The sequence below is a fragment of the Bradyrhizobium manausense genome, from assembly GCF_018130615.1.
GTDB lineage: Bacteria > Pseudomonadota > Alphaproteobacteria > Rhizobiales > Xanthobacteraceae > Bradyrhizobium > Bradyrhizobium manausense_A.
In genome coordinates, this window is sequence record NZ_JAFCKB010000013.1 from 55,470 (window position 1) to 113,140 (window position 57,671).

Genomic DNA, 57,671 nt, shown 5'->3' on the forward strand with positions numbered 1-57,671 from the left:
AAAACAGGCCCGGTCGTCGCTCGAAGAATCGATGGCGCCGCATGCCGGCGGCGAGGATCAACCATTCGTGTTCTCCGGCACGTTGGTGGTTCGCGGCAGTGGGCTGGCCGAAGTGACCTCGACCGGCGTCTTGAGCGAGATCGGCAAGATCGGACAGTCGCTGCATTCGCTGCCGACGGAGGCGCCCCGCCTGCAGCAGCAGACGACGCGACTGGTGGCCATATTCGCCGTCGTCAGTGCCTTCGTGATCGCGTTGACAGTTCTCCTGTATGGGCTCTATCGCGGCGGCTGGCTGGAGGGCGTGCTCGCCGGCATCGCGCTCGGCATGTCGATGCTTCCGGAGGAAATTCCGGTCGTTCTGACGGTGTTTCTCGCCATGGGCGCCTGGCGCATCTCACAGGCGCGCGTGTTGACGCGGCGCGCTTCGGCGATCGAATCGCTGGGCGCCGCGACCGTGCTATGCACGGACAAGACCGGCACGCTGACGGAAAACCGCATGACGGTTGCGCGCCTGATGCTGCCCGACGGCGCGCAATATACGCCGGCCGCCGCAGGCCGCGCTGAGCCTGCGTTCAACCCGTTGATCGAAACCGGCGTGCTGGCCTGTGCTCGGGAGCCGTTCGATCCCATGGAGAAGGCGCTGCACTCGCTCGCCTCCGACGCCGGCACGGGCCGGCAGCTCGTGCAGAGCTACGGCTTGCGTCCCGACCTCCTTGCCATGTCGAACGTGTGGCGCGGAAGCGGTGATGATTGCGTCGTGGCGGCGAAGGGTGCGCCTGAAACGATCGCGATGCTTTGCGGAGTGGGTGCGGCAGAGCTGGCTGAACTGCGGGCGCGGGTTGACGTGCTTGCACGCGAAGGGCTCCGTGTGCTCGGTGTGGCGCGAGCGAATTGGGCGGAGACGAATCTTCCCGAGACGCAACGCGGCTTTGCTTTCCGCTTTTGCGGCCTGATCGGCTTTGCCGACCCGCTGCGGCCTCAAGTCAAGGACGCCATTGCCGAATGCCGCTCCGCTGGCATTCACGTGGTCATGATCACGGGCGACTATCCCGCGACCGCATCGGCGATCGCGACGCAGGCCGGCCTCGATCCCGAACGCGTTCTGACAGGGACGGATGTCGAAGGCATGGCCGATGCCGAACTCGCCGGCGCGGCGCGGGGACAAACGGCCTTCGCGCGAATTGCGCCGGCCCAGAAGCTGCGCATCGTCAATGCGCTCAAGGGCGCGGGCGAGATCGTCGCCATGACGGGCGACGGCGTCAACGATTCACCCTCGCTGAAGGCCGCCCATATCGGCATCGCCATGGGCGGTCGCGGCACCGACGTGGCGCGCGAAGCTTCCTCGATCGTTCTGCTCGACGACGATTTCGGCTCGATCGTGAAGGCGATCCGGCTCGGCCGCCGGATCTACGACAATCTGCGCAAGGCGATGAGCTTCATCCTCGCGGTCCACGTTCCGATCGCCGGACTTGCACTGTTGCCGCTGGTCACGGGGATGCCGCTGCTGTTCGGCCCGGTTCACATCGCGTTTCTCGAGATGATCATCGATCCCGTCTGTTCCCTGGTCTTCGAAGCCGAGACCGAGGAGAGCGACGTGATGCAGCGGCCGCCGCGTTCACCGGACGAGCCGCTGCTGCCGAGGTCCCTGCTGGTCTGGTCCGCGCTGCAGGGCGGCCTGGCGCTGGCCCTGACCGGTGGCGTGATGGTGACGGCGAACCGATACGGCATGCCGGCGAGCGAAGTCCGAGCGTTGACGTTCTTCTCGCTGGTGCTGGTGATCGTGAGCCTGATCTTCGTCAACCGCTCGTTCTCGACCTCGCTGGTCGAAGCCTTTACCCGGCCGAACCGCACGCTCGTCATCATTGTCATGTTCGTGACGTCAGTGCTTGCCCTGAGCCTGGTGTGGCCCGTGGCGGCGGACCTGTTTCGCTTTGGTCCCCTGCATGCGGATGATCTCGCCATCACGGTGGTGGTCGCGCTCGTCTCCCTGGTGTTGCTGGAGCTATCGAAAGTCCCGTTGCGTCGGCGCGTGCCGACTCCAGGGGCGGCTTGAGCCGCGCAACCGGGATGAGACCCGGGGCAATTCTGGGTCGCCAGGTCCGCCGGCGCTGCGCCGGATGTCACGGCACGATCTCTGTATTGCCCGGCAGGCAAAACACGCCAGCGCTGGGCGACCCCTCGGCGTTCGAAATATTCGTACTGACGGAATTTCTGTCTCAGTGCCGAGCTATCCGTCCAACTCGATCTACGCCTTCTCCAGCAACGCCCGTCGCAGCCTTCGGATGATGACCCCGCGGGCGCGGTCGTCGGCGGCGGCGCCAACCGTGTCATTGATGTCGAGGATCAGCTCCGACATCTCATTGTGCCAGTCGAGACGGGTCACGGCCTCGGGCGCGAGACGCCGACGATGATCGACGTCGATCAGACGCGGTTCGGCAGCCGCGAGTTCATAGATGTCGTCGAGCATCGGCTGGTAGACCTTGGCCGCGGGAATGATGCGCTCGGCGACGCGCTCGGCCAGCCCGGAGATGGCGCCTTCCTCGCCGTGGGCCAGGAACAGCCCGCGGGCGATGGGCCGGCGCGCCGCGATCCACCCGGCCATGCCGGCGCCGTCGGCGTGACCGGAATATTCGTCGATCATGCGGATCCGCGCCGCGACCCGGATTTCCTCGCCCTGGATCCGGACGGCCTTGGCACCGTTCTGCAGGAAACGGCCGAGCGTGCCGTTGGCCTGGAAGCCGGCGAGCAGCACGGTCGCACGCTCGTTCCAGAGCCAGCGTTTCAGATGATGGCGGATGCGGCCGGCATCACACATGCCGCTGGCTGCGATGATGATGTGAAATCCGCTGAGACGCATGATCGCCTTGCTCTCGTCAGCGGTCTCGGTGAACTTGAGATGCGGCGAGTTGAGCAGGCGTTCGGCGTCGACGGTCGGGTCGAGGCTCGCGGCGTGCCGGCGGAACACTTCGGTGGCGCGGATCGCCAGCGGAGAATCGAGGAAGATCGGCGCGGTCGGGATCTCGCCGCGCTCCATCAGCTCGACGAGATCGACGATCAGCTCCTGCGTGCGTTCGACCGCAAAGGCCGGCAGCAGCAGCGCGCCTCCCGCCGCCGCCGCATCGCGTACCTCGGCTGCGAGGTGCTGCCGGCGGAGAGCCGGCGTCGTCGCGGCGCGCACGCGGTCGCCATAGGTGGATTCGGAGATCACATAGTCGAGGTCGGATGGCGCCTCGGGGTCGGGCTGGAGCAGCTTTGCCTCGGGGCCGACGTCACCGGAGAGCAGCACGCGCAGCGGACGGGGCGAACCTTGATCGGCGATCTCGAGCTCGATCGAGGCAGAACCGAGCAGATGGCCGGCGTTCCAGTAGCGCGCGCGGACGCCCGGGATCACCTCGGTCCAGTGTTCATAATCGACCGCGCGAAACGATTGGAGCGATGCAACCGCGTCGGCCTGCGTGTAGATCGGCTGCACTTCCTTGCGGCCGCGGGCCTTGTTGCGCCGGTTGAGCTGCGCGACCTCGGACTCCTGGATGCTGCCTGCGTCCGGCAGCATGTAGGAGCAGAGGTCGATCGTGCCCCGCGTCGCCAGGACCGGGCCCGCAAATCCTTCGCGGACGAGTTTCGGCAGCAACCCGCTGTGGTCGATATGGGCGTGCGTGAGCAGGACCGCGCGGACGTGAGCGGGGCGGAACGGGAAGGCGCCGTAATTGAGCTCCTTGAGCGTCTTCGGCCCCTGGAACAGGCCGCAATCGACCAGGAAAGCGCCGGCGGCAGTCTGGAACAGATAGCTGGAGCCGGTCACGGTGCGGGCGGCCCCGCAAAAGCGAACGGTGATGCTCATCTTGTCGTCTCCAGCGAATGTGTCGCGCTGCGCTCGGACCACAAGGCAGCCGCGAGCGTCTCTTCGAGCGTGATCGCGTTGGTCGGATGCGGCACGCTGTCGGTCGAACGGACCGAACGAATGCCGGCATTGATGAATGCCGCAACCATCGCGGCAGGAAACAGCGCGTGCGTCACGATTGCATCGACGGCCGTTGCGCCGATCGCCCGCAATGCCCTCGCCGCAACCATCAGCGTCGTCCCGGAGGATACGATGTCGTCGACCATCAGCGCCGGCCGTCCCGAGAGCAGGGCAGGATCGGCAAAATCGATCTCCACGGAGCGATCGCCATGCCGTGTCTTGCGTGCGACGGTGTGCTGCAAGCCCAATCGCGCCGCGAGGTCCCTGACCCAGGGCTCGGACTCTGCGTCGGGACCGATCACGACGGTGGCGGGATCGACGCCGCCCGCGGCAAGCGCATCCGCGATCGCCGGCATCGCGGACAGGTTCTCCGCCTCGATACCTGCAAACACGGACTTGATGTCGGGGGTGCGGTGCAAGTGAGCGTCCACCGTGACGACGCGGTCCACCAGCGTTGCGAGCAGGGTGCCCATGGCGCGCTGGCTGATGGCTTCGCCTGGACGAAACGCGATGTCCTGCCGCATGTAGCAGAGATAGGGGGCAACCAGCACCAACCGCCTGGCGCCGCCGCGCCGCAGCGCCTCCGCGGCGAAGAGCAGGGCGATCAGCTTGTCATTGGGTTGATCGAGCGGCGCATAGAGGATGGTGGTGTCGGCCGCCGGCGCGACAGTAACGCGCAGCTCGCCGTCCGGAAAGCGGTGCAGGGCGATCTCGTCACAGGCGAGTTCAAGCCGCGCCGCGAGGCGCTTCGCCGCGCCGGCGCCGGAAGGCAGGGTTTGAAGCGCGATCGTTTTCACGGTTGCGTCCTGTCCTGGAGTGCTTCGTGACCGTTGAGGACGTAACCCGTCGCCTGCTGGGCGGCAGACGCGGCCAGATCATGCTCGGGCCCGTCGAATGCGTAGACCCGGTAGAGCGGCTCGCCCTGGTCGACGCGATCGCCAATCTTCTTGAAAAGGCGGATGCCGGCGCCCTTGTCGAGCGGCGCGCCGGCGGTGCGGGCGAGGCGGTTGAGGCGCAGGCAGTCGATCGCGGACACCACGCCGTCATGTTCCGCCTTGACGTCGAAGCTGCTGGGTCCGAGATCGGTGCTGCATTTCGACGGGCCCTGGGCGTCGATGATCTTCTGCATCTGTTTCAGGGCGGCGCCGCTATCGAGCAGCTCACGCGCGCGCGCGTAGCCGGCTCCGCCGCGCAGCTTCGGATCATATTCCAGCAAATGGGCAGCCAGCCGCAGCGATTTCTCGCGCAGATCGCGCGGCGCATCCGCCTCGTTGCCGAGCACAGCCATCACGTCGTTGGCCTCGAGCACCGGCCCGATGCCGTTGCCGATCGGCTGACGGCCGTCGGTCGTGATCACCTCGACCGTGCGGCCGAACCGGTCGCCGACGAATTCGAACAGCTTTCGCAGCCGCATCGCCTCGATGGCGGTGGTAACTTTCGCGGTCGGTCCAACCGGAATGTCGATCAACAGGTGGGTCGATCCCGCGGCGATCTTCTTGGACATGATGGAGGCGACCATCTGCTCGCGTGTGTCGAGGCTGAGCGGGCGTTCGACCGAGATCAGCACGTCGTCGGCCGGCGACAGGTTCACATGCCCGCCCCAGATCAGGCATCCGTTGCAGGACGAGACGATCGACTTCATCTCCTCGACGCCGACATTCACCCGCGCCAGCACCTCCATCGTGTCGGCCGTTCCGGCCGGCGATGTAATGGCGCGCGACGAGGTCTTCGGGATCGGCAGGCCGTGAGCGGCGACAATCGGCACCACGACCATCGAGGTGCGGTTGCCGGGAATGCCGCCGATGCAGTGCTTGTCGACCACGATCGGGTCCGGCCACACCAGCTGCGTGCCGGCCTGCGCCATGGCGCCCGTGAGCGCCAGGAGCTCATCACTGGTGATGAAGCTCGCCGAGCCGATCAGGAACGCGGCGATCTCCATGTCGGAATAGCGAAAATGCGCGAGGTCGTTGATGATCGCGCCAATCTCCGCCTTATCGAGCGTTCGACCGCGAATCTTGGCGCGGACCGCTTCGAGGCTTTCCGGAGGCGCGGCCGGTGCGACCGTCACCAGCGTGCCGACCGGTTTGGCGAAGCGCCGGAACGCAGGCTCGGAGAGGCCGATCTCGTCCTGGGCCGCCAATGCGTCATCATCGGTGATCAGCAGCGTCGCCAGCAGCGTCTTGTCGTCAAGGCGCAGCTCGACGCGACTGAAGCCGCGAAAGATGTCCGCACGCAGCGCCTTCGACCGCCTGGATACGACGACGACGTTCTCGCGGCCCGTATCGAGATGGACGCGGCGTATTTTGAGCTGGGAGCGTGAGAGGTCTGGGTGCATGGACGGACCGCAGAAAGCTGGATCCGTTATGCTTAGCCGCCGCCGTCCGGGCGGGCTTGACTCAGATCATGGTCCGCGGGATCGGCGTCGCAATGCCGCGACGGCGCTACTTCGTGGCCGCGCTGATCGAGTTGAACTTGTTGCTGAGGAGGACGCTGCCGGTGTTGGTCACAACGGTGATGATGGCGAGCGCGATGCCGGCGGCGATCAGGCCATACTCGATCGCGGTGGTGGCACTTTCATCGGCAAGAAAAGACCTGAGCAAAGTCATCGCCAACTCCTGTTCATCCGGTCCAATGTAGGCGCACGGCGTTATCAAACTGGTAAAGTGATCGACGAGGCGCTTGCGCGCATCAAAAAAGGCAGGCTCGGCCGATCCTGCCTGTCGTGTCTTAACGTAACAGCCGTTAAACGAAGGTTTCATTATCCAATTGAAATGAGCGGAAGCGGGCGTACCTCAACTGGTGGTGGTGCGTCCTGGGACACCCTTGCGCGGGCGTCCCAGCATGGCGGCGAGGCGTCCGACCAGATAGCTCACGACATGCCCCTGCGATCGCACCAACGCGTCGGCGATGCGCTCGTCCTCGGTCGCGTCGCTCACGAGGCCGATGTAGTTCTTTCTAGCGTTCTGCTGCGGCACGGTGGTGCGTACCCCGGTTCTTCGGTGGGGCGGACCATGGTGCGCGCAAGGGGAATCAACCGTTAATTTTGGTTACCGTACGAATACCCGGGTGCGGCAGGATGGCATCGTGGTGCCGAAAGTCACCGGGCCGCTTAAGGGATTGTTGAGGCTGTTCGTCAACCGATCGGCAAGCATGCCAAGCGTGGCTCATCGACGCCGGGGCTCCGCGTTCAATGCGCGCAGCATGCCGATGCGGGCGAACGTGAGCCAGCCGCCGCCGGTCTCCGCCGCGTTGATCAGCATCTCGATCGCGGTCTGCCAGCGCGGCTCCTGCTGCTCGGCCTCGGGCAGTTGCATGATGAAGTCGGCGGCTTCTTGCAACGTGCGCAGCTTGGCGCCGCCGCGCAAGCCGATTGGATCGTCGAACGGCGTCGACCAGGGCATGTCAGGCGGCCCGATCGGTGAGGGGAGACGTCACGACGCGATCGGCGATGCGATGCCGTCAGCCGGCCTTCTTCGCTCGCGTTGCCGCACGTACCGGCTTGTCGGCCTTCTTGGGCGCTGCTTCCTTGGCAGCAGCGTCCTTGCCGCCCTTGCCGGAGATCGGCAGCAGCATCTCGCGCTGGCCCTCGGCGCGCTTCTTCGGCTTCTTGGCCTTGACGGTCTCCTTGGCGACCTTCGCCGCGGGCGTGGCGTCCTTCTCGCTCGCAAGGCTCTTCTTCAGCGCGTCCATCAGATTGATGACGTTGCCGCCGCTCTTCGGCGTGGACTTGGCGGCGATCGGCGCGCCCGAGCGCTTCTTGTTGATGAGATCGATCAGCGCGGTCTCGTAGTGATCCTCGAACAGCTCGGGCTCGAATGCACCGGACTTCTTCTCGACGATGTGCTTGGCGAGGTCGAGCATGTCCTTCGTCAGCTTCACGTCCTGGATGTCGTCGAAATATTCGCTTTCGCTGCGCACCTCGTAGGGGTAGCGCAGCAGCGTGCCCATCAGGCCGCTCTCGAGCGGCTCCAGCGCGATGATGTGCTCGCGATTGGTCAGCACCACGCGGCCAATCGCGACCTTGTTCATGCTGCGGATGGTCTCGCGGATGACCGCATAGGCGTCATGGCCGACCTTGCCGTCGGGCACGAGATAATAGGGGCGGATCAGATAGCGGTTGTCGATGTCGGACTTCGGCACGAACTCGTCGATCTCGATCGTGTGCGTGGAGTCGAGCGCAATGTCGTCGAGCTCGTCCTTGGTGACCTCGATGTAGGTGTCGGTGTCGACCTTGTAGCCCTTGACGATGTCCTCGGAGATCACCTCGTCACCGGTCTCGGCGTCGACCTTCAGATACTTGATCCGGTGACCGGTCTTGCGGTTGATCTGGTTGAACGAGACCTTCTCCGTATCCGAAGTGGCCGGATACAGCGCGACCGGGCAGGTCACGAGCGAAAGACGCAGAAAACCCTTCCAATTGGCGCGGGGGGCCATGGGCTACTCCAAACGCAACAGGGACAGACCTATGAGGATACCATCGGGGAACACCGAATCATACACAGGTTGGGTCGGAATCCTGCAATTGCGTTAACCAGTCGCTGACCGTGCGGGGTAGGCCCGATGTGGGGGCAAAAACCGGAACATCAAATCGGATCGGGCGTTGGCCCAGGACACGGGGCTGCGAGGAGGTCGCAGCCTTTGGAGGCGACATCTAGAGATTGAGGCCACCATGGCAACCACGCGCGAGGACCATCAGATCGTCGAGACGGCAACCGAGGCGCGCCAGGGCGAGCCTGGGCCGTCGGTGGCAGCTCTCCTCGCCATCTCGACCGGACTTGCGATCCTGATCCTTGCCGTCATCTGGTTCGTGTTCTTCCGGACCTGACGGCCGAATCGACGGGAAGGGCGGACCTTCCAACTCGCCGCGGTACGCGGCACGCTGCGCCCGCCACGCCGCCGGTTCCTCCGGGGGTGTGGCGGGCGCAGTCGCGTTGGCTGCGAACACGTCGTATATGACCAAAAAGTAACAAAGGCAGTTCCCCGCGTTCATATTCAGTTCACGCCGGAATTGCTCATCTGGTGCGGTGTTCATGCGGCCTATTTCTGGAGAGAAGCGTGCGCCTGCTCGTTGTTGAGGACGACCCCGATCTCAATCGCCAGCTCACCAAGGCGCTGACGGACGCCGGCTATGTCGTCGACCGCGCCTTCGACGGAGAGGAGGGGCACTATCTCGGCGACAACGAACCATATGACGCCGTGGTGCTCGACATCGGCCTACCGAAGAAGGACGGCATCTCGGTGCTGGAGGCCTGGCGCCGCAACGGCCGCACCATGCCGGTGCTGATCCTCACTGCGCGCGACCGCTGGAGCGACAAGGTCCAGGGATTTGACGCGGGTGCCGACGATTACGTCGCAAAGCCGTTCCATCTGGAGGAGGTGCTGGCGCGGATCCGCGCGCTGCTGCGCCGCTCCACCGGCCATGCCCAGAGCGAGCTGAGCTGCGGCCCCGTGACGCTCGACACGCGCACCGGCCGGGTCAGCGTGTCGGGCAATCCCGTGAAGATGACCTCGCACGAATATCGGCTTCTGGCCTACCTCATGCACCATTCCGGGCGCGTCGTGTCGCGCACCGAGCTGGTCGAGCACCTCTACGACCAGGATTTCGACCGCGACTCCAACACGATTGAAGTCTTCGTCGGCCGCATCCGCAAGAAGCTCGACGTCGACATCATCCAGACCGTCCGCGGCCTCGGTTATCTCCTGACCCCGCCGGCCGCCGGCGCCTGAGGGGTTTCTGCAAGGATCCTGGTTCTTGGCTTGACGGGCGGCCCGACACGGGCCTTGGTCCGGTCATGACCGCCGCCGCCATGCCACCACCTCGCGCCCCCGGGATCATTCCGATGCCCGCCAGCTCGCTTGCGAACCGCCTGTTCCTGTCGGCGACCGCCTGGCTCGTTGTCATCCTGGCCATCACCGGCGTGGTGCTGTCGTCGGTTTACAAGAACGCCACCGAGCGCGCCTTCGACCGCCGGCTCAACCTCTATCTCCGCACCCTGATCGCCGAGGTCGCTACCCCCGACGAGCCGCCGGACCGTCAGTTCCAGTCGCTCGGGGAGCCCCTGTTCGAGCTGCCGCTGTCCGGCTGGTACTGGCAGATCACGCGCACCGACACCGAGAAGCCGGAGGTGCGCTCCTCGCGCTCGCTCTGGGACAAGAAGCTGCCGAAGCTGGAGGACCAGGGCGCCGAGCTCACTGCCGCCGGCATCCGGCTGGCTTATGTCGACGGGCCGGAGGGCCAGAACCTGCGCATGGTCGAGCGTCCCGTCGATCTCGGCGCCGACGGCAAGTATCTCGTCAGCGTCGCCGGCGACGACACCGAAATTTTCGATGAGACGCGCAGCTTCGACTACTATCTCGGCGGCACCTTCACCGCGCTCGGCATCGTGCTGCTGCTGACGACCGTGTTCCAGGTCCGCTTCGGCCTCGCGCCGCTCAAGCGCATCTCGGAATCCATCGCTGATATCCGCTCCGGGCGGGCCGAGCGGCTCGAGGGCGAATTCCCGGTCGAGATCGCGCCCTTGGCACGCGAGACCAACGCGCTGATCGATGCCAATCGCGAGATCGTCGAGCGCGCGCGCACCCATGTCGGCAATCTCGCCCATGCGATCAAGACGCCGCTCTCGGTGATCGTGAATGAGGCGGGTTCGCATGCGGCCGATCCGTTCGCGGCCAAGGTGATGGAGCAGGCGGACGTGATGCGTAACCAGCTCGCCCATCATCTGGAGCGCGCCCGCATCGCGGCCCGGGTCTCGATCGTCGGCACTGTAACCGAGGTTGCGCCGGCCATCGAAGCGTTGCGGAGGACCATGGAAAAGATCCACCGCGGCCGCGGCATCGCCGTTGAAGCCAAGGCCGATCCCTCGGCAAAATTCCGGGGCGAGCGACAGGACCTGGAGGAGATGGTCGGCAATCTCGTCGACAACGCCTGCAAATGGGCGGCCTCGCGGGTCTTCATCGAGGTCGTGGTCGAGGCCCCGCAGCAGGCCGGGGCAGGGCCCAAGCTGCGGCTGATCGTCGATGACGACGGCCGCGGCCTCTCGGAGGCCGAGCGCGCCCAGGTCTCCCGGCGCGGCCAGCGGCTCGACGAATCCAAGCCGGGCTCGGGGCTCGGGCTATCCATCGTGACCGATCTTGCCGCGCTTTATGGCGGCAGCCTCTCGCTCGGCCGCGCGCCGATCGGGGGGCTGCGGGCCGAGCTGGTGCTGCCGGGAATATAATCCTCTGATCCCAAACGATTATTTTGGCTTCCGGACGAAACCGGAGGTTTTCGGAGGGACTTCCTCAACGGCTTCTTAAGGCGCACCCACCTATGATCGGGGAGGACGCATCCCACGTCCGCCATTTTACCGTGCATTACCCGGGCGCATGAGCCAGACATCGATCGAGCGGCTGAGGGAATATCTCGCGCAGCTCCCGCCGCAGGCGCAGGCGCTGCTGATGCGGGAGTTCGAGCGCGCGCTCAAGCGCGGCCAGGACACGGCCGTGGCGACCCTCGTGCTTGAGCAGCTGCGCAAGATCGTCCGCAAGACCGAGTCCGAGGACGCCCCGCCGCCGCGAACCGACGATCTGTCGCGGTTGCTGTTCCAGGTGCTGGAACCGTTCCTGGTCGAGGCCGGCGCCCCAATCCGGGTCGGCCAGATCCGCCGCTCCTCGCTTAATCCGATCTGGCAATGGCTCGGCCGCGATGGTGCCCCGGACAAGGTCGCTGAATTCGAGGCCGCGCTGGCGCGCATGCCGGCTTCCGACAGCGCGGGGCAGGTCGAGGCGCTGGCGCTCAAGCTCCAGGCCGTGGCGGCGGACGCCATCTTCGCGCTGACGGGGCCGGGTGGCGGTGACAAGTCGCGCGCGCTGGCCCGGGTTGGCCCGCCCAATGTGATCGAGGACCTCTATTCGATCGGCGCGGTGCTCGCCGTTCGCGAGGCCCTCGGCACGCTCAATGAAAAGCTGCCGCGTTTCCTGCGCGCGTTCGGCGATCCCCAGATCGCCTCGGTGACCGCTGCGCTCAATATTCCCGTGCTCCAGACCCCGCAGATGCTGCCCTTTGCGTTGTCGGTGGTGATCCAGCGCATGACCGCGCCGTGGCAGATCATTCGCCTCGCGATCAAGATCGCCGCGTCCGATGATGAGATCCGCGTCGCGGCAACGCCTTATGGCGTTGCCGTCACGATCGCCCTGCACGATCTGTCCCGTGTCGCCGCCAATTTGCGCATGGACATCAAGCGCGGCCATTTCGACACCGTTGCCGACAATCTCAAGGCACTCCATGATGGCGTGCGCGGCCTGCGCACGGAACTTGATCTGCGCAACGATTCCGCCTGGGGCAAGCAGCTGACCTCGATCCGGGCCGACATCTCCAACGCGCTGCAATCGGAGATCGACAGCGTTCCCGGCCGCGTCCGCCGCATCCTGCGCCAGCGTCCCGAGAAGGATATTCCGCCCGGAGCGCGGATCGACAGCACCGAGGTCGAGGAAACCGTCGCCCTGATCGACTTCGTCGCGACCTGCCGCAACTACGCCAGCGAGCTCGCGATCAACGAGGTGACGCTGCGCACCTATTCCGACCTCCAGCAATATGTCGAACGGTCGACCGAGCAGCTGGTGCAGTCGCTGCGCGCCGCCGATCACAAGGTCCGCACCTACCGGCAGCAGCAGGTGCAGGCCGCGATCCGCTTCTGCCAGGTGCTGTTCGGCGACGATTACGCCTCGCTGATGAGCCGGGCTGCGGAGAACGCGGCGACTGGCGAGCGCAAATCGACGCGTGCGAGCTGATTCAGGCGCATCTTTTCGTTATCACAATTTATAGTTGACCGTGCCGGTTGTGGGCCTTACGGTCCCCGCGCAAGCTTTTGGAATTTCTATCTGTGGGCGCATGAAACCCGTTATCAGCTCCATTGAAATTGAAAACCGCATCATTGTTGCCAAATATCAAAGGCTGATGGTCGGTGCGAAGGTGGTGCTGGTTGAGAAGGCAAGCGGTCGACAGCTGCCTGAGACCGTCACCAGGGTTGCATCGCGTGTCCCCGTCGGGGCGTTGCGCATCAGATTGCCTGACGTCATCGAGCCGGGAACCTACTTCTTGAGGGCTCTCAACGGGCACGGCGAGGACGCCGCTCAAAGCGTGGACTTCGAGATCGGCTAAGCCGTTGGTTCTTCACCATTTCGGACGGTGTGCGCTCGCGCCGAATTGACAATTGTCAATTGCCGCATCGTCCGGCCGTGGTGTAAAGCCACCTATGGGCGCGGTTCACGCGCTGCCGGAAGCTTGCCAGATGACGCTATGGTTCGTGTTCGCGCTGATGACGGTCGCGGCGATATTCGCCGTGCTCTGGCCGCTCGGCCGTAACGGGCGCGATCAAAATCAAGGCAGCGAGGTCGTGGTCTACAAGGACCAATTGGCCGAGATCGAGCGTGATCTCGCTGCCGGACTGGTCGCGCGACCTGAAGCCGAGGCGGCGCGCGTCGAGATCAGCCGCAGGCTGCTCGCCGCAGCCGGCAGCGAAGCCGCGCTCATGCCGGCGCCCAGTCTCAAATGGCGCCGTGCGGCGGCGGTGCTGGCGCTGGTCGGCCTGCCTCTGGTCGCGGCTGCGATCTATGTTCCGCTCGGTTCGCCCGCGCTTCGCGACTTTCCGCTGGCGCAGCGGGAGCGCGGGTCCGGGTCCGGCATGGCGCAGTCGCTCGAGAACCTCGTCGCGCAAGTCCAGCAGCATCTGGAGAAAAATCCGACCGACGGCCGCGGCTGGAACGTGCTTGCTCCGGTGCTGGAGCGGCTCGGCCGCTTCGACGAGGCCGTGCGCGCCTACCGCAATTCGATCACCTATAATGGCGAGAGCGCGGAGCGCCGCTCCGATCTCGGCGAAGCGATCGCGGCTGCGGCCGGCGGCGTGGTGACGGCGGAAGCCAAGACCGAGTTCGAGCGTGCCCACGCCCTGAATGCCGACGATCCCAAGGCGAACTACTTCCTCGGGCTCGTCGCCGAGCAGGACGGCCGCAAGGATGACGCGGCCAACATCTGGCGCGCGCTGCTTGCGAAAGCGCCCTCGGATGCTCCGTGGCGGCCGCTGGTGCAGTCCTCACTCGCGCGGGTCGGCGGCGGCAGCTCGATGCCGGCGTTGTCGGACGAGACGATCGCGGCCTCCAAGGATATGAACGACGGCGATCGCAACGCGATGATCCGCAGCATGGTGGAGCGCCTCGCCACGCGCCTCAAGCAGAACGGCGACGACGTCGACGGGTGGCTGCGTCTGGTGCGCGCCTATCTGGTGATGGGCGACCGCGACAAGGCCCGTGGCGCCTCGACCGATGCCCGCCAGGCGGTCGCCAACGATTCCGAGCGGCTACGCCAGCTCAACCAAGGCCTCAAGACTCTCGGGCTCGACGGATGACAGTCGCAGCACGAGACGAGCGGAGAACGGACACGCCATGACGCGCAAGCAGCGACGTATGACCATCATCGGCGGCTCGCTCGCCGTGCTCGCGCTCGCGGCCGCGCTGGTGCTCAATGCCTTGCGCGACTCCATCGTGTTCTTCTCGACCCCGACCATGGTGGCCGAGAAGCACGTTCAGCCGGGCAAGCGCTTTCGCCTCGGCGGCCTGGTTCAGCCGGGCTCGCTCCAGCGCGGCGATAATCTCGCGGTGACGTTCGAGGTTGCCGACGGCAGCGCCAAGCTTCCCGTCGCCTACAAGGGCATTCTGCCGGATCTGTTCCGTGAAGGGCAGGGCGTCGTCGCCGAGGGTGCACTCGATGCCAATGGCGTGTTCAAGGCCGACACGGTGCTTGCCAAGCACGACGAGACCTACATGCCCAAGGACGTTGCCGATGCCCTGAAGAAGCAGGGGCACTGGAAGGATGACTACGGCGCCCAAGCTTCCGGTGGCGCCAAGCCGGCCGCAACGACGGCGCAGGGTAATTCGCAGGGAGCGGTGCGGTGATCGCAGAAGCCGGACATTATGCGCTGGTGCTGGCGCTCGCGCTGGCGCTGATCCAGTCCTTCGTGCCGATGATCGGCGCACGCTTGCGCGATCCCGCGTTGATGAACGTGGCGCGCTCCACCGCGCTGGCGCAGCTCTTGTTCGTCGGCGCATCGTTCATTGCGCTCGTGACGTTGCACGTAAACTCGGATTTCTCCGTCGCCAATGTCTACGAGAATTCGCACTCCATGAAGCCGCTGATCTACAAGATCACCGGCGTGTGGGGAAACCATGAAGGATCGATGCTGCTGTGGGTGTCGATCCTGGCGCTGTTCGGTGGGCTGGTTGCGGCCTTCGGCAACAATCTGCCGCTGTCGCTGCGTGCTCATGTGCTGAGCGTGCAGGCCTGGATTGCGAGCGCCTTCTATCTCTTCATCCTGATCACCTCGAACCCGTTCCTGCGCATCGTCAATCCGCCGATCGAGGGGCGTGATCTCAATCCCGTGCTTCAGGACATCGGCCTCGCCGTGCACCCGCCGATGCTCTATCTCGGCTATGTCGGCTTCTCGATCTCGTTCTCCTTCGCGATCGCGGCGCTGATCGAGGGGCGGATCGACGCGGCCTGGGCGCGCTGGGTGCGGCCCTGGACGCTGGTCGCCTGGATATTCCTGACGCTCGGCATCGCGATGGGATCCTACTGGGCCTATTACGAGCTCGGCTGGGGCGGCTGGTGGTTTTGGGACCCGGTGGAGAACGCTTCGCTGATGCCGTGGCTCGCTGGCACCGCGCTGTTGCACTCGGCGCTGGTGATGGAGAAACGCAACGCACTGAAGGTCTGGACCATCCTTCTCTCGATCCTGACCTTCTCGCTGTCGCTGCTCGGCACCTTCCTGGTGCGTTCGGGCGTCATCACTTCGGTGCACGCTTTCGCCAATGATCCAACCCGTGGCGTGTTCATCCTCCTGATCCTCTGCCTGTTCATCGGCGGCAGCCTCTCGCTGTTCGCGGGGCGTGCGACCGCGTTGAAGCAGGGCGGACTGTTCGCGCCGATCTCGCGCGAGGGCGCGCTGGTTCTGAACAATCTGCTGCTGACCGTCGCCTGTGCGGTCGTGCTGTTCGGAACGCTCTATCCGCTCGCGATGGAAGTGCTCGCCGACTTCAAGATGTCGGTCGGCGCTCCCTTCTACAATCTCACCTTTGTCCCGCTGTTCGCGCTGCTGCTGCTTGCGGTGCCGTTCGGGCCCATGCTGGCGTGGAAACGCGGCGACCTGCTCGGTGTCACGCAGCGCCTGCTTGCGGCCGGTGTCGCAGGCCTCGTCGTGATCGCCATCGTCTGGGCCTGGACGCGTGGCGGCAGCGCGCTGGCGCCGTTGGCCATCGGGCTTGGCGTCTTCGTCATTGCCGGCGCCGTGACCGATATCGCCGAACGAACCGGCCTGCTTCGTCTTCCGTTCGCGACCACGCTGCACCGCGCCCGGGGCCTGCCGCGTTCGGCCTGGGGGACGGCGTTTGCCCATGCCGGCCTCGGGGTCGCGCTGATCGGGATCGTCTGCGAGACCACCTGGAACAGCGAATATATCGCGACGATGAAGCCGAACGACGTCGCACAGGTCGCCGGGTATGACTTGAAGCTCGACGGTCTGCTCGAGCGCCAGGGGCCGAACTACCGCGAGATGATTGCCCAGTTCAACGTCAGCCGGGGCGGCGACGCGCTCAGCGTCATGACGCCGTCGAAGCGCAGCTTCACGACGCGCGGCTCTTCGACCACCGAGGCCGCGCTGCTGACCCGCGGTGCCAGCCAGCTCTACATCTCGCTTGGCGACGTCACCGCCGAGGGCGCGATTGCCGTGCGCATCTATCACAAGCCGATGGTGCTGATGATCTGGTGGGGTCCGGTGCTGATGGCGTTCGGCGGCGTGCTGTCGCTGTCCGACCGGCGCCTGCGGGTCGGAGCGCCGAAGCCGGCGCGGGCCAAGCAGCGCCTGCAGCCGGCGGAGTGATCCGATGCGCCGGATGATGGCCGCGATCGTCGCGCTGATGCTGCTGGCTGTGCCTGCGGTGCACGCGGTGCAGCCCGACGAGATCATGTCTGATCAGGCGAAGGAAGCGCGCGCGCGCGAATTGTCGCGTGAGCTGCGCTGCATGGTTTGTCAGAACCAGTCGATCGATGATTCCGACGCGCCGCTCGCGCGTGATCTGCGGCTTCTGGTGCGCGAGCGTATCGCCGCCGGCGACAGCAATTCGCAGGTGCTCGACTTCCTGGTCGCGCGGTATGGCGAGTTCGTGCTTTTGAAGCCGCGCTTCGAGCGGCAGACCTTGCTGTTGTGGCTGCTCGCGCCGCTATTGCTGGCCGGTGGCGGCTTTGCGCTCTGGCGGCAAAATCGTCGGCGCTCCCGAAGTGGTGTAGATGTACCGGTGTCGCCGCTGACGCCGGACGAAGAGGCCCGGCTCGCCGCGTTGATGTCGGATGACGCCAAATCTTCCTGACCACTTCAAGTCTTCCTGGCCGCTTCAAGTCATTCCAGCCTCCGTAATGATACGTAAGCTGCCGGCCGCGGCCGTCCATTTCATGCTATGTTGACCTTTGTCTGGAAGCTTGTCGCAAGATTTGATTCCAGCCTCTGAGCCTTTCATGTTCACGAACAGCAATCTGACGATCCGCTTTCTGGTCGGCGCCGTCGTCGCTGCATTATTGTTCCTGCTGGGTATCGGGGGCGGCACCGGCTTCGTTGCCGTGCTCTATCTCAACAACGAGATCACCAGCCTTTCGTCCGACTTCGCCGCGCTGAGCGGTCCCGCGCGCGACCACGCGATGCAGATCTACCAGCAGGCCCAGGCCGCGTTCTCCTATTTCCTGGTCGCCTGCGGCGTGATCGCGATCGTCGCCGTCGCAATCTGTCTCACCACTTGGTTCGCCGTGCGCAACGGCATCCTTCATCCCCTGGCAGCGATTGTGCATGCCATGCGCGAGGTCGCAGACCAGAAGTTCGAGACACCGGTCCCGGGCCTCGGCGGTACCAACGAGATCGGTCTGCTCGCTGGCGCGCTGGAAGTATTCAAGACCAGCGGGATCGAGCGCCGCCGTCTGACCGAGCGGCAGCTGCACGAAGCGCAGCACCAGGCCGAGCGGTCCAAATATCTCGATGCCCGGATCAGGGGGTTCAACGAGCTTGTCGCCAGCGTCGTCGACAGCGTGGCGTCGTCGGCCGTGCATCTGAAGCGCAACGCCGAGACGCTGTCGCAAACCGCCAACGATACCAGCACCAAGGCCAATGCCGTGGCTAGCGCCGCGAGCCAGGCCAGCGCCAGCGTGCAGACGGTCGCCGGCTCGGCTGAGGAGATGACGAATTCGATCGGCACGATCAGCCGCCGCGTCACGGACGCGACCCAGCGTGCCGAGGGTGCGGCGACGCAAGCCGAGAAGAGCCGCGACACCATCCACACGTTGTCGGATGCCGCTGACAAGATCGGCGAGGTCGTGCAGCTCGTGCAGGCCATCGCATCGCAGACCAACCTTCTGGCGCTCAACGCCACCATCGAAGCGGCGCGGGCTGGAGAGGCAGGCAAGGGTTTTGCGGTGGTCGCCTCCGAGGTGAAGAGCCTTGCGCATCAGACCAGCAAAGCGACGGAAGAAATCACCTCGCACGTCGCCAGCATTCAGGGCATCACCGCGGAGACGCGTGGAGCAATCGATGCCATCTCGAAGACGCTGTCGGAGATCTCGTCGATCATGTCGGGCATCGAGGTCGACACCGCCCAGCAGCGTAACGCGACGCAGGACATCAGCCGGAGCGTCCAGGACGCCGCGCGCGGCACGCTCGACGTTTCCAACCACATCGTCCAGATCACCTCGACCTCGGCCGAGACCGGCCGTATGGCGGCTGAAGCCCGGGATTCCGCCGTCGACCTGTCGCAGCAGGCCGAGACCCTGAAGCGCGAAGTCGACGAATTCATCGTCAGCGTCAGGGCAAGCTGAGAGCTTCGAAAGTGCACTTTGAAGCCGGTCGCCGGAACCCTCTTAAGTTCCTGTAAGACCGCGTCTTTTGGCCTGCGATAAACTGCCGCATCGCAGATCCTCCTTCATTACAAAAGTTTAACCCCGCAGCCAGCGCGCGGTAAGGCGGAAGCCCCCATCTTGAGGTCCGTAAGGTGCCGCTATCGGGCGCCAAATGGATTTCAAGGCCCTGGAGACCTCTGCATGACCGATCGTCCCGATCTCACGAACCTGCCGTCCTACCGCCAGCCCCGCCGTTCCCTGTTTTCCGCCCGCAGAATCGTGCTGATGGCCTCGGTCGCCGCCGGTCTCGGCATTGCGGTTCACGGCTTCAGCCCGTCGACGTCGCCTGCTGACCTGTTCTCCAGCCCGGCGCACGCGCAGGTCAACAATGAGGTCAAGAAGGTCGAGCGTCCGATCGGTTTTGCCGACATCGTCGAGCGGGTGAAGCCCTCGGTGATCTCGGTGAAGGTCAACATCAAGGAGAAGACCGCGAGCAACGACGACGGCGATGATTCCGCCTCGCCGTTCCAGCCGGGCTCGCCGATGGAGCGCTTCTTCCGCCGCTTCGGTGGTCCGGACGGCATTCCCGGTCTGAAGGGTGGTGGTCGTGGCCGCGTCGTGCAGGGCCAGGGCTCCGGCTTCTTCATCTCGGCTGACGGCTTTGCCGTGACCAACAACCACGTGGTCGACGGCGCCGACAAGGTCGAGGTCACCACCGACGACGGCAAGACCTACAGCGCCAAGGTGATCGGCACCGACCAGCGCACCGACCTCGCTCTGATCAAGGTCGAGGGCAGCTCGAACTTCCCCTTCGCCAAGCTCGCCGACAGCAAGCCGCGGATCGGCGACTGGGTGCTCGCGGTCGGCAACCCCTTCGGTCTCGGCGGCACCGTGACGGCCGGCATCGTGTCGGCCAGCGGCCGCGACATCGGCAACGGCCCCTATGACGATTTCATCCAGATCGACGCGCCCGTGAACAAGGGCAATTCCGGCGGCCCGGCGTTCGACACCAACGGCGAGGTGATGGGCGTCAACACCGCGATCTACTCGCCCTCCGGCGGCAGCGTCGGCATCGCGTTCTCGATTCCCGCCAACACCGTGAAGAGCGTGGTCGCCCAGCTCAAGGACAAGGGCTCGGTCAGCCGCGGCTGGATCGGCGTGCAGATCCAGCCTGTCACCTCCGACATCGCTGACAGCCTCGGCATGAAGAAGGCCGAAGGTGCGCTGGTGGCGGAGCCGCAGGCGAACGGTCCGGCTGCGAAAGCCGGCATCGAATCCGGCGACGTGATCACCTCGGTCAACGGCGATTCCGTCAAGGACGCGCGCGAGCTCGCCCGCACCATCGGCGGCATGGCCCCCGGCGCCACCGTGAAGCTCAACGTGCTGCACAAGGGGCAGGACAAGGTCGTGAACCTTACCCTGGGCCAGCTGCCAAACACGGTCGAGGCCAAGGCCGACACCGATAACGACAGCGGCAAGGGCGCGAGCAAGGGCACCGATGTGCCGAAGCTCGGCATGACCGTTGCGCCCGCCAATTCCGTGGCCGGCGCCGGCAAGGACGGCGTCGTCGTCACCGAAGTCGATCCGAAGAGCGCCGCGGCAGAGCGCGGTTTCAAGGAAGGCGATGTGATTCTCGAAGTCGGCGGCAAGAGCGTGAGCACCGCCGGCGACGTTCGCGATGCCATCAACACGGCGCGGACCGACAACAAGAACAGCGTCCTGATGCGCGTGAAGAGCGGCGGCCAGTCGCGCTTCGTCGCCGTGCCCATCGCCAAGGGCTGACAAGGCTACAGCCTCAGGCGGCTGACAAGATGAAGGGTGTCGCCGGCATCAGTCGCCCCCGCCGCCGGCACTCTTCCGGGGAGCAGCGCAACGCTCGCTCCCCACGCCTACCTTCCGGTGGAAATACGCCCCCCTCCGTCGGAAGGCCTAGGGCGGTGAGGTCCCCCCAGCTTCACCGCCCGCCTTTTTGCCTACCCGGGTCTCGTTCGCTTGGCTTGCATGCGATTGTCGCTCGCGCCATTGTTTAGAGAAGGTTGACCTCCTTGACCGCCGCTGAACGCACGATGCGCCTCCTCATCATCGAAGACGACCGCGAATCCGCCGACTATCTCGTGAAGGCGTTTCGCGAGGTCGGACACATTGCCGACCACGCCGGTGACGGCGAGGAGGGCCTCGCCATGGCCGAGAACGGCGAATACGACGTGCTGGTGGTCGATCGCATGCTGCCCAAGCGCGACGGGCTGTCGCTGATCGGCGCGCTGCGCGACAAGGGTGACACGACGCCGGTGCTGATTCTCTCCGCGCTCGGCCAGGTCGACGACCGCATCAAGGGTCTGCGTGCCGGCGGCGACGACTATCTGCCCAAACCTTATTCCTTCGCTGAGCTGCTGGCCCGGGTCGAGGTGTTGTCGCGCCGCCGCGGGGGACCTGCCGAGGACACCCTCTATCGCGTCGGCGATCTCGAGCTCGACCGGTTGTCCCATCGCGTGGCCCGCGGCAAGGACGAGCTCACGCTGCAGCCACGCGAATTCCGCCTGCTCGAATATCTCATGAAGCATGCCGGACAGGTGGTGACCCGCACCATGCTGCTCGAGAATGTCTGGGACTATCATTTCGATCCGCAGACCAACGTGATCGACGTGCACATTTCGCGGCTGCGCTCCAAGATCGACAAGGGTTTCGAGCGGCCGCTGCTGCACACGATCCGCGGCGCCGGGTACATGATCCGTGACGGCATTCGGTAAACTCGTCCGCACCACGGCGTTCCGGCTGACGCTGGTCTACCTGCTGCTGTTTGCGATTTTCGCAGCATCGCTGCTTGGCTATTTCGCCTGGAACACGCGCCGGCTGATCACCGAAGAGATCACGCAGACGGTGAATGCCGAGACCTCGGAGTTCAACGAGATCTACGGCCGTCGCGGTCTGTTCTTCGTCGCGCGTGCAATCGAGTACCGGTCGTTGCGGCCGGGCGCCAATCTCTACCTCCTGACCTCGCCCACCGGCCAGGCGATCGCCGGCAATGTCGGCTCGTTGGCGCCGGGTGTGATGGCGACCATCGGCTGGTCCGAGACCGCTTACCGGCGGATCGAGGATGCGGATGACCGCGACCATCGCGCGCTCGTGCGCGTCACCGTATTGGAAAATGGCTTCCGCCTTTTGATCGGCCGCGACCTCGCCGAGCGGCGGCGCTTGTTCGGCATCGTCGCCAAGGCCGCGCAATGGTCGATCCTCATCGTCGTTGTGCTCGGACTTGGCGGTGGCGTCTTCGTCGCGCGCAGGGTGCTAAGGCGCATCGATGCGATGTCCGGCACCGCGCATCGCATCATGATCGGCGATCTCAGCGAGCGGCTGCCGGTCGGGCGCAGCGGCGATGAGCTCGACCGTCTCGCCGAGAACCTCAACGCCATGCTGGAGCGGATCGAGGCGCTGATGTCGGGGCTGAAGGAGGTCTCCGACAACATCGCACACGACCTCAAGACGCCGCTGACGCGCCTGCGCAACCGCGCCGAGGAGGCGCTGGCGAAATCGGGCTGCGAGGCCGATTACCGCGCGGCGCTGGAGCGGACCATCGAGGAATCCGACGGGCTGATCCGCACCTTCAACGCGCTGCTGATGATCGCGCGCGCGGAGTCCGGCCAGGCGCGCGGCAACATGGATGATTTCGATGCCGCCGAGGTCGCGGGCGGCATCCACGAGCTCTACGAGCCGCTCGCCGAAGATGACGGCATGATCCTGAAGGTCAAGACCGAGGCGACGCCCATTCACGGCAATCGCGAATTGATCAGCCAGGCGCTCGCCAATCTGGTCGAGAATGCGATCAAATACGGCAAGCCGGTCGCACAGACGGGTGGAACCGTGGTCAGCATGGACAGCAGGCAGATCACGATCGAGGCGAAGCGCGGGGGCGATCAGGTGATGCTCAGCGTCACCGATCGCGGTCCCGGCATTCCCGAGGCCGATCGCAAGCATGCCATCGAACGATTCGTACGGTTGGAAGCCAGCCGCACGCTGCCGGGCTCAGGCCTCGGCCTCAGCCTCGCCTCGGCGGTTGCGACATTGCATGGTGGCGAATTGCGGCTGGGCGATTCCCAGCCCGGTCTTGTCGCCACGCTGGTGCTGCCGGCGCGCGCCGGGGCAGGCGACAGGGTTGCTCCGCCAATACCGGATGTGTCACAGAAGGTGGCATGAACCACTCCGCGCCGGGAAACGCGGACAAGCATGGTGAGAGCCTGGCCACGCGCTTCGCGGAGGCTCCCCATATTGCCGCTTCCGCCATCGACGAACGACGTTTTGAAAGCTGGCTGGCCGAGCTCGAGCCGGCACAGTCGGCGCGTCTCGAGGCGCTGCTGATCCATCCCTGTGTGCGGGAAATCCTGGCCGGAATCGCGGAATTCTCGCCCTATTTGTTCGAGCTCGTGCGCGCCGATGCGTCGCGCCTGGCCCGGCTGCTCGAATGCGATCCGGATCGGCATCTGACGGCGCTGATCGCGGAGGCGAGGGAGGCGGTTCTCGCGGCCACCGATGAGGCCGAGGTGATGCGTCTGCTTCGGCGCATGAAGGCGGAGACCGCGCTCCTGACCGCGTTGTGCGACATCGGCGGCGTCTGGCCGGTGATGCGGGTGACAGCGGCGCTGACCGATGTCGCAGTGTCCTCGGTGCAGGCGGCGCTCCAGTACCAGCTGCGGCAGGAAGCCGCACGTGGGAAGATCCTGCCCCCCAATCCTGAGGCGCCTGAAGAAGGCTGCGGCCTGATTGTGCTCGCGATGGGCAAGATGGGCGCGGGCGAGCTCAATTATTCCAGCGACATCGATCTCATCGTGTTCTTCGATCCCGATGCGACGACACTCGCGCCCGATATCGAGCCACAGCCGTTCTTCGTCCGCGTGACGCAGGGCCTGGCGCGTGTCCTCCAGCAGCGTACCTATGACGGCTACGTCTTCCGGGTCGATCTGCGCCTGCGTCCGGATCCGTCCTCGACGCAAGTGGCGATCTCGCGAGATGCCGCGCTGAACTATTATGAGCGGGAAGGGCGCACCTGGGAGCGCGCCGCGATGATCAAAGCGCGCGCCTGCGCCGGCGATGCCAAAGCGGGCGAGGCGTTGCTCGCCGAAATCGCGCCCTTCGTCTGGCGCAAGCATCTCGATTTTGCCGCGCTCGCCGACGTGCACGACATGAAGCGGCAGATGCAGACCTATCGCGGCCAGAGCGAGATCGCGGTCGAGGGCCACAACGTCAAGGTCGGCCGGGGCGGCATCCGCGAAATCGAATTCTTCGCTCAGACCCAGCAGCTGATCGCGGGCGGCCGCCATCCGGAATTGCGGGTACGGCCGACGCTCGCCGCACTCGACATCCTCGCTTCCAGCAACTGGATCACGTCTGCGGCGCGCGACGAACTGACCACGGCGTATGAGTTCCTGCGCCGGGTCGAGCACCGTCTTCAGATGATCGCCGACGAGCAGACCCATGCGCTGCCGGAAGACAAGGAGGCGGTCGAACGCTTCGCCTGGTTCTTCGGCTATGACAGCCGCGAGACGTTTGCGCGCGACCTGCTGCGCCAGCTCGAGATCGTCCAGGGCCATTACGAAAAGCTGTTCGAGGGCGACGATCCGACCGGCACGGCAAGCCTGCCTGCGATCGACTATCGCGCCGGTCCCGACGATCCGCGCCTGCTTCAGCACCTGACGACGCTCGGCTTCAAGAAGCCCGCCGCCGTGGCGCAGACTGTCCGCGACTGGCTGACGGGCGACTACCGCGTGTTCCGCAACGAGCAGACGCGGAACGCCTTCGTCGAGTTCGTGCCGGCCCTGATCGACGGCCTCGCGCGCGCCGAGGAGCCGGATCGCGCGGTCGTGGCGTTCGACCAATTCCTTGGGGCGCTCCAGCGCGGCGGCCGGCTGATCACGCTGCTCGGCCAGAACCGCGATCTCGTTGCGCTCGTTGCGCTCGTGCTTGGCGCGGCGCCTCGGCTTGGCGAGATGCTGGCGCGGCAGCCGCAGCTGATGGATGGTTTGATCGATCCGCGCTTCTTCGGCGCCATGCCCGACAGGCAGGAATTGTCGGCGCGGCTTGCGGTCACGGTGCAGGACGCGGGCTCCTACGAGGAGTTTCTGGACCGCCTGCGCCTGTTCGGGCAGGAGAGCCTGTTCCTGATCGGCACGCGCATCCTCTCGGGCACCGTCTCCGCCCAGCAGGCGAGCACGGCCTTTGCCGACGTCGCCGAAGGCATCGTTCACACCGTTCACGGCCTCGTCGCCGATCGCTTCGTCGCCCAGCACGGCCGGATAAAGGACCAGGAGACCGCGATCATCGCGATGGGCCGGCTCGGCAGCCGCGAGATGACGGCGTCCTCCGATCTCGATTTGATCCTGCTCTACGATTTCGACGGCGACAATCCGGACTCCGACGGTCAGAAATCGCTCCAGGGTGCGCATTACTTCGCCCGCTTCACCCAGCGCCTGATCAGTGCCTTCACGACCCGCACCAATTACGGCGTGCTCTACGAGATCGACATGCGGCTGCGGCCGTCGGGGCGCGCCGGTCCGGTGGCATCGAGCCTCGTCTCCTTCGCGGACTACCAGGCCGTTGAGGCCTGGACCTGGGAGCACATGGCGTTGACCCGTGCGCGCGTGGTGTCGGCATCGCCCGAATTCGCGGCGCGGATCCAACGCGTCATCCGCGAGGTCCTGACCCGCCGCCGCGACACGGCGATCATCGCCAACGACGTCGCCGATATGCGCCGTGCGATCGCGCAGGAGAAGGGCGAGACCGATTACTGGGACCTGAAATACGCCTCCGGCGGCATGGTCGACATCGATTTCATCGCACAATATCTCCAGCTCGTTCATGCCCATGACAAGCCGGAGATTCTCGACGTCAGCACGGTGCAGGTGCTGGAGAATGCCGCGAGACTCGGCGTGCTTCCGCCGTCACAGGCGGAGATTCTGCGCGCGGCGGCGCGGCTCTATCACGACCTGACGCAAATCCTGCGGCTCTGCGTCAGCGAACGCTTCAAGCCGGAAACGGCGGGCACCGACCTTCAGCGCGTCATGGCGCGCGCCGGCGACGCACCGGATTTCTCGTCGCTGGAGGCGCGGGTGAAGGAGACGCAGGCCGAGGTGAGGAGAGTATTTCAGGGGATCGTAGCCGGGAGCATTTCGTAGGCGACAGCTTGCATGTGCTGGTTATCGCCATGCAACAGCAAATCGACGCGTCCGCTGCTGCGGCGTCTCAGGGGCCGTTTTTCGCTTCGACATTGAGGCTCAAGGGATGGTCGGCGGAGGATGCGCCGATGGATATCTTGTAAATTCCCGGGTCGACGATCCAGGCATTGGCCCGCTCGCTGAAGTTCGAGAACGCGCGCTGGTCGAGGATGAAGGTGACGACCTTGGTTTCTCCGGGCGCGAGGTCGACTTTGTCGAAGGCACGAAGCAGGGCCGTTGGCTCCGCCGAGGCCTCGGGATAGGTGACGTAGAGTTGGGGAACGGCGGCGCCTTTGACCCGGCTCGTATTCGTGACCTTGACGCTGACGGAAACGCCCGGGCTTCCCTTGAAGGTCGCATCCTTCCCGGGAGCGCCAATCCTGAAATCGGCGCGGTCGCCAACGATGTCGCTGAAAGCAAACGTCGAATAGGACAGGCCATAGCCGAAGGGAAACAGTGGTCGCGGGGCATTCGCGCCGTTGAAATAGCGATATCCGCTTTCGAGACCTTCGCGATAGACCGTCACACGATCGACACCGGGAAATTGCGTCCTGTCCGCTGTCGGCAGGTTCTCGTCCCTGACCGGAAAGGTGACCGGCAGCCGGCCGCTCGGATTGACGTCGCCGAACAGGACTGCGGCCAGGGCTGCAGCGCCTCTGGTTCCGCCATACCAGGCTTCCACGACCGCCGGCGCGCGTTCCAGCCAGGGCATGGTGACGGCGCTTCCCGTCGCCAGCACCACGATCGTGCGCCGATTGGCGCGAAGCACGGCTTCGATGAGACGGTCCTGGTCATTCGGAAGGCTGAGAGTTGGGCGGTCAAGCTCCTCCGATTCCAGATCCCTGGCAAAGACGATCGCAACATCTGCTGCCGACGCGGCACGGGCAGCATCGGCGATGTCGGCATCGATCGATTGTGCGGGAGGACGCCAGCCGACTTTGAGATTGCCGGCGCCCGCATAGCGAACCTCGATATCATGCGGCCCAGCGGTCAGGTCGAGGCCTCGCTCGGCGGCGGCCTCTTCCTTGTCCTTGGACAGGACGCGTACCCCGTCAATCGAAAGCGTGACGGTCCCGTCGGCCACCGCATCGAATTGATGGCGGCCGGGCACATCGGCCGCCAGTTTCGCGCGCCAGACTGCCGATGCCGTCCCTTTCGGGGCTGCCTGTGATGTGGTGACCGTGGCGGAAAACTGGCTGCCCTGGCTCACGCACAGACAGCTGTCGATGCGGGACTCGATCGTCTTTCCGTCGCGGTCGTAATAGGTGGCTTGCGCTCCCCTCGTCGCATCATCCAACGTCCGCAACGCAGCTGAGGGCAGTTGAGGGAAACCTCTCGCGGCCGCAATGCCGTAAATCGGATCGACGCCGGCTTTGAAGACGATCTGCGCATTGGCGATCCGCGTCTTGATGGCATCAAGAAAGCTCGTCTTTCCCGCGGGAGATGAATTCGTCGGCCCGCCATGAATGCGTAGATCGGTGGCAGCCGCGCCGATAATTGCGATCGAGCGCAATGACGGATCCAGCGGCAGGATGCCGTTGTCATTCTTCAGCAAGACGATCGACTGCGCCGCGATGTCCTGCGCCTGTCGCCCGCTTTCGGCGAGGTCGGCTCCGACGCGCTGCGGCGGGTCGTCGAAGATCCCATATCTGATCATCGATGCGATGATCCGCACGACGGCCGCATCGACGTCTCGTTCCGGAAAATCCCCCTTGGTGACCGCAGCGATCAAATCCTTGCCGTAATGCTTCTCGGACCGGAATTCCTGATCGACACCGAGCGACAGTGACCGCAACGAATGTTCGGCGCCGGCATCGGTGCGGACGATCCCGTCAAATCCCAACCGCTTGCGCAGCACATCCTGAAGCAGGTCCGCGTTGTTGCAGGCGGGCACGCTATTGATTTTGGTGTACGCGCACATGACCATCGCGACGTTGGCTTCCTGAACCGCGTCCTGAAACGGGAAGAGGTAAAGCTCCTCGAGAACTTTGCGCGACAGCCGCGCGTCGGTCGTTCTGCGATCCTGCTCGACGGTATTGACTGCGAAGTGCTTGGCGTCCGCCATCACGGCATTTTCCTGGACGCCCAGCACGTATTGCGTACCGATGGCGCTTGTCAGCCACGGATCCTCGCCGAACGTCTCATGGGCGCGGCCGTGCCGCGGGTCTCTCTGAACATCGATGTTGGGACCGTGGATGACGCCGTATCCCAGTGCCCTGGTCTCACGCCCCAATATGCGTCCATAGGATCGCGCAGCATCGCGCGAGAACGTGGCCGCCAGCGCGACGGAAGCGGGCAGTTGCGTAACGTCGTTGCTGCCTTGCCAAATGCCCGCGGGAGAATCGCCCTGGACCATGTCCGGGATTCCGAGGCGCGGGATCCCCTTGACGTAGACCTGCCATTTTTGGCCCTCGATTTCGCGCGTCCCATAGCCGTAGAGCAGCCCGGATTTCTCCTCCAGGGTCATCTGCCTGACCAGCAGTTGCGCGCGGTCGCTCGCGGTCCGGCTGCGATCGAGCCATGGCCGGTCGTCCGCAAGCGCCATGCCACCGGTCCAGTTCAGCCCGAGCGCGAGCCACGTCGCAGCCGTCAGGCGCAGAACGATCGGGCGAAGGCGGGTGTTCCCTGACATGAAAATCTCTCCTCCTGGCGGGCACCAAAGGATAGGATTTTCAGCCGAAAGACCATAGCCATGATTGCCCGGCGGGCGCGCGCCCGCGACGCGCCGGACCTCTCCTCACCGGAAGGCGCGGGCGACGGAGGCGCAGAACGAGCTGCGACGCCTGCTCAGCGCGCTTCTGGAAGGGACGTCGTCAGCTTGAGCGAGGTGAGAGCCTCGAGCACGTTCGGCTCGAGCCCGGTGCCACCCGCATCGAGATGCGCGAAGATCGCGCGCTTCATCCGCGGATCCCAGAACTTCCTGATATGGTCGGCGATCCCCGGCACGGCCTTGTCGTGGCCCTGGCTGCGGAAGAACGTGCCGATCTGGTTGGCCATGTAAACGAGGCGGTCAGGCGACGACATCGATGATCTCCTGGGCACGAAGAGCCGTGATGCGGCCCTGGTGCGTGAACACTTCAAACCCGTCGCTGCGGGCAATTGCAATCAGCGTGATGCCGGCCGCAGCGGCGGTGCGGACCGCAAGCGCAGTGGGTGCGGAGACCGCGACCAGCACGGGCGCGCCGATGGCGGCCGTCTTCTGTACCATCTCGACCGAGACGCGGCTCGTCAGCAGCACCACGCCGGCGCTTGCGTCCGTGCGGCTGCGCGCCAGCGCGCCGGCGAGCTTGTCGAGGGCATTATGACGGCCGACGTCTTCGCGCAAGGCGGCAGTGCCGCTCGATGGCGACCAGAAGGCCGCGGCGTGGACCGCCCGGGTCTGCATGTTGATCGATTGAAGGGGAGCGATCGCCTGCATCGCCGTCATGATCTGCTGCGGCGTGAAGGCCTGTCCCTGCGGCACGATAGAAGCGGGCCGCACGGCTTCGGCAATGGAATCGACGCCGCAGATGCCGCAGCCGGTGGGGCCTGCAATGTGGCGCCGCCGTTCGCTGATGCGCGCGGCATCCTCTGACGCCAACCATATGCGCAGTTCGATGCCGTCATCGAGGCGGACCACATCGAGCGACTTGATGTCGTCGACGGATGTGATGATGCCTTCGTCCAGGCTGAAGCCGACCGCAAAATCTTCCAGGTTCTGCGGCGTCCCCATCATGACGGCGTAGGTGCCGCCATTGTAGGTCAGCGCCAGCGGTGTCTCCTCGGGGATCAGCCGCGCGCCCTCCGACGCGACACCGTCGCGCCAGATTTCGCGGTCGATCGCCTGGACCGGCACGTGCATGCGGCTACTCCGCGGCCTCGGCTGGCGCGATGCGGCGGGAGTGCCGCGCCTGCTCGTCGTAGCTCTTCTGCCAGTCGGACGGACCGTTCGAGGGCGAGATCTGCACCGCCGTGACCTTGTATTCCGGACAATTGGTCGCCCAGTCCGAATAGTCGGTCGTGATGACGTTGGCCTGCGTGTCCGGATGGTGGAAGGTGGTGTAGACGACGCCCGGCGACACGCGATCGGTGATCTCTGCGCGGAGCGTGGTCTCGCCGGCGCGGCTCGCCAGCCGCACCCAGTCGCCGTCGCGCACGCCGCGCTGCTCGGCGTCATGCGGATGGATCTCCAGCCGGTCCTCGGCATGCCAGACCACGTTCTCGGTGCGTCTTGTCTGCGCGCCGACATTGTACTGGCTGAGGATGCGGCCCGTGGTGAGCAGCAGCGGGAAGCGCGGACCAGTGCGTTCGTCGGTCGCGACATATTCGGTGACGACGAACTTGCCCTTGCCGCGGACGAAGCCGCCGATATGCATCACCGGCGTGCCCTCCGGCGCCTTCTCGTTGCAGGGCCACTGCACCGAGCCGAGCTCGTCCAGCTTGGCGTAGGAGACGCCGGCGAAGGTCGGCGTCAGTGCCGCGATCTCGTCCATGATTTCGGACGGATGGCTGTAGTTCATTTCGAAGCCCATCGCCTTGGCGAGCGCAATCGTGACTTCCCAGTCGGCCATGCCGTTCTTCGGCGACATCACCTTGCGGACGCGCTGGATGCGGCGTTCGGCATTGGTGAAGGTGCCGTCCTTCTCGAGGAAGCTCGAGCCGGGGAGGAAGACGTGGGCGTAGTTCGCGGTCTCGTTCAGGAAGAGGTCGTGGACGATGACGCACTCCATCGCCGACAGTGCCGACACCACATGCTTGGTGTTGGGATCGGACTGCAGGATGTCTTCGCCCTGCACATAGAGCCCCATGAACGTGCCTTCGATCGCGGCGTCGAACATGTTGGGAATGCGCAGACCCGGCTCCGGGTTGAGCTTGACGTTCCACAGCGCCTCGAACTGGTCGCGCACGGCATCGCCCGAAATGTGACGGTAGCCCGGCAGTTCGTGCGGGAACGAGCCCATGTCGCAGGAGCCTTGCACGTTGTTCTGGCCGCGCAGCGGGTTCACGCCGACGCCGGGACGGCCGATATTGCCGGTCGCCATCGCGAGGTTGGCAATCGCGATCACCGTGGTCGAACCCTGGCTGTGCTCGGTGACGCCGAGCCCGTAATAGATCGCGCCGTTACCGCCGGTGGCGTAGATCCGGGCCGCTTCGCGCAACGTCTTCGGATCGACACCGGTGAGGATGGCGGTTGCTTCCGGGCTGTGCTTGGAATGGGCGACGAATGTCGCCCATTCCTCGAACTCGCTCCAGTCGCAGCGCTCGCGCACAAAGGCTTCGTTGACGAGCCCCTCGGTGACGATGACATGCGCCAGCGCCGTCACGACGGCGACGTTGGTGCCGGGCATCAACGGCAGATGCAGCGCCTTCACATGCGGCGATTCCACCATCTCGGTGCGACGCGGATCGATCACGATCAGCTTGGCGCCCTGGCGCAGCCGCTTCTTCAGGCGCGATGCGAACACCGGGTGAGCCGAGGCCGGATTGGCGCCGATGATCATGGCGACATCGGTCTCCTCGACCGAGTCGAAATCCTGCGTGCCGGCGGAGGTCCCGAAGGTGACCGAAAGGCCGTAACCGGTCGGGGAGTGGCAGACGCGGGCGCAGGTGTCGACATTGTTGTTGCCGAAGCCGGCGCGGATCAGCTTCTGCACCAGATAAGTTTCTTCATTGGTACAGCGGGACGAGGTGATGCCGCCGATGGCGTCGCGGCCGTATTTCTTCTGGATGCCACGCATCTTGGCCGCGGCGAACGAGAACGCTTCGTCCCAGGACACTTCCTTCCAGGGATCCTCGATCCGTTCACGGATCATCGGATTGAGGATACGCTCCTTGTGGTTGGTATAACCCCAGGCGAAGCGGCCCTTGACGCAGGAATGGCCGCGATTGGCCTTGCCGTCCTTGTAGGGCACCATACGGACGACTTCCTCGCCGCGCATCTCGGCCTTGAAGGTGCAGCCGACGCCGCAATAGGCGCAGGTGGTGACGACGGAGTGCTCGGGCTGGCCGATCTCGATGACGGACTTCTCCGTCAGCGTCGCGGTCGGGCAAGCCTGCACGCAGGCGCCGCAGGATACGCATTCGGAGCCGAGAAAACTCTCGCTCATGCCCGGCGAGACGCGGCTGTCGAAGCCACGGCCGGAGATCGTCAGTGCGAAGGTACCTTGCACCTCCTCGCAGGCGCGGACGCAGCGCGAGCAGACGATGCACTTGGAGGGATCGTAGGTGAAGTAGGGGTTGGACTCGTCCTTCGGCATCCAGGCGGCGTTGATCTCGCCATGGGACTTGCCAGGTGTCTTCGCGAAGACGTGGTTCTCGCCCTCATAGCCGTAGCGCACCTCGCGCAGGCCCACCGCGCCGGCCATGTCCTGCAATTCGCAATCGCCATTGGCGCCGCAGGTGAGGCAGTCGAGCGGGTGGTCGGAGATGTAGAGCTCCATCACGCCCTTGCGCAGCTGTTTCAGCCGCTCGCTCTGGGTGTGGACGACGAGGCCGTTCATGACCGGCGTGGTGCAGGAGGCCGGCGTGCCGGCGCGACCCTCGATCTCGACGACACAGAGGCGGCAGGAGCCGAATGCGTCGACCATGTCGGTCGCGCAAAGCTTTGGGATCTGATGGCCGGCGTCCATCGCGGCCCGCATGATCGAGGTGCCTTCGGGCACTGTAACCTGGTTGCCGTCAATGGTCAGCGTGACCATCGTTTCCGATTTGGAGCGTGGCGTGCCGAAGTCGATTTCTTCGATCAGAGACATTGTCGTTCTCCTATTCCGCGGCCTGAAGCGTGGTCGGCGCGGGGGCAAAATCCTCCCGGAAGTGCTTCAATGCGCTGAGCACGGGGTAGGGCGTGAAGCCGCCGAGTGCGCAGAGCGAGCCGAATTTCATGGTGTTGCAGAGGTCTTCGACGAGGGCGAGGTTTTCGCTGACACGCTCGCCGTTGATGATCTTCTCGATGGTCTCGACGCCGCGGGTCGAGCCGATCCGGCAAGGGGTGCACTTGCCGCAGGATTCGACGGCGCAGAACTCCATGGCGAAGCGCGCCTGCTTGCGCAAGTCGACGCTGTCGTCGAACACGACGATACCGCCATGTCCGATCAGGCCGTCGCGCGCCGCGAAGGCTTCGTAGTCGAACGGGGTATCGAACAGCGCGCGGGGGAAATAGGCGCCGAGCGGGCCACCGACCTGCACGGCGCGAACCGGCCGGCCAGTGAACGTGCCGCCGCCGATGTCGTCGACGAGCTCGCCGAGCGTCACGCCGAACGCCGTTTCGAACAGTCCACCCCGGCGGATGTTGCCGGCGAGCTGGATCGGCATGGTGCCGCGCGAGCGGCCCATGCCGAAATCGGCGTAGGCTTTGGCGCCTTCGGCGAGGATGAAGGGGATGGCCGCAAACGACAGCACGTTGTTGATGACGGTTGGCTTGCCGAACAGGCCGTGATGCGCCGGCAGCGGCGGCTTGGCGCGCACCAGGCCGCGGCGGCCCTCGAGGCTCTCCAGCAGCGAGGTCTCTTCGCCGCAGACATAGGCGCCGGCGCCGACGCGCACTTCCATATCGAAGCTGGTGGTTGAGCCACCGATCTTGTCGCCGAGATAGCCGCCGCGCCGCGCCGCGACGATGGCAGCATTCATCGCCTCGACTGCATGCGGATATTCGCTGCGGATGTAGATATAGCCCTTGGTGGCGCCCACGGTGATGCCGGCGGTGGTCATGCCCTCGATGACCAGGAAGGGATCGCCTTCCATGATCATGCGGTCGGCGAAGGTGCCGCTATCGCCTTCGTCGGCATTGCAGACGATGAACTTGCGATCGGCCTTGGCTTGCGCCACCGTCTTCCACTTGATGCCGGTCGGAAAGCCGGCGCCGCCGCGACCGCGCAGGCCCGATGCGGTGACTTCGCTGAGGATCGCATCCGAGCCGAGCGAGAGCGCGCGCTCCAGGCCCTTGTAGCCGCCATGGGCGCGATAGTCGTCGAGCGAGCGTGGATCGATCACGCCACAGCGGGCGAAGGTGAGGCGGGTCTGGCGCTTCAGCCAGGGCATTTCGTCTGCGATGCCGAGCCGCAGCTTGTGCGGTCCATTGCTTGCCATGGACTCGAACACAGAGGCGACGTCCTCCGGGCTGACCGGGCCATACGCGACCCGACCCTCGGGGGTCGCCACCTCGACCATCGGCTCCAGCCAGCAGAGCCCGCGCGAGCCGGTCCTGACGATCTCGACTGGCAAGCCACGCTTCGTCGCGACCTGCTCGAAGGCGACCGCGATGTCATCGGCGCCGACGGCAACCGCTGCCGCATCACGGGGAACGAAGATCCGCATGTTCATCGCTGCGCCTCCGCAACCAGCGCGTCGATACGCTTTTCGTCGAGTCGGCCGACGAGGCGGCCATCGAGCATCGCGGACGGCGCGGTCGCGCACAGCCCGAGGCAGTAAATCGGCTCCAGCGTGACGCGATCGTCCGCCGTCGTGTTGCCGAGCGAGACGCCAAGCTTCGCCTCGGCGCGCGCCGCCAGTGCATCGCCGCCCGCGGCCTGGCAGGCCTCCGCACGGCACAGCTTCAACACGTGGCGGCCGGCCGGCTTGTGGCGGAAGTCATGGTAGAAGGTGAAGACGCCGTGCACTTCGGCGCGCGACAGATTGAGCGCCTGCGCCACCATGGGAATCGCCGCCTCCGGCACATAGCCAAACGCCTCCTGGAGAGCGTGCAGAATGACCAGCGTCGCGCCTTCCTGGCTGGCATGTTCGGCGATGATTTCAGCGCCGCGCGTGTCGTCCCAAGGCTCGTAACAAGGCTCGTAACAAGGCTCAAAAGCAGCTGTCATTCTTCATTCTCAAGTTGAGCGTCCCTTCCGCGCAAACTATTTGGAATCATTCGAAGATCAATAAAGCTGTCTCATGCTGCGATTGCGAATTCGGATCGATCTGGAAGCGCGATCGGTCGATACGAAATGGTAATGAAAGTTGTATCGAGTGCCGGTTTTTGCGTGTTGGTGCAGCCTCAGCGTGATAGCTTGCATGCCACGACAGAATCCGAGGGGACGGCCGGTTGATCGACAAGCTTGAACTGCTGCTGGCGCTGGCCAAGGAGCGGCATTTTGGACGGGCGGCAGAAGCCTGCGGCGTCACCCAGCCGACCATGTCGACGGGGCTGAAGCAGCTCGAGGAGATTCTAGGTGTGATGCTGGTCCAGCGCGGGTCCCGATTTCAGGGGTTCACCCCCGAGGGCGAGCGGGCGCTGGACTGGGCGCGGCGGATCGTGGGCGATGCCCGCGCGATGCGCGACGAGATCAACGGGCTGAAGCATCAGCTCTCGGGGGAGATCCGCATCGCGGCGATCCCGACCGCGCTCGGCATGGTGGCATCGCTGACCACGCCGTACCGGGCTCGGCATCCCGAGGTGCGTTTCAGCATCCGCTCGACGACCTCGTCGGAGGTGCTGGGGCTGCTCGAAAATCTCGAGGTCGATGCGGGGTTGACCTATATCGAGAACGAGCCGATCGGCAAGGTGCGCACCATTCCGCTCTACAATGAGAGCTATCGCTTGCTCACCGCGCCCGATGGGATGTTCGGGGACCGCGAGACGGTGACCTGGAAGGAGGTCGGGCAGGTGCCGTTATGCCTGCTGACGCCCGATATGCAGAACCGCCGGATCATCGATCGCGCGCTGCGCTCGGTCGGCGCGGAGGCGACGCCGACGCTGACCTCGAACTCGCTGCTGGTGCTGTTCACCCACGTCAAGACGGGGCGATGGGCGAGCGTGATGCCGGCCAAGCTCGCCGAGACGCTCGGCCTGTCCGACAAGGTCCGTACGATCCCGATCACCGACCCCGAGGTCAATTACAGCATTGGCCTCGTGATCCCGCAGCGCGATCCCATGACGCCGCTGATCGCGGCGCTGGTCAATGTCGCGCGTGAAGTGGCGCCGACGCTGCAATCGTAAGGGGCAATGCGGGACGGCCCGAGCAAGCGCCTCGTCCTTCCTAAGCCGCGGCGGAAATGCCGGACGCCGCCTTGATGGCATCGCGCGGCAGCGTCACGCGGACGACGGTGCCGACTTCGAGCCTCGAGCGCAGCCGCATCGAGCCACCGTGGAGCTGCGCCAGCGAGCGGGCGATCGCAAGCCCGAGCCCGGAGCCGTGATAGGTCTTGGTGAGCTGGCTTTCGACCTGCTCGAACGGACGCCCGAGCCGCGCCAGCGAGTGCGGCGCGATGCCGATGCCGGTGTCGGCGATCATCAGCACGATCCTGTCCTCGAGCTGCCGGCTGCGCACCACGATGCGTCCGCCGTCGGGCGTGAACTTCACCGCGTTGGACAGCAGGTTGACGACGATCTGCTTGGTGGCGCGGCGGTCGGCGACGACGGAGATGGATTTCTCGATGTCGGCATCGAGCGTCAGGTGCTTGTCCTGGGCGCGGCCGGAGACGACGCGCAGGGATTCAGCCAGCGTCCGCGACAGGTCGAGCTCTTCCATGTCGAGCTTCATGCGGCCGGCCTCGATCTTGGACATGTCGAGGATGTCGTTGATGACCTCGAGCAGATAATGGCCGCTGGTCAGGATGTCGTGGCAGTATTCCTGGTACTTCTCGCTGCCCAGATCGCCGAACATGCCCGAGCCCATGATCTCGGAGAAGCCGATGATCGCGTTGAGCGGCGTGCGCAGCTCGTGGCTCATATTGGCGAGGAATTTCGACTTGGTCTGGTTGGCTTCCTCGGCCCGGGTCTTCTCGCGCTGGTACTTCTCGGCGAGGTCGGCGAGCTCGATGGTCTGGCGTTCCAGCGCCGCCTGCGAGCGCTTGAGGTCGATGACGGTGGCGCGCAGGCGCAGATCGTTGTCGACGAGCTTCTGCTCGTGCTCCTTGATGCGGGTGATGTCGGTGCCGACCGAGACGTAGCCGCCGTCCTTGGTCCGCCGCTCGCTGATGTGCAGCCAGCTGCCGTCGTCGAGCTGCGCTTCGAAGGTGCGCGCGCCCGGGCCCTGGACGCCGGTCTCGTTGTGGCGGGTGCGCACCTCCGGCATGCGGCCGACTTCCAGCACGGTCTCGTAGGAGGTGCCGGGGATCACGGCCGTGTCGGGCAGCTTGTGCAGGCGCTGGAAGTGCGAGTTGCAGAGCACCAGGCGGTCGCTGGCGTCCCACAGCACGAAGGCTTCCGGAATGGTCTCGATCGCGTCGCGCAGGCGAAGGTCGGCTTCCACGGTGCGCTCGGCAAGGCTCTTCTGCTCGGTGATGTCCACCGCAATGCCGATCAGGTGCATGCCGGAATCGCTGGCGCCGCGGGTCCGCTCGCAGCGGACGCGCAGCCAGATCCAGTGGCCGTCCACATGCTGCATGCGGAAGGTCTGGTCGATATGGTCGATCTTCTCGGAGATCAGCTGATCGGCGATCGCGAACAGGTCGATGTCGTCGGACTTCACCAGCGCGTTGACCTCGCCGAAGGTGAGGAGCTCGTTGCGGCCGTCGAGGCCGAGCATCGAGAACATCGATTGCGACCAGAAGATCCGGCCGCGCGACAGGTCCCAGTCCCACAGGCCACAGCGGCCGCGGTTGAGCGCGGTGTCGATCCGGCCGCGCACGGCGTCGTTGATGAGGTCGCCTTCGCGGGCGCGGGTCGACTGCCAGTGGAAGGCGAAGCCGAGGATCAGCACGACGAAGCCGGTGGTCGCCGACAGGGTCACCGAGAGCGCCGCGTCCGAACCCCAGATCGGCTCGTTGCGCTCCTGGATCACGGTCACGAGGCCGGGCAGCGACTTGATCGTCCGCGAGGTCGCCAGCGCCGCGTTGCCGTTCGGCAGCGTCATGCTGGAGACATCATTGTCGCGCGGCGGCGCGGCGAGCAGCTGCGCGGTGGTGATCGAGTCGAGCAGGCGATCGTTGCCGGCGGGATCGTTGTCGATCGGAATGCGGGCGAGGATGCGGCGGTCGATGCCGGCCGAGGTGACGACGACATGGCGGCCGGAGACCCTGGCCTTGGACGGGATCATGTCGGGCAGCAGCGTCGGCAGGTTCTCGATGTTCTTCAGCCGCTCCTGCCGAACCGAGGTGACGCGGTCGATGCGCTCGGCGAGCAGTTCGGCGAGCATCGAGATCTCGTTCTGGATCACCAGGCGCTTCTGGCGGGTCTGGTCGACGACCTGGACGAAGGCACCGAGGCAGATCGTGATGAGAAAGGCGATGATGAGCGTCGGCACGGCGCGTCGCAGCGCCGGCTCTGCAATCAAGAGCCGATGATAGGCAGGTTTCGCGATCGATTGCGCCAATCCCTTGATCGAATCGGATTGGACGCACGCGTTCGCGGCGTCTGCGCGCGCCATGCCTTCGGCCCCCTGAAACCTGCTTGCAACTGCGTTCGAAAGCAGCCCCACGTCGCTTTCGAATCACAGCGATTTGAATCCAGTTTGCGCAGGCTGTCGAGAGTCAACGAAACGTTAACGCGAAAAATTTCTTATCCAATGGAGAGTTTGCGCGCAGTGAGCCCGCAAAGTCACGTGCGTGATGAGTCCGAAACGAGAACGCGGGACTCGTGCGTTCAGCGTCACGCGCGCGGCGGCTCGGCGTGACTGATGACGCGTTTCACGCTCGGGAACGCGCGGCGGAGCCGGCGCTCGATCGCGTCGACGTGCTCGTGCACCCTGATCACACTCATCGACGGCGTGGCGCGGCAATGGAAGTTGACGATCTCGCCGGCGTCGGTGTTGCGAACGCGCACATTATGGATGTCGTGGATCTCGCCGCCGGCGGCATATTCCGTCAGCGCCGCCGCAATGGCCTGCACCCGCTCCGGTGCCGCATCGACGCCGAACGGCAGTTCCGGTTCCAGCGGCTCGATATGGACGTCGACCTCGACGTCCTCGCCGAACTCTTCCTGGATGTTCCGCTCCAGCGTGTTGGCGACGTCATGCGCCGCCTCGAGCTGCATTTCAGCGTCGACCTCGAGGTCGATGCTGACGATCAGCTTGGCTCCGAGGTCATGCACCGTGACGTGGTGGATGGCGAGGCTCGAATTGCGCGCGATCACCATGATGCGGTCGCGCACGGTCTCATTGTTGCGCGCGACCGGGACCGGGGTGAAGGTGAGGTCAGCATCACCGAACGCCTTGTCGACGGCGGCCTGCGCCTTGCGCTTGATCTCCTCGACGCGGTCGATCGGATAGGTCCGCGGCACCTTTGCGATGGTGTCGATGAAGGTGGTTGCCCCGACCATGCGCACGCGCAGCCGCTCGACGTCGATCACGCCGGGCACGCTGCGGATCGCGGCCGTGGCCTTTTCCTGCGCTCCTTCCGGCGCGCGGTCGACCAGCGTCTGCACCGTCGATCCCGCCATGCGCAGGCCGAGCAGGGCGATCATCACGGCGACCGCGGCGGCCGCCGCCGCGTCGCCCCACCAGAAGCCGAGGGCAGCCAGGATCAGGCCGATGATCACGGCAAATGAGCCCATGACGTCGGACGCAAAATGCAGCGCATCGGCCGCGAGGGCCTGGCTCCTTGTCTCGCGTGCAGCCCGATGCAGGGCGCGGGCGCGCCAGAGATTGACGGCGATGTCGGCCACCAGCACGACGAACGGCACGGCTGAGATGGTCGGCGGCGGAGTTCCCTCGCGCAGCCGGCTATAGGACTCGACCAGGATGCCGCCGGCCAGCACGTAGAGCAGCGCGGTGACGCCGAGCGCCGAAATGCTCTCGAGCTTGCCGTGGCCGTAATGATGCTCGTCGTCCGCCGGCTTGTCCGAGACCCGCACCACCGCCCAGGTGATGATGGTCGCCACCAGGTCGATCGAGGAGTGCAGCGCTTCGGAGATCAGCGCCAGCGATCCGATCGCGATGCCGACCACGAATTTGGCCGCCGCCATGCCGCCGCTGGCGAGGATCGAGATTGCCGCGACCGAGGTCTTGTCGTGTTGTCCGCTCATGGCGGGGATTTAGCAGGGCGCTCGCGAACATCAAGCGATGATCCACAGAAGTCGTCGCGAGTGAGTTGCAGGAGCGAAGCTGTTGCGAATGCTTCCGAATTGAATGGTAGCTGATGCCGCTCGCTCCGTCATGCCCGGGCAGAAGCGCGAAGCGCGTCTTCGCGCTAGATGTCCCGGGCATCCACGTTCTTTGTGCCAAGCCGCCAAGACGTGGACAGCCGTGGGACAAGCCCGGCCATGACGAGCGGAGAAAGCTGCGCGTTACAGGTCGGGTCCCCTGCCGGCGCTACACCGTCACGACGATCTTCCCCAAATGCTTGTTCGCCTCCATGTGGTCGAACGCCTGGTCGATCTGGTCGAACGGATAGACCTTGTCGATCGGCAATTGCAGCTTGCGCGACTCCACCGCGCCCCAGATGTCCTTCCTGACCTCGTCGAAGATCGTGCGGACCTCGTCGATGGTGCGGGTGCGGAAGGTGACGCCGATGTAGCTGATGCGGCGGGCGGCATGCAGGTCGAAGTTGAAGTCGGCATGGGTGCCGCCGAGCCGGCCGACATTGACGATGCGGCCCAGGATCTTGGTCGCCGCCAGGTTCTGGTTGGCGACCTTGCCGGAGACCTGGTCGACGATGAGGTCGACGCCTTCGCCGTTCGTCGCCTTCAGCACCTCGTCGACCCATGTGGGATCGGAGGAATCGACCGCGAGGTCGGCGCCGTATTCCTTCAGCCGGCCGCGGCGGTAGGCATCGGTCGAGGAGCCGATCACCAGTCTTGCGCCCTTGAGTTTGGCAATCTGCATCGCCATCAGGCCGACGCCGGAGCTTGCGCCCTGGATCAGCACGGCCTGCCCCGGCTGCACGCCGCCGACGGTGACGACGGCGTTGTGCATGGTCGCGAGCGCGACGGGGAGGGTGGCGGCCTCCTCGAAGTTCATGTTCGAGGGCGCGCGAAACAGCCGGCCGTGATCGGCGAGCGTATACTCCGCGAAGGCCGCGCCGCCCGATCCCATGATGCGATCGCCGACCTTGACGCCCTTCGCGTCCGGTCCGAGCTCGGCGACTTCGCCGGCCCATTCCATTCCGAGCACGGTGCCGACGCCGCCGGCGGCGCCGTGGGCGTGACCCCTGCGCATGCCGGTATCGGCGCGATTGAGTCCACAGGCGCGGACGCGCACCAGCACCTGAGTGCCCTTCGGCTTTGGTTGAGCGACGTCGGAAATCCGAGCGCCATCAGGACCGTAGACGTAAGCCTTCATGAATTGCTCTCGCTTCTTGCAGTGATTATTCAGCGGCTTGCGCGCTTGGCTGAGCGATCATGCCTTCGAGCCGGCTGCGAATGATGGCTTCCGCCTCACGCACGATCCGCGAGATCAGCTCGCCGCAGCTCGGGATGTCCTGGATCAGGCCTTGCACCTGGCCGGCCGACCAGATGCCTTCGTCGGAGTTGCCGGTCGCATAGACCATCTTGCCGCGGGCACCCGCAACGAGCTCGCGGATATCCTCGAACTTGGCGCCTTCCTTCTCCATGGCGACGACCTTGGTCGAGATCTCGTTCTTGGCGACGCGCGAGGTGTTGCGCATGGTGCGGAAGATCAGCTCGGTCTCGCGCTCATCATTGGCGACGATCTTCTCCTTGATGAGCTGGTGGATCGGGCTCTCCTTGGTCGCCATGAAGCGGGTGCCCATGTTGATGCCCTCGGCCCCGAGCGCGAGCGCCGCGACGAGGCCGCGGGCATCGGCAAAGCCGCCGGAGGCGATCATCGGGATCTTGACCTTGTTGGCGGCGGCCGGGATCAGGATCAGGCCGGGGGTGTCGTCCTCGCCGGGGTGGCCTGCGCATTCGAACCCGTCGATCGAAATGGCGTCGACACCCATCCGCTCGGCCGACAGCGCGTGGCGGACGCTGGTGCATTTGTGCACGACCTTGACGCCGTGCTTCCTGAACTCGTCGACATGCTCCTGCGGCTTGTTGCCGGCGGTCTCGACTACGGTGATGCCGGCTTCGATGATGGCGGCGCGGTATTCGGCGTAGGGCGGCGGCTTGATCGCCGGCAGGATGGTCAGGTTGACGCCGAACGGCTTGTCGGTGAGGTCGCGGCAGCGCGCGATCTCCTTGGTCAGGTCCTCCGGCGTCGGCTGGGTCAGCGCCGTGATGAAACCGAGCGCGCCGGCATTGGCGACCGCCGCGACCAACTCGGCCCGTCCGACCCATTGCATGCCGCCCTGGACGATCGGGTGCTGGACGCCGACGAGTTTTGTGAAGCGTGTCTGCAGCATGATGTTTCCCCCTGGGTGGCCGGCAGGCTCTGTTATCGATTGATGGCAGGAGGATGCCGCCCGGGTCAGGAAAAGTCTATTGCGCCGGCCTGCGGTGAGGACGGGGCGTCATGCGGGGCGCGAGGGTGATTCCGCAGGGCGGATAATTGGGGTGACGCTCGCCACATCCACCGCAGTCGTCCTGGCGAAAGCCAGGACCGATAGCCACAGGGAGATATTGTTTTTGCGCGATGGTGGCCACGGCGCGCCTCGACAACGCCGACCGGGGTAATGGGTCCTGGCTTTCGCCAGGACGACTTTGGAGAGTTTGCCCCGCCGCGCTAGCAATGACGGCTGCGTTGCTACTCCGCCGACAGCCGCACCATCTGGCGGCCGCCGTTGATCTCTTTCAGGCTGTTGACGAAGTTTTCCGGGCGCTGCCAGCGATAGGGGACCTTCAGGCCCATGTACTCGGCGATATCGCCGATGAAGCCGGTGCAGTTGGTGGTCTCGGCGTTCCAGACCGGGGAGCTCGCCTGCAGTTTCTTGATGTAGGCGAAGACGCGCTTGGCGTCGGCTTCGTTCAGATAGACCCGGTAGCTCGCCGTCAGATATTCCGGATCGAGATCGCCGTAGCTGGCGCCGGTCTCGGACGGCACCCAGGTGAGGTGACCGAGCACGTAGCTCAAGGTGTCGCCCTTGGGCGTGAGGCCCGCGACCTCGACGGCGCGCTCGCTGGTCTTGCCGTACCAGACGAAGGCGTGGCCCCAACTCGCCGCGGTCCGCGCGCGGAAGTCGACGTAATAGGGACCCTTCTTCGCGCGCGCGATGGAGCGCCGCGTGGCTTGCGGTGCGGCGTCGGTCGCAACAAGCGCACTGGCGTCGGCCATGCGCTTGTTCGTTTCGTGTTTCGTTTGTTGGGCCGAGGCCGAGGACATCAAGCATGCGAGCATGGTCGCAAGCGCGAGTCCTGCAAGGATGCAGGATCCCGATCGATTAGGTCTGTTCGTCACGTTGTGCCCCTCGACTGTCGGCCGCTTACGCAAATCCAGCGCGTAGTCTGTCGCGCCTCAGTAGCGCGCGGCGACCGGGCCCGGCGCCTTGCCGATCGGGGCCTTGCCAATCGGGCCCTTGCCAATCGGCATCTTGCCGATCGGGGCCTGCTCGGCCGGATAGACCGGCACGGGCTGGCGGCGCGGCAGATCCGCGGCGTTCGCAACCGTCACCAGAGCAAGCGTCGAACCCAGAACAATTACAAGTTTCTTCACAGTCATACCCCTAAGCAGGTTTGGTCCAAACACGGCTGAGCCGTGCCCCCAGACACGCCTTCCACAAGGGCGGCCGAATGCGACCACAGTGCGGCACCCCCGCGACATGTTGGCGGCATTGATCGGGCGCGCGCAGATGTGATGTGTGTCGGAATGATTCGGCGTTCCGCACGCTCTTCAGCGGTCGGCGCTGAGCCGAAAATGCATCTCGATCTTTGCCTGTGAGCCTTCGCTCGCAACGCGCCACGGTGAAAAACCGGGCGTGGGATCCGGATCGGAGGGGAGATCAATCGACCAGCGCTGCGTCGGCACACCCGGCAGCGTCAGGCTGACGGCGCGGTGGCGCGTCTTGTACATCAGCGACGCCGTGGAGATGATCGCCTTGCGGTCACCGTCATGCGCACGCCAGTTCGGAGGCAGCATGGCGTTGGCATATCCCGAAGCTTCCTCGACCTCGATATGTACGTCCTCCTCGTTGTCCGGCAGGGTCATGCCGGCGGGCAGGCGAAACTCGACCTGGAGCGTCATGAAGCCGTGACTGAGATCGGGCGAGCGAATGAATTCGTACCATCCCCAATAACCAAGGATGGCCACGACAAGCAGAACGGTGACGGTAAAGGGGAAGGAGAGCTGCGTGGCGTGGGGAGGCGCGGCATCAGCGACTTCCGCGGGCGGCTGTGACGCCGCGTGCCGGACCAGGCCGAAGCGCAGAAACAGCCAGATGCCGGCGATCAGGCCGACCACGCCACCGATCGGGCCGATGTCGAAGAAGGCCCCCATGGCGATGCCGCCATCGCGGTCCGGCCCCGCCAGCATGACCACCAGTGCGGCCAATGCCGACCAGCCGGCAAGAGCGCCGAGCAGACCAGACAAGAAGCCGAGGATGAAGCGCATGGGCGATTGGTCGCGCGCAGGTCGATTTCGGTTCGAACCGGTCTGTATTTCCCGCCGACCCCCTCCGCCGTCATTCCGGGGCGCGCGTAGCGCGATTTCCTAACCCAACTCGCGCTCGTGATTATGGATTCCGGGCTCGGCGCTTTGCGCCGCCCCGGAATGACGGAGAGAGAGAGGAGGGACGGCCCTGCCGCAGGCTACAGCCGAAACTCGTTCGTGAGTTCGCCGATGCCGTCGATCGCAATGGTCACGGTATTCACCGGCTCCTTCATTACGCCGACGCCGACCGAGGTGCCGACGGCGATGAGGTCGCCGGGGAGCAGGGTCATGTCGTGCGAGATCTTGCTGACGAGGGCTTGCGCACTGAAGATCATGTCGGAGATCGGATAGTTCTGCCGCTCGGCGCCGTTGAGGATGGTGCGGACGGTGAGCTTGGCCGGATCGAGGCCGGTCGCGATGACCGGACCGAACGGGCCGTAATCGTCGATGCCCTTGGCGCGGGCCCATTGCGGGAAGGTGGGGTCGCTGGTCAGGATATCGTTGGCGGTGATGTCGTTGACGCAGGTGTAGCCGAAGATGAAGCCGTCGGCCTCATCAGGCGAGACGCGCGCGCAAGTCTTGCCGATGACGATGCCGAGCTCGCCCTCATAGGTGGTCTTGCCGTCGTAATAAGAGGGGCGGCGGATTACGGCCCCCGGCGTCGTGATGGTGGTGGTCGCCTTGAGCAGATAGAGCGGCTCCGGCGGCTCGGGCTGATTGAGTTTCGCCGCGAGCGCGTGAAAATTGTTCCAGAGCGCGACGATCTTGCTGGGCGCGCAGGGCGCCAGAAGCTCGACCTCCGACAACGCCAGAATCTTGCCGGTGGCCGCGTTGCGTCCGAACATCTCGCCTTCATGCACGCTGATGCCTGACGCGGTCAGCGTGCCGAAGCCCGTGGTGCCGGCGTGACGGAAGCGGAGCCACTGTTTCATCTCGCCCGCCATCACGCCACCGCCAGCGCGCGAGGATCCGATGGTGCCGACACGCCGTCATAGAGCCCGGCGATACGGGCGCGCTGGGTCACCATCGCCAGCACGGAATCGAGCGCAGGCGTCGGGATCCTGGTCAGGCGCCCCATCTCCTGCACCACGGTGACGAGCGGGTCGATCTCCATCGGGCGGCCGCGCTCGAGATCCTGCAGCATCGAGGTCTTGTGTGCGCCGACCTTGCGGGCGCCTTCGATGCGGCGCTCGACGTCGACGCGGAACTTGACGCCGAAGGTCTCAGCGATCGCCTGCGTCTCCACCATGATCGCGCGCGACAGCGCCCGCGTGGACGGATCGGTGCAGATCACGTCGAGGGTTGCGTGGGTGAGGGCGCTGATCGGATTGAAGCAGACATTGCCCCATAGCTTGAGCCAGATCTCGTCGCGGATGCGGTCGAGCACCGGTGCCTTCAGCCCGGCTGCGACGAAGAGATCGGCAAGGCGCTGCACGTCGCTCGTGATCTCACCGGAGGGCTCGCCGAGCGGAAAATTGTTGCCATAGACGTGGCGGATCACGCCGGGCGCCTCGATCTCGGTGGCGGGGTAGACGATGCAGCCGATGGCGCGTTCGGCGCCAAGCTCGCGCCATTGCCGTCCGCCGGGATCGATGCTCTCCAGTGTCGAGTTCTCGTGCTCGCCGCCGTGCTTGTGGAAGTACCAATAGGGGATGCCGTTGACCGCGGTGACGATGCGGGTGTGGGGCCCGAGCAGCGGCTGCATCTTCTCGATCACGCCGGTGATTGAATGCGCCTTCAGCGTGACGATGACGTAGTCCTGCACGCCCAGCTCTGCCGCGTTGTCGGTGCAGCGCGGATGGACGGTGTGCTCCTCCTCGCCGGCCAGCAGCGTGAGGCCGCGCTCGCGCATGGCGGCGAGGTGGGCGCCGCGTGCGACCAGGCTGACGTCAGCGCCTGCGCGCGCCAGCTGCACGCCGAGATATCCGCCGATCGCGCCGGCGCCATAGATGCAGATCTTCATGAAATCCTCGCGGGACTAAGTTGGCAACTGGTTCGATTGATCGGGCCACAGCTTCTCTGCACCGCTCCCGCTTGCGGGAGAGGTCGGCGCGCTCGAAGAGCGCGGCGGGTGAGGGGTTCTATCCTCCTGGGGAGTCTCCCTAGCGGAGACACCCTCTCCCCAACCCTCTCCCGCAAGCGGGAGAGGGGGCCAGGAAGAGCGTCGCTTTAAGCGGCTGCTTGCGGCGAGCCGTTGAGCGCCTCGTCGACGGCAGCCGCGATGTCGCGCATGCTGATGACGGAGACGAGGCTGTAGTCGTCGATCACGGGCAGGTGCCGGATGTGATTCCGGTTCATCAGATGCCTGACGTGCTCGATCGTGTCTGAGGAGGTGCAGGAGACGAGCTGCTGCACCGAGACGAGTTGCGAGACCTTGACGTTGACGGCGCCCGCACCGTGCTCGGCAACCGCGCGCACCACGTCGCGCTCGGTGAACATGCCGACCGCGGTGTTGCCTTCGGAGCGGACCACGTCCTTCACCACCAGCGCGCTGATGTTGTTGGCCCGCATCAGCTTGGCGGCGATACCCACCGTTTCGTTCATTCGCACCGTGACAACGCGCGGCGTCTTCTTGCGCAGAATGTCTCCGACCAGCATTGCAACCTCCCTGGGTGAATGATGAGGGAAGTGTGGTATACATAATGCCAAACGTCAAGCGTTGGATTTGGCTGATCCGAAAAATCTTGCGGCAGCATTGCTGACGTTTGTCATCGCAAAGCCAAAGCAGAAGACAACAAAAAAGGGGCGCATCGCTGCGCCCCTCTCGATCGACGTGGAAGGTGTGTGGCGGCTCAAGCCGTCTCGGTCTTTGCACCCGCCGTTGCGGTGTTGGCGCTCTCGGCTTCCTTGCCCAGGATGAAGGAGCGGCGCAGCGGCTTGATCACGAACAGCGCCATCAGCGCGGCCGTCGCGTTCAGCGCCACAGCCACCACGAACACGGCCTTCCAGCCATAGGCGGCCGAGATCACGCTTGCGAGCGGGACGAGCAGGGAGGCGGTGCCCTTCGCGGTGTAGAGCATGCCGTTGTTGGTGGTCGCGAATTTCGAGCCGAAAGTGTCGCCGCAGGTCGCGGGGAACAGCGAGTAGATCTCGCCGAACACGCCGAAATACACCGCAGTGGCCAGCACGAACACGACCGGGACATGGCCATAGGCCGACAGCGTCAGCAGCATCAAAGCGGCGGTGCCGAAGGCGATGAACATGGTGTTCTCGCGGCCGATCGTGTCAGACACGAAGCCGAAGAACGGGCGGCCGAAGCCGTCGAAGATGCGGTCGAGCGAGATCGCGAAGGTCAACGCCGCCATCTGGAAGCCGGCGAGCGAGACCGGCGTGTCGGCGATCTTGAAGTCGTGAGCGATCGGCGCGATCTGCGCCGCGGTCATCAGACCGCCGGAGGCGACCATGACGAAGACGAGATACATCACCCAGAAAATCGGGGCGCGCAGCACTTGCGGCGGGGTGAAGTCGATCTTGGTCTGCGGCAGATTGAGCTGCTTCTTCTTCGGCGGGATCGAGATCCGTGGCGGCTGGATGAAGAAGGCGAGCACGAAGACGATCACGCCCTGGCCGATGCCGAAGGTGAGGAACGCGTGCTGATAGCCGCTCGAGACGATCATGGCCGCGATCGGTACCACGGTGAGGGCCGCGCCCGCGCCGAAGCCGGCAGCCGTCGCGCCGGCGGCGAGGCCGCGGCGGTCGGGAAACCATTTCAGCGCGTTGCCGACGCAAGTGCCGTATACCGCGCCCGCGCCCATGCCACCGATGACGGCCGCCGTGTAGAGCAGGGGAAGCGAGTCAGCGAAGGAGTTGAGCACCCAGGACAGCGCGATCATCACGCCGCCGAACATGATGACGACGCGTGGGCCGTATTTGTCGACGAACCACGCCTCGACCGGCACCAGCCAAGTCTCGGTGACGACGAAGACGGTGAAAGCGAGCTGGATCGCGGCGCGACCCCAATGATGTGCGTGATCGATCGGATCGACGAACAGCGTCCAGCCGTATTGCAAGTTGGCAATCATCGCCATGCAGACGATGCCCATCGCGAGTTGGAGCCAACGGAAACCTGTGCGAAGCGGCGCGGCCGTGACGGCGCCATCCGTGCTGGAAATCATCAACAACCTCCCAAGCGCCTGTCTGGTCACGACCCGCTCGGCCAATATGACGGAGTGTCGCAAATATTGTGGCTTATCGTCGCAAGCGCGGCAGGCAGCTTGGTATACCATATTCCAGAATGCAAGCCCTATCTTGGGGGAGGGCTCAGGAAATGTGCAGGGTTCCTTCGGGTTTACGGTATCAAGGTATATTCTGGTAAAACGAAAACGCCCGGCCGTGAGGCCGGGCGTCGTCCGCCGGATGGTTTCCAAGCGCGATGTCAGATGGTCGATTGCGCGACCACGACCTTGCGCCAGGGCTTGAGCACCACGAGCGCCAGCAGCGAGGCCAGGATGTTGGCGCCGGCTGCGAGGATGAACACGTTGTCCCAATGGCCGGAGGTCTGCTGCACGTAGTTCGCAAGCGGCACCAGCAGCGCGGCGGTGCCCTTCGCGGTGTAGAGCAAGCCGGCATTTGTGGTCGCGAACTTCGCGCCGAACGTGTCGGTGCAGGTCGAGGGGAACAGCGAGTAGATCTCGCCCCAGGCGAAGAACACGAAGCCGGACAGGATCACGAACCAGATCGGATCATGGCCCCAGAGATAGAGCATCCAGATGCCGACGCCTTCCATGCCGAAGGCGACGAACATCGTGTTCTCGCGGCCGATCATGTCGGAGATCCAGCCGAAGAAGGGACGGGTCAGGCCGTTGAGCACGCGATCGATGGTCGCTGCGAACGTCACCGCAGTCATTGTCATGCCGATCAGCGTGACCGGCACCGCGTCGACCTTCCAGTCGACCGCGATCGGCTTCAGGTTCGCCGTCACCATCAAGCCGCCGGCGCCGACGATCACGAACATGAAGTACATCAACCAGAAGATCGGCTGACGCAGGACTTCCGTCGGCTGGTAGTTGCGCCGCGTCTGCAACAGCGCGGCATTCGCCACCACGTTCGGCACCTGGCCTGCCTTCGGCGCCAGCAGGAAGAAGGCGAGAATGCAGATGATGATGCCTTGTCCGAGGCCGAAATAGAGGAAGGTGGTCTGGAAGCCGCTATCCTTGATCATGGCCTGGATCGGCGCGACGGTGAGCGCAGAGCCCGCACCGAAGCCGGCAGCGGTGATGCCGGCTGCGAGACCGCGCTTGTCGGGAAACCATTTCAGCGCGTTGCCGACGCAGGTGCCGTAGACGCCGCCGGCGCCGATGCCCGCGACGATCATGCCGAGATAGTAGCCGTTGAGCGTGGTCGCCTGCGCGTTGATCGCCCAGCCGATCGCGCAGAGCACGCCGCCGACGAGCACGACGATGCGCGGGCCGTATTTGTCGACAAACCATCCTTCGACCGGCACGAGCCAGGTCTCGAACAAAACAAAGAGAGTAAAGGCCCACTGGATCGACGCGCGATCCCAGCCGAATTTCTTCTGGATGTCGGGGACGAAGAACGTCCAGCCATATTGGTAATTGGCGATCATCACCATGGCCGCTACGCCGATCGCCAGTTGCGCCCAGCGATACGTGTCGCTGACGCGTGCGGCCGTAGGAGCCGTTGTTGTCTGCACCATGTCCGTCATGAATCCTCCAATAGCGCTTCTGTTTTTTTGAGCGAGCGTTGGCGGCATTGTTGTATTCATTATGCCAAGCTTCAAGCGCGCGTCGGCCCATTGTGCGCTTATGACGCAACCCCGTTTGCGAGACCGCGCGAATGTGCCGATTCCCAAATAGAAATGGCCCCGCAGAGCGGAGCCATTCTTCAAAAGTAGGAGTTCGCTGGTTTTACAACCGGCGCGACAATTCGACGCGCCGCGGTCTCGCGTGGGACCCTAGAGGCCGAAGCGCGGCAGATCGCCGTTGTGGTTGGAGATCTCGGCGCTCGCCATCAGGAAGCGGTCAACGGCGGCCATGAAGCGGGCGAACAGCGAGGCGGAGGGCGCGAACGCAACGGAAGCGGTCTTGGACATTGGAATTCCCTTTCTTGAGACAGACAGTCTTGCTGTCTCACTTCGAGGGTTGTTTTATGTATACCAGATGCCAATGTCCATGCATGCCATTGCATAGCAGCATGGGGATTGCCGCATTGCAGCATAATGCTTCGTTAAAATGGGTCGCTTGGGGCCCAAAAGGTGTCATTTCGGGCTCCAGGGACCAGAACACTGGCTCCGGGCCACTACGGCTGGGCTCCTAACCCGGCTCTTGGCACCGCAGTGCAAAACGGCTAGTGGTTCGCCCCCTTCTCCAATCATCTGTCAGAGTGGTTCATGTCGAGCGCCTCGCCCGCCGTCTCGATCGGCATCGATTTTGGGACCAGCAACACCGTCGTCGCGCTGGCGGCGGACGACCGCCGGGTCGAAGCCATCCGGTTCGACCATGGCGGCCAGCGCCACAGCGTCTATGTCTCGGCCTTGTGCTTCTGGGAGGACCGGCCGGGCGCCGGCGCCCAGGCTGAAGGCGGCCCGTGGGCGATCGAGCAGTTTCTCGAAGGCCGCCACGTCTACCGCTTTCTGCAGTCGTTCAAGACTTTCGCGGCGAGTTCCAGCTTCAACACCACCCAGGTGTTCCGGCAGCGCTTCAAGTTCGAGGATATTTTGGCGGCGTTCCTGCGGACGCTGGCGCGCCATGGCGGCGAGAAGTTCGGCTTCGAGGCGGCCAACATCACGGTCGGCCGCCCCGTGCGCTTTGCCGGCGGCAATCCCGACGATGATCTCGCCATGCAGCGCTACCGCGCCGCGTTCGAGCGCTTGGGCGCCGGCCATGCCCGCTATGTCTACGAGCCCGTGGGCGCGGCGTTCTCCTTTGCCCGCCGTCTCGAGCGCGATGCCACCGTGCTGGTCGCGGATTTCGGCGGCGGCACCAGCGATTTCTCGGTGATGCGCTTCTCGCGCGCCGGCGGTCATTTGCGTGCCGAGCCGCTTGGTCACGCCGGCATCGGGGTTGCGGGCGACACGTTCGACTATCGCATCGTCGATCATGTCGTCTCGCCACGGCTGGGCAAGGGGTCGAGCTTCCGTTCGTTCGACAAGGTGCTGCCGATCCCGAACAGCCACTACACCAACCTCGCGCGCTGGCATCAGCTCGCGCTGATGAAGAGCAACGGCGATCTGCGCGAGCTCAGGGAGCTTGCGCGCACCGCGCTGAAGCCTGACCTGCTCGAGGATTTCATCACCATCGTCGATCTCGATCTCGGCTTTTCGCTGTATCGCGCGGTGTCGGACGCCAAGGTCGCGCTGTCGGCCAAGGACGAAGTCGACTTCCGCTTCAAGGGCGGCGGCGTCGACATCGGCTCCACCATCACGCGGAAAAACTTCGATGCCTGGATTGCCGACGACATCGCGCGGCTCGGCGCCACGGTCGACAAGGTGCTAGGCGAAGCCCGCGTCACCGCGCGCGAGGTCGAGAAGGTGTTCTTGACCGGCGGCACCTCGTTCGTGCCCGCGGTGCGGAAACTGTTCGCCGACCGATTCGGCAACGAGCGGCTGATGTCGGGCGACCAGTTCGAGTCGATCGCCTATGGCCTGGCGTTGATCGGGCACAGCGCGGAGCCGGATCGCTGGACCGCGGACGGCGGACTGAAGAAGGCGGGCGCATAGCCCGCGTTCGCGCCGCGCGGCAAGTTCGAAGCAGCGCTATGCAGCGCCGATCGAGAGCGGGCGCTGCAGATGACGTGTCATCAACGCAGCCGCCTCCGCGTACCGGCCCGTCTCCAGAACGTCCAATAGCCGCAGATGCTCCGCAATGTGGCGGCGCATGCCGTTCCGATCGGCGAAGCTGCGATAAGCGAACAGGCGCCGGATCGAATTCACGCGCCGCAGCGATTCCACGAAAAAGGGGTTGCCGGCGCCGCGTGCGATCTCCTCGTGAAACTCGCAGCCGAACTGATAGACCTCGCCGATCGTCATCTTCTCGAGCTCACCGGCAAGAATCCGCTCCTGGCGCTGGCGCAGGCGATCGATCACGTCGGACGCCAATTGATAACCGGGCTGCAGGATCGCGGCCGGCTCGATCACGGCGCGGAAGGCTGCGACCTGGGTCTGTGCTTCAGGGCTCAGGACCGTCTCGCTGAAGCGCCAGCCATAGCCGGGCAGGCGAGCGATCCAGCCTTCGACCGCGATGCGATCGAGCAGACGCTGCAATTCGGTGCGGCTGAGCGCGTAGCGACGCATCAGCTCGGCCTCGGTGACGTCGGTGGGCAGGCGGCGGGCGAGCAGATCGGCTGCGACAGCGGCGTAGGATTTTTCCGCGCGGTTGACCGCTGCAATCGCGGATCGCGCGGCGTCGGTGCCCGGGCTTCTGGTCAGCACAAAGCCGCGGTTCGGCTCGCCGCGGGCAAATCCCGCGGCCTCGAGCGCCTTCAGGCCCTGACGGATCGGGGCGCGGGATACGTCGAGCGCATCGGCGAGCTTCTGCTCGATCAGCCGATCGCCGGCCTTCATGCCGTCCCGTCTCGCGAGCGCCAGGATCAGGCCCGCCAGATGCTCGCCGCGATCCGGTCCATTGCCGGCCGGACGGTTTCGAAAGGATTCGGAAGCGGACATGGCGGCGACCTGAAATTTCCAGCTTGACAGATCGTATCGCGGATTGTTCTTTTAGGCAACAATATACAATCTTGGGAGGGGAGCCGGATGGCCCGTGCGCCCGATGTTCACATCTGCGAAGTCGCCGCGCGCGACGGTTTGCAAAATCTGGACGTCTTCGTTCCGACCGCCGCGAAGTGCGAGCTCATCGACGCGATTGCCGCCGCCGGCGTCACCGAAATCGATGCAGGCTCCTTTGTGCCGCCGAAGGTGGTGCCGCAATTTGCCGACGTGGATACGGTGATGGCGCACGCGTTGCAGCACGCGCACACCGCAACGATCGGTGCGCTGGTGCCGAATTTCAAAGGCGCCGAGCGGGCGATCGCCGCCGGCGTCGGCGCGATCTACTTCGTGATCTCCGCCAGCGAGAGCCACAATCTTGCCAATGTGCGGCGCACGATCGAGGAGCAGCTGGATGGCTTTCGGGCCGTGCGCGCTGCGCTGGATGCGCTTCCGGCAAGCCGGCGGCCGAAGTTGATGGGAGCCATCGCAACGGCGTTCGGCTGCTCCATTGAGGGTGAGATCAAGCAAGCCGCGGTCGGCCGGCTGGCACGGGGGTTCGCGGAAGCGGGCGCCGACGAGATCGGCCTCGCCGACACCGTCGGCTACGGGACGCCGGACTTGATCAAAGACATCGTTCGCGTTGCCAGGGACGAAGTCGGTCCGCAGATGCCGCTCAGGCTGCATCTCCACGACACGCTCGGCATGGGTCTCGCCAATGCCGTCGCAGGCCTCGATGCCGGCATTCGCCGGTTCGATGCCGCCGTATCGGGCCTCGGTGGATGTCCGTTTGCGCCGGGTGCGCGCGGCAATGTCGTCACCGAGGACCTCGTCTTCATGCTCGAGCGCATGGGGCTTTCCACCGGCATCGATCTCGACCGGCTGATGCAGACCCGCGACATTCTCGCCCGTCACATCGCGCCACGGCACCTGACCGGACATCTGCATGAGGCGGGCATCCCGAAGGCCTTGCGGAGTGCCGCATGAGCGCCGTGCCTGCCGATGCACCACTTCGTCCGCTCGAAGGCGTGCGCGTCGTCGAGTTCAGCCAGATGGTCATGGGCCCGAGCTGCGGGCTGATCCTTGCCGATCTCGGCGCCGACGTGATCAAGGTCGAACCACCGAAGGGCGATCGCACGCGCTCGTTCAAGGGCCCGGCCTCGGGCTTCTTCAACACCTATTGCCGCAACAAGCGCAGCATCGCGCTCGACACTTCGACGTCGCGGGGCCAGCAAGTTGCGCGGCGGCTGATCGAGGGTTGTGATGTCTTCATCGAGAACTTCCGGCCCGGCCTCTTGAAACGTATCGGGCTCGATTACGAGTCCGTTGCGAGCTTCGCGCCGCGGGTGATCTACTGCTCGCTCAAGGGGTATCTGCCCGGCCCCTACGAGAACCGCCTTGCGCTGGACGAGGTGGTCCAGATGATGGGCGGGCTGGCCTATATGACCGGTCTGCCTGACCGGCCGATGCGCGCGGGCGCGTCCGTCAACGACATCATGGGGGGCATGTTCGGCGCAATCGCGATCCAGGCCGCTCTTACCGAGCGGCAGCGCACCGGCCGCGGCCGCTACATCCAGAGCGCCTTGTACGAGAACAACGTGTTCCTGATGGCGCAGGCCATGATGTACGAAACCGTCACGGGCGAACCGTCGACGCCATACTCCGTCAAGCAGAGCCCGTGGCCCGTCTATGACCTGTTCGACACGCGCGACGGCTCGAAGCTGTTCGTCACCATCGTCGGCGAGGAGCAATGGGCAGCCTTCTGCCGCGCGTTCGATCGCGAGGCCTGGTTGAACGATCCGCGCTTCGTCACCAGCCAGGACCGGGTCGATCACCGGGATTGGCTCATTCCGGAGATCGCCAAGATATTTGCGCAGTGGGACAAGTCCGCTCTCGCGCAAAAGCTCGATCAGCTCGATCTGCCCTATGCGCCGGTGAACAAGCCCGGTGACCTCTTCGACGATCCTCATCTCAACGCATCCGGTGGATTGATCGACATCGCGCTGCCGGATGGGGGTCGCGCCAGAACGCCGCTGCTGCCGGTGTCGATGGACGGGCAGCGGCTGCCGAACCGCTACGATCCGCCAAGAGTGGGCGAGCATACCAACGACGTGCTGACGGAAATCGGCTGCTCGCCGCAGGAGATTGCAGAGCTGACGGCGAGCGGAATTGTCACGGCTAAGCCTGCAGCTGCCTGACAACGGCAGCAATCAAAAACAATAGTCGCGAGGAGGAATGCATGAGGATCACGCGTCGCGAAGCGCTCATCGCCGGCTCGGCCTTCGCCGCCACGGCCTTTCCCCGCATAGCGAGCGCGGAAGGGAAGCCGGCGACGCTCGCCTTCGGGCCGATCTCGCCGGTCTACGCGATCGGCATGATCGCCGAGTTGAAGGGCTACTTCAGGGATGAGGGGCTCGACCCCAAGCTCGTGACCGGCAATTCCGGCACGTTCGGACGCCAGACGCTTGCCGCAGAGCAGGCGATGTTCGCGCATGGTGACGCCAGTCATCCGCTCCAGCTGTCCGCGCGAGGCAAGCCCTGCAAGATATTGTTGGCGACCGAAATGGTGTGCTCCTACGCCAACATCGTCGTCCGCAAGGATCTCTACGACAGCGGCATCAATTCCGTCGAGAAACTGGCGGCCTACAAGCGTGAAAACGGCGCCAAGCCGATCGTTGCCGCGACCGCCATCGGATCGGGCACCTGGGTCTACGGCACCTATGTGTTCGAGGCGCGCGGGCTCGGTGACAAGGTGAACTGGGTGGCCGGCGGCGGCCCCAACACCATGTTCCCGTCGCTGGAGACCAGGCAGTTCGATGCCATCATGGCGCCTCCCAGCTGGATCGTCGAAGTCGAGAAGAAGGGGTTCGGCAAGCTGATCTACGACACTGCGAAGCCCGGAGAGTTCGCGAAGGATTTCGGCGGCACGGTGCCTGTGCTGGTGATCTATGCGCTCAGCGACACGGTCACGCAGGACAGGGCGATGGTGCAGGGCTTCGTCAACGCCATCTACCGGGCCATGAAATGGGTGAAAACCTCGCCGCTTGCGGAAGTGCAGGCGCTGGTGGCGCCCAAATATTTCGCTGGCGTGGATACGGACGCGGTCACGGCCGAGCTTGGATTCGACACGTCAACCTGGGCCTATGACGGGACCATCGACAAGGCCTCGTTCGAGCGCGGCGCAAAACCCTGGTACCGCAAGGGGACCGATATCCCGGAGACCAAGTACGAGGACGTCGTCGACATGAGCTTCCTCGATGCCGCAAAGGCGAAGTTCAAGTGATGTTATCCTCTGGCCCCGGCCTTGCCCTTGCTGCGCAAGCGGAGAGCCCGGCCGTTCCGGGCCGGCGCATCGCCGTGCAAGGCCTGATGAAGAGCTTCAGCTCCGGCAGCGGACAATTCACTGCGGTGGACAACGTGTCCTTTGATGTCCGCCAGGGAGAGTTCGTCGCGCTCCTTGGACCTTCCGGCTGCGGCAAGAGCACAATTCTGAACATGGTCGCAGGCCTGCTGCCGCGCTCTGGCGGAGACATCCTGATCGATGACGACCACGTCGAGCCGGGCCGGGTGAACCGGAAGGTCGGCTACGTCTTCCAGCGCGATACGCTGTTTCCCTGGCGTACGGTCGAACAGAACATCGGCTACGGCCTCGAGATCGCAGGCGTCGCGAAGGCGGAGCGTGCCGACCGTGTCGCCAAAGCGGTCGACCGGGCCGGATTGACCGGATTCGCCCGGACATTTCCGCGCATGTTGTCCGGCGGCATGCGCCAGCGCGTCGCCCTGATGCGGACGCTGATCCTGGAGCCGGAAATCCTGCTGATGGACGAGCCGTTCGGCGCGCTCGACACGCATACCAAGCTCGAGATGCACAAGACGCTGCTCGAGATCTGGGAACGCGAGCGGCAGACCGTCCTCTTCGTCACCCACGATCTGGGCGAGGCGCTGACGCTTGCGAGCCGGATCATCCTGTTGTCGGCGCGGCCCGGACGGTTGAAAGAGGATTTCGACGTCTCTTTCCCGCGTCCGCGCGACCCGGTTGGCCTGCGCGAGACCGCCGAGTTCGGCCGCCTCTATTCCCATATCTGGCATTCGCTTGGCGAAGAGTTTCGCCGAACCAAGGCGGACTGATCATGGCCCATCGCCGCTCTGTCATCCTGTTCTGGCAGCTCGCGATCCTCGCTTTGACGCTCGTTGTCTGGCAGTGGGGGTTCGAGTGGAGCAAGATGCTGCTGCCCAAGGCCTATGTCCCGAAGATCCTTGATCCATATTTCGTGGCGAAGCCGTCACTGATCTGGAACAGCTTCCTGCGCCTCGGCTGTTTCAGCGATGCCGGCGGCTTTCTCGCCTGTGTCCGAAACAACGACAACAACCTTTGGATCGCGACCCTCGTCACGCTGAAGAACACGTGGTGGGGCTTCCTGTTTGGCAGTGCCAGCGGCATCGCAGCCGGCCTCGTTCTCGGGCGCTCTGATTTTCTCGCACGCGTGTTCGGTCCCTATGTCGTGGCGCTCAACTCGATTCCGCGCATCGCCCTGGTGCCGCTCGTCATCCTGATCTTCGGGCTCGGCGATTTGTCCAAGATCGCGACCGCGTGGCTCGTGGTGTT

At 65.0% G+C, this 57,671-nt stretch carries 49 protein-coding genes (2 of these 49 cut by a window edge); 22 read left to right on the plus strand and 27 right to left on the minus strand.

Annotated features, from left to right (window positions below; all coding sequences use genetic code 11):
• Positions 1-2,053, plus strand: the 3' portion of a protein-coding gene (locus JQ587_RS23185) for a cation-translocating P-type ATPase (protein WP_212426830.1). It extends 476 nt beyond the left edge of the window; only the last 2,053 of its 2,529 coding nucleotides appear in the window; its start codon lies off the left edge, out of view; its stop codon occupies positions 2,051-2,053.
• A gap of 192 nt (positions 2,054-2,245) precedes the next feature.
• On the opposite strand, the gene JQ587_RS23190 is transcribed toward JQ587_RS23185, so the two are convergent.
• The 7 genes from JQ587_RS23190 to ku form a co-directional block, all read right to left on the minus strand.
• Positions 2,246-3,841 (minus strand): MBL fold metallo-hydrolase, encoded by a 1,596-nt coding sequence (locus tag JQ587_RS23190; RefSeq protein WP_212426831.1) that lies wholly within the window; start codon positions 3,839-3,841, stop codon positions 2,246-2,248.
• Entirely contained in the window at positions 3,838-4,758 is a 921-nt protein-coding gene (locus tag JQ587_RS23195; protein ID WP_212426832.1) for a ribose-phosphate pyrophosphokinase, read from the minus strand. Before JQ587_RS23195 ends, JQ587_RS23190 begins: the two co-directional genes overlap by 4 nt.
• Positions 4,755-6,296 (minus strand): thymidine phosphorylase family protein, encoded by a 1,542-nt coding sequence (locus JQ587_RS23200; RefSeq protein WP_212300414.1) that lies wholly within the window; start codon positions 6,294-6,296, stop codon positions 4,755-4,757. Before JQ587_RS23200 ends, JQ587_RS23195 begins: the two co-directional genes overlap by 4 nt.
• A gap of 106 nt (positions 6,297-6,402) precedes the next feature.
• Entirely contained in the window at positions 6,403-6,567 is a 165-nt protein-coding gene (locus JQ587_RS23205) for a Flp family type IVb pilin (RefSeq protein ID WP_212300713.1), read from the minus strand.
• A 186-nt stretch (positions 6,568-6,753) separates the two neighbouring features.
• Positions 6,754-6,936, minus strand: a complete 183-nt coding sequence (locus JQ587_RS23210; RefSeq protein ID WP_212300415.1) for a hypothetical protein — start codon at positions 6,934-6,936, stop codon at positions 6,754-6,756.
• 189 nt (positions 6,937-7,125) lie between these two features.
• Complete coding sequence (locus JQ587_RS23215) at positions 7,126-7,362, minus strand: hypothetical protein (RefSeq protein WP_212300416.1); 237 nt, start codon at positions 7,360-7,362, stop codon at positions 7,126-7,128.
• Positions 7,363-7,420: 58 nt separating this feature from the next.
• Positions 7,421-8,395, minus strand: a complete 975-nt coding sequence (gene ku / locus JQ587_RS23220) for a non-homologous end joining protein Ku (RefSeq protein WP_212426833.1) — start codon at positions 8,393-8,395, stop codon at positions 7,421-7,423.
• Between the two features lie 235 nt (positions 8,396-8,630).
• Between ku and JQ587_RS23225 the strand changes: the two genes are divergently transcribed.
• The 14 genes from JQ587_RS23225 to JQ587_RS23290 all read left to right on the plus strand — a co-directional run bounded on the left by JQ587_RS23225 (position 8,631) and on the right by JQ587_RS23290 (position 26,029).
• Complete coding sequence (locus JQ587_RS23225) at positions 8,631-8,786, plus strand: hypothetical protein (protein ID WP_194463199.1); 156 nt, start codon at positions 8,631-8,633, stop codon at positions 8,784-8,786.
• 230 nt (positions 8,787-9,016) lie between these two features.
• Positions 9,017-9,688 carry a response regulator transcription factor gene (locus JQ587_RS23230; RefSeq protein ID WP_212300418.1) on the plus strand — a complete coding sequence of 224 codons (672 nt, stop codon included), beginning with the start codon at positions 9,017-9,019 and terminating at the stop codon, positions 9,686-9,688.
• Positions 9,689-9,801: 113 nt separating this feature from the next.
• Positions 9,802-11,178 (plus strand): sensor histidine kinase, encoded by a 1,377-nt coding sequence (locus tag JQ587_RS23235; protein ID WP_212300419.1) that lies wholly within the window; start codon positions 9,802-9,804, stop codon positions 11,176-11,178.
• A 148-nt stretch (positions 11,179-11,326) separates the two neighbouring features.
• Entirely contained in the window at positions 11,327-12,730 is a 1,404-nt protein-coding gene (locus JQ587_RS23240) for a hypothetical protein (protein WP_212426834.1), read from the plus strand.
• A 100-nt stretch (positions 12,731-12,830) separates the two neighbouring features.
• Positions 12,831-13,100 carry a hypothetical protein gene (locus JQ587_RS23245; RefSeq protein ID WP_212300421.1) on the plus strand — a complete coding sequence of 90 codons (270 nt, stop codon included), beginning with the start codon at positions 12,831-12,833 and terminating at the stop codon, positions 13,098-13,100.
• 130 nt (positions 13,101-13,230) lie between these two features.
• Positions 13,231-14,343 carry a c-type cytochrome biogenesis protein CcmI gene (ccmI, locus tag JQ587_RS23250; RefSeq protein WP_212426835.1) on the plus strand — a complete coding sequence of 371 codons (1,113 nt, stop codon included), beginning with the start codon at positions 13,231-13,233 and terminating at the stop codon, positions 14,341-14,343.
• A gap of 37 nt (positions 14,344-14,380) precedes the next feature.
• A complete protein-coding gene (gene ccmE, locus JQ587_RS23255; RefSeq protein WP_212300423.1) occupies positions 14,381-14,890 on the plus strand; it encodes a cytochrome c maturation protein CcmE in 510 nt (169 codons plus the stop codon).
• Entirely contained in the window at positions 14,887-16,869 is a 1,983-nt protein-coding gene (locus JQ587_RS23260; protein WP_212426836.1) for a heme lyase CcmF/NrfE family subunit, read from the plus strand. The genes ccmE and JQ587_RS23260 overlap by 4 nt, the downstream gene beginning before the upstream one ends.
• A 4-nt stretch (positions 16,870-16,873) precedes the next feature.
• The gene (locus tag JQ587_RS23265; protein WP_212426837.1) at positions 16,874-17,356 is read left to right on the plus strand and encodes a cytochrome c-type biogenesis protein; all 483 of its coding nucleotides are present in this window, start codon (positions 16,874-16,876) and stop codon (positions 17,354-17,356) included.
• A gap of 145 nt (positions 17,357-17,501) precedes the next feature.
• Positions 17,502-18,845: a methyl-accepting chemotaxis protein gene (locus JQ587_RS23270; protein WP_212426838.1), complete on the plus strand. Its 1,344-nt coding sequence runs from the start codon at positions 17,502-17,504 to the stop codon at positions 18,843-18,845.
• A 222-nt stretch (positions 18,846-19,067) separates the two neighbouring features.
• On the plus strand, positions 19,068-20,648 hold the full coding sequence (locus JQ587_RS23275; RefSeq protein ID WP_212300427.1) for a Do family serine endopeptidase: 1,581 nt from the start codon (positions 19,068-19,070) through the stop codon (positions 20,646-20,648).
• 284 nt (positions 20,649-20,932) lie between these two features.
• The gene (locus JQ587_RS23280; protein WP_212300428.1) at positions 20,933-21,613 is read left to right on the plus strand and encodes a response regulator transcription factor; all 681 of its coding nucleotides are present in this window, start codon (positions 20,933-20,935) and stop codon (positions 21,611-21,613) included.
• Positions 21,597-23,057 carry a sensor histidine kinase gene (locus JQ587_RS23285; protein ID WP_212426839.1) on the plus strand — a complete coding sequence of 487 codons (1,461 nt, stop codon included), beginning with the start codon at positions 21,597-21,599 and terminating at the stop codon, positions 23,055-23,057. The genes JQ587_RS23280 and JQ587_RS23285 overlap by 17 nt, the downstream gene beginning before the upstream one ends.
• Complete coding sequence (locus JQ587_RS23290; protein ID WP_212426840.1) at positions 23,054-26,029, plus strand: bifunctional [glutamine synthetase] adenylyltransferase/[glutamine synthetase]-adenylyl-L-tyrosine phosphorylase; 2,976 nt, start codon at positions 23,054-23,056, stop codon at positions 26,027-26,029. Before JQ587_RS23285 ends, JQ587_RS23290 begins: the two co-directional genes overlap by 4 nt.
• A 67-nt stretch (positions 26,030-26,096) precedes the next feature.
• On the opposite strand, the gene JQ587_RS23295 is transcribed toward JQ587_RS23290, so the two are convergent.
• From JQ587_RS23295 to JQ587_RS23320, 6 genes are all read right to left on the minus strand, one after another.
• A complete protein-coding gene (locus JQ587_RS23295) occupies positions 26,097-28,700 on the minus strand; it encodes a beta-glucosidase (protein WP_212426841.1) in 2,604 nt (867 codons plus the stop codon).
• Positions 28,701-28,855: 155 nt separating this feature from the next.
• On the minus strand, positions 28,856-29,092 hold the full coding sequence (locus tag JQ587_RS23300) for a formate dehydrogenase subunit delta (protein ID WP_212300432.1): 237 nt from the start codon (positions 29,090-29,092) through the stop codon (positions 28,856-28,858).
• On the minus strand, positions 29,079-29,909 hold the full coding sequence (gene fdhD, locus JQ587_RS23305; RefSeq protein WP_212300433.1) for a formate dehydrogenase accessory sulfurtransferase FdhD: 831 nt from the start codon (positions 29,907-29,909) through the stop codon (positions 29,079-29,081). Before fdhD ends, JQ587_RS23300 begins: the two co-directional genes overlap by 14 nt.
• A 4-nt stretch (positions 29,910-29,913) precedes the next feature.
• Positions 29,914-32,799: a formate dehydrogenase subunit alpha gene (gene fdhF / locus JQ587_RS23310; RefSeq protein ID WP_212426842.1), complete on the minus strand. Its 2,886-nt coding sequence runs from the start codon at positions 32,797-32,799 to the stop codon at positions 29,914-29,916.
• 10 nt (positions 32,800-32,809) lie between these two features.
• A complete protein-coding gene (locus JQ587_RS23315; protein ID WP_212426843.1) occupies positions 32,810-34,366 on the minus strand; it encodes a formate dehydrogenase beta subunit in 1,557 nt (518 codons plus the stop codon).
• A complete protein-coding gene (locus JQ587_RS23320) occupies positions 34,363-34,863 on the minus strand; it encodes a formate dehydrogenase subunit gamma (RefSeq protein WP_212426844.1) in 501 nt (166 codons plus the stop codon). Before JQ587_RS23320 ends, JQ587_RS23315 begins: the two co-directional genes overlap by 4 nt.
• Positions 34,864-35,087: 224 nt before the next feature.
• On the opposite strand from JQ587_RS23320, the gene JQ587_RS23325 reads away from it, so the two are divergent.
• A complete protein-coding gene (locus JQ587_RS23325) occupies positions 35,088-35,981 on the plus strand; it encodes a LysR family transcriptional regulator (RefSeq protein WP_212300437.1) in 894 nt (297 codons plus the stop codon).
• A gap of 40 nt (positions 35,982-36,021) precedes the next feature.
• Here the strand turns inward: JQ587_RS23325 and JQ587_RS23330 are convergent, their stop codons facing one another.
• From JQ587_RS23330 to JQ587_RS23390, 13 genes are all read right to left on the minus strand, one after another.
• Positions 36,022-38,352: a PAS domain-containing sensor histidine kinase gene (locus JQ587_RS23330; protein ID WP_212426845.1), complete on the minus strand. Its 2,331-nt coding sequence runs from the start codon at positions 38,350-38,352 to the stop codon at positions 36,022-36,024.
• Between the two features lie 221 nt (positions 38,353-38,573).
• Positions 38,574-39,947, minus strand: a complete 1,374-nt coding sequence (locus JQ587_RS23335) for a cation-efflux pump (RefSeq protein WP_212426846.1) — start codon at positions 39,945-39,947, stop codon at positions 38,574-38,576.
• Between the two features lie 286 nt (positions 39,948-40,233).
• Complete coding sequence (locus JQ587_RS23340) at positions 40,234-41,202, minus strand: zinc-binding dehydrogenase (protein WP_212300440.1); 969 nt, start codon at positions 41,200-41,202, stop codon at positions 40,234-40,236.
• A 25-nt stretch (positions 41,203-41,227) separates the two neighbouring features.
• Positions 41,228-42,223, minus strand: a complete 996-nt coding sequence (locus JQ587_RS23345) for an NAD(P)H-dependent flavin oxidoreductase (RefSeq protein WP_212426847.1) — start codon at positions 42,221-42,223, stop codon at positions 41,228-41,230.
• Positions 42,224-42,564: 341 nt separating this feature from the next.
• Entirely contained in the window at positions 42,565-43,215 is a 651-nt protein-coding gene (locus tag JQ587_RS23350; protein WP_212426848.1) for a hypothetical protein, read from the minus strand.
• Between the two features lie 57 nt (positions 43,216-43,272).
• Positions 43,273-43,476, minus strand: a complete 204-nt coding sequence (locus JQ587_RS23355; RefSeq protein WP_212300443.1) for a hypothetical protein — start codon at positions 43,474-43,476, stop codon at positions 43,273-43,275.
• Between the two features lie 171 nt (positions 43,477-43,647).
• Positions 43,648-44,364 (minus strand): hypothetical protein, encoded by a 717-nt coding sequence (locus JQ587_RS23360; RefSeq protein ID WP_212300444.1) that lies wholly within the window; start codon positions 44,362-44,364, stop codon positions 43,648-43,650.
• Between the two features lie 197 nt (positions 44,365-44,561).
• The gene (locus JQ587_RS23365) at positions 44,562-45,335 is read right to left on the minus strand and encodes a fumarylacetoacetate hydrolase family protein (RefSeq protein ID WP_212426849.1); all 774 of its coding nucleotides are present in this window, start codon (positions 45,333-45,335) and stop codon (positions 44,562-44,564) included.
• Positions 45,336-45,346: 11 nt separating this feature from the next.
• Complete coding sequence (locus tag JQ587_RS23370; RefSeq protein WP_212426850.1) at positions 45,347-46,366, minus strand: 2-dehydropantoate 2-reductase; 1,020 nt, start codon at positions 46,364-46,366, stop codon at positions 45,347-45,349.
• A 206-nt stretch (positions 46,367-46,572) separates the two neighbouring features.
• The gene (locus JQ587_RS23375; RefSeq protein WP_212300447.1) at positions 46,573-47,001 is read right to left on the minus strand and encodes a CBS domain-containing protein; all 429 of its coding nucleotides are present in this window, start codon (positions 46,999-47,001) and stop codon (positions 46,573-46,575) included.
• Positions 47,002-47,195: 194 nt separating this feature from the next.
• A complete protein-coding gene (gene oxlT, locus JQ587_RS23380; protein WP_212300448.1) occupies positions 47,196-48,518 on the minus strand; it encodes an oxalate/formate MFS antiporter in 1,323 nt (440 codons plus the stop codon).
• Between the two features lie 260 nt (positions 48,519-48,778).
• Positions 48,779-50,068 carry an oxalate/formate MFS antiporter gene (gene oxlT / locus JQ587_RS23385; protein ID WP_212300449.1) on the minus strand — a complete coding sequence of 430 codons (1,290 nt, stop codon included), beginning with the start codon at positions 50,066-50,068 and terminating at the stop codon, positions 48,779-48,781.
• 249 nt (positions 50,069-50,317) lie between these two features.
• Entirely contained in the window at positions 50,318-50,455 is a 138-nt protein-coding gene (locus JQ587_RS23390; protein WP_198029410.1) for a hypothetical protein, read from the minus strand.
• Between the two features lie 297 nt (positions 50,456-50,752).
• On the opposite strand from JQ587_RS23390, the gene JQ587_RS23395 reads away from it, so the two are divergent.
• Entirely contained in the window at positions 50,753-52,081 is a 1,329-nt protein-coding gene (locus JQ587_RS23395) for an Hsp70 family protein (RefSeq protein ID WP_212426851.1), read from the plus strand.
• Between the two features lie 36 nt (positions 52,082-52,117).
• On the opposite strand, the gene JQ587_RS23400 is transcribed toward JQ587_RS23395, so the two are convergent.
• On the minus strand, positions 52,118-53,026 hold the full coding sequence (locus JQ587_RS23400) for a GntR family transcriptional regulator (RefSeq protein ID WP_212426852.1): 909 nt from the start codon (positions 53,024-53,026) through the stop codon (positions 52,118-52,120).
• 87 nt (positions 53,027-53,113) lie between these two features.
• On the opposite strand from JQ587_RS23400, the gene JQ587_RS23405 reads away from it, so the two are divergent.
• The 5 genes in view from JQ587_RS23405 to JQ587_RS23425 are tightly spaced (at most 41 nt apart) and all read left to right on the plus strand, a layout consistent with a single transcriptional unit that may run on beyond the window.
• Positions 53,114-54,052, plus strand: a complete 939-nt coding sequence (locus tag JQ587_RS23405) for a hydroxymethylglutaryl-CoA lyase (RefSeq protein WP_212426853.1) — start codon at positions 53,114-53,116, stop codon at positions 54,050-54,052.
• Positions 54,049-55,263 carry a CaiB/BaiF CoA transferase family protein gene (locus tag JQ587_RS23410; RefSeq protein WP_212426854.1) on the plus strand — a complete coding sequence of 405 codons (1,215 nt, stop codon included), beginning with the start codon at positions 54,049-54,051 and terminating at the stop codon, positions 55,261-55,263. Before JQ587_RS23405 ends, JQ587_RS23410 begins: the two co-directional genes overlap by 4 nt.
• A 41-nt stretch (positions 55,264-55,304) precedes the next feature.
• Complete coding sequence (locus JQ587_RS23415) at positions 55,305-56,348, plus strand: ABC transporter substrate-binding protein (protein WP_212300454.1); 1,044 nt, start codon at positions 55,305-55,307, stop codon at positions 56,346-56,348.
• Positions 56,348-57,193: an ABC transporter ATP-binding protein gene (locus tag JQ587_RS23420; RefSeq protein ID WP_212300714.1), complete on the plus strand. Its 846-nt coding sequence runs from the start codon at positions 56,348-56,350 to the stop codon at positions 57,191-57,193. The genes JQ587_RS23415 and JQ587_RS23420 overlap by 1 nt, the downstream gene beginning before the upstream one ends.
• A gap of 2 nt (positions 57,194-57,195) precedes the next feature.
• Positions 57,196-57,671 carry the 5' portion of an ABC transporter permease gene (locus JQ587_RS23425; RefSeq protein WP_212426855.1) on the plus strand. Its footprint extends 376 nt past the window's final position, so 476 of the gene's 852 nt are visible here — the first part of the coding sequence; it begins with the start codon at positions 57,196-57,198; its stop codon lies beyond the right edge, outside the window.

Bases quoted from the DNA above. Each gene is read 5' to 3' on its own strand.
- JQ587_RS23330 (WP_212426845.1), bottom strand. From the start codon at position 38,352: ATGGCGCGCGCAGACGCCGCGAACGCGTGCGTCCAATCCGATTCGATC.
- JQ587_RS23265 (WP_212426837.1), top strand. From the start codon at position 16,874: ATGCGCCGGATGATGGCCGCGATCGTCGCGCTGATGCTGCTGGCTGTG.
- oxlT (WP_212300449.1), bottom strand. From the start codon at position 50,068: ATGACGGACATGGTGCAGACAACAACGGCTCCTACGGCCGCACGCGTC.
- JQ587_RS23420 (WP_212300714.1), top strand. From the start codon at position 56,348: ATGTTATCCTCTGGCCCCGGCCTTGCCCTTGCTGCGCAAGCGGAGAGC.
- fdhF (WP_212426842.1), bottom strand. From the start codon at position 32,799: ATGTCTCTGATCGAAGAAATCGACTTCGGCACGCCACGCTCCAAATCG.
- JQ587_RS23410 (WP_212426854.1), top strand. From the start codon at position 54,049: ATGAGCGCCGTGCCTGCCGATGCACCACTTCGTCCGCTCGAAGGCGTG.
- fdhD (WP_212300433.1), bottom strand. From the start codon at position 29,909: ATGCACGTGCCGGTCCAGGCGATCGACCGCGAAATCTGGCGCGACGGT.
- JQ587_RS23200 (WP_212300414.1), bottom strand. From the start codon at position 6,296: ATGCACCCAGACCTCTCACGCTCCCAGCTCAAAATACGCCGCGTCCAT.
- oxlT (WP_212300448.1), bottom strand. From the start codon at position 48,518: ATGATTTCCAGCACGGATGGCGCCGTCACGGCCGCGCCGCTTCGCACA.
- JQ587_RS23415 (WP_212300454.1), top strand. From the start codon at position 55,305: ATGAGGATCACGCGTCGCGAAGCGCTCATCGCCGGCTCGGCCTTCGCC.
- JQ587_RS23280 (WP_212300428.1), top strand. From the start codon at position 20,933: ATGCGCCTCCTCATCATCGAAGACGACCGCGAATCCGCCGACTATCTC.
- JQ587_RS23190 (WP_212426831.1), bottom strand. From the start codon at position 3,841: ATGAGCATCACCGTTCGCTTTTGCGGGGCCGCCCGCACCGTGACCGGC.
- JQ587_RS23215 (WP_212300416.1), bottom strand. From the start codon at position 7,362: ATGCCCTGGTCGACGCCGTTCGACGATCCAATCGGCTTGCGCGGCGGC.
- JQ587_RS23400 (WP_212426852.1), bottom strand. From the start codon at position 53,026: ATGTCCGCTTCCGAATCCTTTCGAAACCGTCCGGCCGGCAATGGACCG.
- JQ587_RS23205 (WP_212300713.1), bottom strand. From the start codon at position 6,567: ATGACTTTGCTCAGGTCTTTTCTTGCCGATGAAAGTGCCACCACCGCG.
- JQ587_RS23290 (WP_212426840.1), top strand. From the start codon at position 23,054: ATGAACCACTCCGCGCCGGGAAACGCGGACAAGCATGGTGAGAGCCTG.
- JQ587_RS23270 (WP_212426838.1), top strand. From the start codon at position 17,502: ATGTTCACGAACAGCAATCTGACGATCCGCTTTCTGGTCGGCGCCGTC.
- JQ587_RS23405 (WP_212426853.1), top strand. From the start codon at position 53,114: ATGGCCCGTGCGCCCGATGTTCACATCTGCGAAGTCGCCGCGCGCGAC.
- ccmI (WP_212426835.1), top strand. From the start codon at position 13,231: ATGACGCTATGGTTCGTGTTCGCGCTGATGACGGTCGCGGCGATATTC.
- JQ587_RS23300 (WP_212300432.1), bottom strand. From the start codon at position 29,092: ATGTCGTCGCCTGACCGCCTCGTTTACATGGCCAACCAGATCGGCACG.
- JQ587_RS23365 (WP_212426849.1), bottom strand. From the start codon at position 45,335: ATGAAACAGTGGCTCCGCTTCCGTCACGCCGGCACCACGGGCTTCGGC.
- JQ587_RS23245 (WP_212300421.1), top strand. From the start codon at position 12,831: ATGAAACCCGTTATCAGCTCCATTGAAATTGAAAACCGCATCATTGTT.
- JQ587_RS23315 (WP_212426843.1), bottom strand. From the start codon at position 34,366: ATGAACATGCGGATCTTCGTTCCCCGTGATGCGGCAGCGGTTGCCGTC.
- JQ587_RS23295 (WP_212426841.1), bottom strand. From the start codon at position 28,700: ATGTCAGGGAACACCCGCCTTCGCCCGATCGTTCTGCGCCTGACGGCT.
- JQ587_RS23345 (WP_212426847.1), bottom strand. From the start codon at position 42,223: ATGCTGCAGACACGCTTCACAAAACTCGTCGGCGTCCAGCACCCGATC.
- JQ587_RS23370 (WP_212426850.1), bottom strand. From the start codon at position 46,366: ATGAAGATCTGCATCTATGGCGCCGGCGCGATCGGCGGATATCTCGGC.
- JQ587_RS23395 (WP_212426851.1), top strand. From the start codon at position 50,753: ATGTCGAGCGCCTCGCCCGCCGTCTCGATCGGCATCGATTTTGGGACC.
- JQ587_RS23320 (WP_212426844.1), bottom strand. From the start codon at position 34,863: ATGACAGCTGCTTTTGAGCCTTGTTACGAGCCTTGTTACGAGCCTTGG.
- JQ587_RS23375 (WP_212300447.1), bottom strand. From the start codon at position 47,001: ATGCTGGTCGGAGACATTCTGCGCAAGAAGACGCCGCGCGTTGTCACG.
- JQ587_RS23360 (WP_212300444.1), bottom strand. From the start codon at position 44,364: ATGCGCTTCATCCTCGGCTTCTTGTCTGGTCTGCTCGGCGCTCTTGCC.
- JQ587_RS23340 (WP_212300440.1), bottom strand. From the start codon at position 41,202: ATGAAGGCTTACGTCTACGGTCCTGATGGCGCTCGGATTTCCGACGTC.
- JQ587_RS23335 (WP_212426846.1), bottom strand. From the start codon at position 39,947: ATGAGCGGACAACACGACAAGACCTCGGTCGCGGCAATCTCGATCCTC.
- JQ587_RS23390 (WP_198029410.1), bottom strand. From the start codon at position 50,455: ATGTCCAAGACCGCTTCCGTTGCGTTCGCGCCCTCCGCCTCGCTGTTC.
- JQ587_RS23235 (WP_212300419.1), top strand. From the start codon at position 9,802: ATGCCCGCCAGCTCGCTTGCGAACCGCCTGTTCCTGTCGGCGACCGCC.
- JQ587_RS23240 (WP_212426834.1), top strand. From the start codon at position 11,327: ATGAGCCAGACATCGATCGAGCGGCTGAGGGAATATCTCGCGCAGCTC.
- ccmE (WP_212300423.1), top strand. From the start codon at position 14,381: ATGACGCGCAAGCAGCGACGTATGACCATCATCGGCGGCTCGCTCGCC.
- JQ587_RS23355 (WP_212300443.1), bottom strand. From the start codon at position 43,476: ATGACTGTGAAGAAACTTGTAATTGTTCTGGGTTCGACGCTTGCTCTG.
- JQ587_RS23225 (WP_194463199.1), top strand. From the start codon at position 8,631: ATGGCAACCACGCGCGAGGACCATCAGATCGTCGAGACGGCAACCGAG.
- ku (WP_212426833.1), bottom strand. From the start codon at position 8,395: ATGGCCCCCCGCGCCAATTGGAAGGGTTTTCTGCGTCTTTCGCTCGTG.
- JQ587_RS23275 (WP_212300427.1), top strand. From the start codon at position 19,068: ATGACCGATCGTCCCGATCTCACGAACCTGCCGTCCTACCGCCAGCCC.